Origin of the sequence: Nonomuraea recticatena, assembly GCF_039533245.1 — a bacterium.
Lineage (GTDB): Bacteria > Actinomycetota > Actinomycetes > Streptosporangiales > Streptosporangiaceae > Nonomuraea > Nonomuraea roseola.
Genome location: NZ_BAAATE010000030.1, coordinates 1 through 53,635, shown reverse-complemented (window position 1 = coordinate 53,635; position 53,635 = coordinate 1). Strand labels below are relative to the sequence as shown.

60 protein-coding genes and 1 pseudogene (1 of these 61 cut by a window edge) are annotated in these 53,635 nt (G+C 71.5%); 31 read left to right on the top strand and 30 right to left on the bottom strand.

The annotated features are described in order from the left end of the window. Both ABFX50_RS38835 and ABFX50_RS38830 read right to left on the bottom strand, forming a co-directional pair. Positions 1-99, bottom strand: the beginning of a protein-coding gene (locus ABFX50_RS38835; RefSeq protein ID WP_312895383.1) for a PP2C family protein-serine/threonine phosphatase. Its footprint begins 1,149 nt before the window's first position; 99 of the gene's 1,248 nt are visible here — the first part of the coding sequence; its start codon is at positions 97-99; its stop codon lies off the left edge, out of view. 48 nt (positions 100-147) lie between these two features. Then, positions 148-936 carry a helix-turn-helix transcriptional regulator gene (locus tag ABFX50_RS38830; protein ID WP_346153766.1) on the bottom strand — a complete coding sequence of 263 codons (789 nt, stop codon included), beginning with the start codon at positions 934-936 and terminating at the stop codon, positions 148-150. Between the two features lie 54 nt (positions 937-990). On the opposite strand from ABFX50_RS38830, the gene ABFX50_RS38825 reads away from it, so the two are divergent. Beyond that, a complete protein-coding gene (locus ABFX50_RS38825) occupies positions 991-2,208 on the top strand; it encodes an MFS transporter (RefSeq protein WP_346153764.1) in 1,218 nt (405 codons plus the stop codon). A 121-nt stretch (positions 2,209-2,329) separates the two neighbouring features. On the opposite strand, the gene ABFX50_RS38820 is transcribed toward ABFX50_RS38825, so the two are convergent. Then, positions 2,330-2,833 carry a MarR family winged helix-turn-helix transcriptional regulator gene (locus ABFX50_RS38820; RefSeq protein ID WP_346153762.1) on the bottom strand — a complete coding sequence of 168 codons (504 nt, stop codon included), beginning with the start codon at positions 2,831-2,833 and terminating at the stop codon, positions 2,330-2,332. A gap of 108 nt (positions 2,834-2,941) precedes the next feature. Between ABFX50_RS38820 and ABFX50_RS38815 the strand changes: the two genes are divergently transcribed. Next, positions 2,942-3,739 (top strand): alpha/beta fold hydrolase, encoded by a 798-nt coding sequence (locus ABFX50_RS38815; RefSeq protein WP_346153761.1) that lies wholly within the window; start codon positions 2,942-2,944, stop codon positions 3,737-3,739. A 21-nt stretch (positions 3,740-3,760) separates the two neighbouring features. Further along, positions 3,761-4,270 (top strand): cupin domain-containing protein, encoded by a 510-nt coding sequence (locus ABFX50_RS38810; protein ID WP_346153759.1) that lies wholly within the window; start codon positions 3,761-3,763, stop codon positions 4,268-4,270. A gap of 73 nt (positions 4,271-4,343) precedes the next feature. Here ABFX50_RS38810 and ABFX50_RS38805 read toward each other — a convergent pair whose 3' ends face one another. After that, a complete protein-coding gene (locus tag ABFX50_RS38805; RefSeq protein WP_346153757.1) occupies positions 4,344-5,966 on the bottom strand; it encodes an amidohydrolase in 1,623 nt (540 codons plus the stop codon). A gap of 31 nt (positions 5,967-5,997) precedes the next feature. Then, positions 5,998-6,630: a TetR/AcrR family transcriptional regulator gene (locus ABFX50_RS38800; RefSeq protein ID WP_346153755.1), complete on the bottom strand. Its 633-nt coding sequence runs from the start codon at positions 6,628-6,630 to the stop codon at positions 5,998-6,000. Between the two features lie 68 nt (positions 6,631-6,698). On the opposite strand from ABFX50_RS38800, the gene ABFX50_RS38795 reads away from it, so the two are divergent. The 3 genes from ABFX50_RS38795 (at position 6,699) to ABFX50_RS38785 (ending at position 10,073) form a co-directional block, all read left to right on the top strand. Further along, a complete protein-coding gene (locus tag ABFX50_RS38795; protein WP_346153753.1) occupies positions 6,699-8,153 on the top strand; it encodes a purine-cytosine permease family protein in 1,455 nt (484 codons plus the stop codon). Positions 8,154-8,359: 206 nt separating this feature from the next. Continuing rightward, the gene (locus ABFX50_RS38790; protein WP_346153751.1) at positions 8,360-8,857 is read left to right on the top strand and encodes a MarR family winged helix-turn-helix transcriptional regulator; all 498 of its coding nucleotides are present in this window, start codon (positions 8,360-8,362) and stop codon (positions 8,855-8,857) included. A gap of 145 nt (positions 8,858-9,002) precedes the next feature. Further along, positions 9,003-10,073 (top strand): glycerophosphodiester phosphodiesterase, encoded by a 1,071-nt coding sequence (locus ABFX50_RS38785; RefSeq protein ID WP_346153749.1) that lies wholly within the window; start codon positions 9,003-9,005, stop codon positions 10,071-10,073. Between the two features lie 165 nt (positions 10,074-10,238). Here the strand turns inward: ABFX50_RS38785 and ABFX50_RS38780 are convergent, their stop codons facing one another. Continuing rightward, complete coding sequence (locus ABFX50_RS38780; RefSeq protein ID WP_346153747.1) at positions 10,239-11,129, bottom strand: diacylglycerol/lipid kinase family protein; 891 nt, start codon at positions 11,127-11,129, stop codon at positions 10,239-10,241. Between the two features lie 98 nt (positions 11,130-11,227). Between ABFX50_RS38780 and ABFX50_RS38775 the strand changes: the two genes are divergently transcribed. Then, complete coding sequence (locus tag ABFX50_RS38775; RefSeq protein WP_346153745.1) at positions 11,228-11,974, top strand: phosphatase PAP2 family protein; 747 nt, start codon at positions 11,228-11,230, stop codon at positions 11,972-11,974. Further along, positions 11,961-12,638, top strand: coding sequence for a phosphatase PAP2 family protein (locus ABFX50_RS38770; RefSeq protein WP_346153743.1), 678 nt, complete (start codon positions 11,961-11,963; stop codon positions 12,636-12,638). The genes ABFX50_RS38775 and ABFX50_RS38770 overlap by 14 nt, the downstream gene beginning before the upstream one ends. A gap of 46 nt (positions 12,639-12,684) precedes the next feature. On the opposite strand, the gene ABFX50_RS38765 is transcribed toward ABFX50_RS38770, so the two are convergent. The 5 genes from ABFX50_RS38765 to ABFX50_RS38745 all read right to left on the bottom strand — a co-directional run bounded on the left by ABFX50_RS38765 (position 12,685) and on the right by ABFX50_RS38745 (position 17,946). Further along, positions 12,685-13,476 (bottom strand): DUF1206 domain-containing protein, encoded by a 792-nt coding sequence (locus tag ABFX50_RS38765; protein WP_346153741.1) that lies wholly within the window; start codon positions 13,474-13,476, stop codon positions 12,685-12,687. 63 nt (positions 13,477-13,539) lie between these two features. Beyond that, the gene (locus ABFX50_RS38760; RefSeq protein ID WP_183644739.1) at positions 13,540-14,439 is read right to left on the bottom strand and encodes a DNA-3-methyladenine glycosylase family protein; all 900 of its coding nucleotides are present in this window, start codon (positions 14,437-14,439) and stop codon (positions 13,540-13,542) included. A 39-nt stretch (positions 14,440-14,478) separates the two neighbouring features. Then, positions 14,479-15,618 (bottom strand): serine hydrolase domain-containing protein, encoded by a 1,140-nt coding sequence (locus tag ABFX50_RS38755; RefSeq protein ID WP_346153739.1) that lies wholly within the window; start codon positions 15,616-15,618, stop codon positions 14,479-14,481. Positions 15,619-15,772: 154 nt separating this feature from the next. Further along, positions 15,773-16,432 carry a TetR/AcrR family transcriptional regulator gene (locus ABFX50_RS38750; protein ID WP_346153737.1) on the bottom strand — a complete coding sequence of 220 codons (660 nt, stop codon included), beginning with the start codon at positions 16,430-16,432 and terminating at the stop codon, positions 15,773-15,775. After that, positions 16,429-17,946: an N-acyl homoserine lactonase family protein gene (locus tag ABFX50_RS38745; protein ID WP_346153735.1), complete on the bottom strand. Its 1,518-nt coding sequence runs from the start codon at positions 17,944-17,946 to the stop codon at positions 16,429-16,431. Before ABFX50_RS38745 ends, ABFX50_RS38750 begins: the two co-directional genes overlap by 4 nt. 132 nt (positions 17,947-18,078) lie before the next feature. Between ABFX50_RS38745 and ABFX50_RS38740 the strand changes: the two genes are divergently transcribed. Further along, positions 18,079-19,323 (top strand): acyltransferase family protein, encoded by a 1,245-nt coding sequence (locus ABFX50_RS38740; protein WP_346153733.1) that lies wholly within the window; start codon positions 18,079-18,081, stop codon positions 19,321-19,323. Between the two features lie 139 nt (positions 19,324-19,462). Here ABFX50_RS38740 and ABFX50_RS38735 read toward each other — a convergent pair whose 3' ends face one another. Further along, positions 19,463-20,317, bottom strand: a complete 855-nt coding sequence (locus ABFX50_RS38735; RefSeq protein WP_346153731.1) for a TIGR03619 family F420-dependent LLM class oxidoreductase — start codon at positions 20,315-20,317, stop codon at positions 19,463-19,465. A gap of 218 nt (positions 20,318-20,535) precedes the next feature. Between ABFX50_RS38735 and ABFX50_RS38730 the strand changes: the two genes are divergently transcribed. Beyond that, positions 20,536-21,894: a YibE/F family protein gene (locus ABFX50_RS38730; RefSeq protein WP_346153729.1), complete on the top strand. Its 1,359-nt coding sequence runs from the start codon at positions 20,536-20,538 to the stop codon at positions 21,892-21,894. A gap of 349 nt (positions 21,895-22,243) precedes the next feature. Next, a complete protein-coding gene (locus ABFX50_RS38725; RefSeq protein WP_346153727.1) occupies positions 22,244-23,083 on the top strand; it encodes an alpha/beta fold hydrolase in 840 nt (279 codons plus the stop codon). Positions 23,084-23,120: 37 nt separating this feature from the next. Here the strand turns inward: ABFX50_RS38725 and ABFX50_RS38720 are convergent, their stop codons facing one another. Together ABFX50_RS38720 and ABFX50_RS38715 are read right to left on the bottom strand one after the other, a co-directional pair. Continuing rightward, a complete protein-coding gene (locus ABFX50_RS38720) occupies positions 23,121-23,330 on the bottom strand; it encodes a heavy-metal-associated domain-containing protein (protein ID WP_346153725.1) in 210 nt (69 codons plus the stop codon). Then, positions 23,327-23,755 carry a nuclear transport factor 2 family protein gene (locus tag ABFX50_RS38715; RefSeq protein ID WP_346153724.1) on the bottom strand — a complete coding sequence of 143 codons (429 nt, stop codon included), beginning with the start codon at positions 23,753-23,755 and terminating at the stop codon, positions 23,327-23,329. The genes ABFX50_RS38720 and ABFX50_RS38715 overlap by 4 nt, the downstream gene beginning before the upstream one ends. An 82-nt stretch (positions 23,756-23,837) precedes the next feature. Between ABFX50_RS38715 and ABFX50_RS38710 the strand changes: the two genes are divergently transcribed. Together ABFX50_RS38710 and ABFX50_RS38705 are read left to right on the top strand one after the other, a co-directional pair. Then, entirely contained in the window at positions 23,838-24,431 is a 594-nt protein-coding gene (locus ABFX50_RS38710; protein WP_346153722.1) for a TetR/AcrR family transcriptional regulator, read from the top strand. 78 nt (positions 24,432-24,509) lie between these two features. Then, complete coding sequence (locus ABFX50_RS38705) at positions 24,510-24,851, top strand: ArsR/SmtB family transcription factor (RefSeq protein WP_346153720.1); 342 nt, start codon at positions 24,510-24,512, stop codon at positions 24,849-24,851. A 122-nt stretch (positions 24,852-24,973) separates the two neighbouring features. Here the strand turns inward: ABFX50_RS38705 and ABFX50_RS38700 are convergent, their stop codons facing one another. Next, complete coding sequence (locus ABFX50_RS38700) at positions 24,974-25,606, bottom strand: TetR/AcrR family transcriptional regulator (RefSeq protein WP_346153719.1); 633 nt, start codon at positions 25,604-25,606, stop codon at positions 24,974-24,976. Positions 25,607-25,680: 74 nt separating this feature from the next. Between ABFX50_RS38700 and ABFX50_RS38695 the strand changes: the two genes are divergently transcribed. Next, positions 25,681-26,088: a RidA family protein gene (locus ABFX50_RS38695; RefSeq protein ID WP_346153717.1), complete on the top strand. Its 408-nt coding sequence runs from the start codon at positions 25,681-25,683 to the stop codon at positions 26,086-26,088. Here the strand turns inward: ABFX50_RS38695 and ABFX50_RS38690 are convergent, their stop codons facing one another. Beyond that, entirely contained in the window at positions 26,089-26,811 is a 723-nt protein-coding gene (locus ABFX50_RS38690; RefSeq protein WP_346153715.1) for an NIPSNAP family protein, read from the bottom strand. Between the two features lie 123 nt (positions 26,812-26,934). Between ABFX50_RS38690 and ABFX50_RS38685 the strand changes: the two genes are divergently transcribed. Then, the gene (locus ABFX50_RS38685) at positions 26,935-27,882 is read left to right on the top strand and encodes a helix-turn-helix domain-containing protein (protein WP_428834721.1); all 948 of its coding nucleotides are present in this window, start codon (positions 26,935-26,937) and stop codon (positions 27,880-27,882) included. 82 nt (positions 27,883-27,964) lie between these two features. On the opposite strand, the gene ABFX50_RS38680 is transcribed toward ABFX50_RS38685, so the two are convergent. Both ABFX50_RS38680 and ABFX50_RS38675 read right to left on the bottom strand, forming a co-directional pair. Beyond that, on the bottom strand, positions 27,965-28,510 hold the full coding sequence (locus tag ABFX50_RS38680) for a LysE family translocator (RefSeq protein WP_346153876.1): 546 nt from the start codon (positions 28,508-28,510) through the stop codon (positions 27,965-27,967). 134 nt (positions 28,511-28,644) lie between these two features. Continuing rightward, on the bottom strand, positions 28,645-28,845 hold the full coding sequence (locus ABFX50_RS38675; protein ID WP_183644775.1) for a hypothetical protein: 201 nt from the start codon (positions 28,843-28,845) through the stop codon (positions 28,645-28,647). 61 nt (positions 28,846-28,906) lie between these two features. On the opposite strand from ABFX50_RS38675, the gene ABFX50_RS38670 reads away from it, so the two are divergent. The 4 genes from ABFX50_RS38670 to ABFX50_RS38655 all read left to right on the top strand — a co-directional run bounded on the left by ABFX50_RS38670 (position 28,907) and on the right by ABFX50_RS38655 (position 33,104). Beyond that, a complete protein-coding gene (locus ABFX50_RS38670; RefSeq protein ID WP_346153712.1) occupies positions 28,907-29,965 on the top strand; it encodes a LacI family DNA-binding transcriptional regulator in 1,059 nt (352 codons plus the stop codon). A gap of 191 nt (positions 29,966-30,156) precedes the next feature. After that, entirely contained in the window at positions 30,157-30,873 is a 717-nt protein-coding gene (locus ABFX50_RS38665) for a hypothetical protein (RefSeq protein WP_346153710.1), read from the top strand. A gap of 166 nt (positions 30,874-31,039) precedes the next feature. Further along, positions 31,040-31,630, top strand: a complete 591-nt coding sequence (locus ABFX50_RS38660) for a TetR/AcrR family transcriptional regulator (RefSeq protein WP_346153708.1) — start codon at positions 31,040-31,042, stop codon at positions 31,628-31,630. Between the two features lie 193 nt (positions 31,631-31,823). Beyond that, positions 31,824-33,104 carry an MFS transporter gene (locus ABFX50_RS38655; RefSeq protein WP_346153706.1) on the top strand — a complete coding sequence of 427 codons (1,281 nt, stop codon included), beginning with the start codon at positions 31,824-31,826 and terminating at the stop codon, positions 33,102-33,104. 115 nt (positions 33,105-33,219) lie between these two features. Here the strand turns inward: ABFX50_RS38655 and ABFX50_RS38650 are convergent, their stop codons facing one another. Then, positions 33,220-34,185 carry a helix-turn-helix transcriptional regulator gene (locus tag ABFX50_RS38650; RefSeq protein WP_346153704.1) on the bottom strand — a complete coding sequence of 322 codons (966 nt, stop codon included), beginning with the start codon at positions 34,183-34,185 and terminating at the stop codon, positions 33,220-33,222. A gap of 78 nt (positions 34,186-34,263) precedes the next feature. Between ABFX50_RS38650 and ABFX50_RS38645 the strand changes: the two genes are divergently transcribed. Beyond that, a complete protein-coding gene (locus tag ABFX50_RS38645) occupies positions 34,264-35,637 on the top strand; it encodes an FAD-binding oxidoreductase (protein WP_346153702.1) in 1,374 nt (457 codons plus the stop codon). Between the two features lie 26 nt (positions 35,638-35,663). On the opposite strand, the gene ABFX50_RS38640 is transcribed toward ABFX50_RS38645, so the two are convergent. From ABFX50_RS38640 to ABFX50_RS38630, 3 genes are all read right to left on the bottom strand, one after another. Next, positions 35,664-36,992 (bottom strand): MFS transporter, encoded by a 1,329-nt coding sequence (locus ABFX50_RS38640; RefSeq protein WP_346153700.1) that lies wholly within the window; start codon positions 36,990-36,992, stop codon positions 35,664-35,666. A 20-nt stretch (positions 36,993-37,012) separates the two neighbouring features. Next, on the bottom strand, positions 37,013-37,552 hold the full coding sequence (locus tag ABFX50_RS38635) for an ArsR/SmtB family transcription factor (protein WP_346153698.1): 540 nt from the start codon (positions 37,550-37,552) through the stop codon (positions 37,013-37,015). Between the two features lie 118 nt (positions 37,553-37,670). Next, positions 37,671-38,060, bottom strand: a complete 390-nt coding sequence (locus ABFX50_RS38630) for a DUF2795 domain-containing protein (RefSeq protein ID WP_346153696.1) — start codon at positions 38,058-38,060, stop codon at positions 37,671-37,673. Between the two features lie 369 nt (positions 38,061-38,429). Here ABFX50_RS38630 and ABFX50_RS38625 point away from each other — a divergent pair, with 369 nt between their 5' ends. Together ABFX50_RS38625 and ABFX50_RS38620 are read left to right on the top strand one after the other, a co-directional pair. After that, positions 38,430-39,464, top strand: coding sequence for a TerC family protein (locus ABFX50_RS38625; protein ID WP_346153694.1), 1,035 nt, complete (start codon positions 38,430-38,432; stop codon positions 39,462-39,464). A 189-nt stretch (positions 39,465-39,653) separates the two neighbouring features. Continuing rightward, entirely contained in the window at positions 39,654-40,892 is a 1,239-nt protein-coding gene (locus ABFX50_RS38620) for an NAD(P)/FAD-dependent oxidoreductase (protein ID WP_346153692.1), read from the top strand. Positions 40,893-41,025: 133 nt separating this feature from the next. On the opposite strand, the gene ABFX50_RS38615 is transcribed toward ABFX50_RS38620, so the two are convergent. Beyond that, positions 41,026-41,205 carry a hypothetical protein gene (locus ABFX50_RS38615; protein WP_346153691.1) on the bottom strand — a complete coding sequence of 60 codons (180 nt, stop codon included), beginning with the start codon at positions 41,203-41,205 and terminating at the stop codon, positions 41,026-41,028. An 83-nt stretch (positions 41,206-41,288) separates the two neighbouring features. Between ABFX50_RS38615 and ABFX50_RS38610 the strand changes: the two genes are divergently transcribed. Then, positions 41,289-41,837 carry a DUF4142 domain-containing protein gene (locus ABFX50_RS38610; RefSeq protein WP_346153689.1) on the top strand — a complete coding sequence of 183 codons (549 nt, stop codon included), beginning with the start codon at positions 41,289-41,291 and terminating at the stop codon, positions 41,835-41,837. A gap of 24 nt (positions 41,838-41,861) precedes the next feature. Here ABFX50_RS38610 and ABFX50_RS38605 read toward each other — a convergent pair whose 3' ends face one another. After that, positions 41,862-42,494, bottom strand: a complete 633-nt coding sequence (locus tag ABFX50_RS38605) for a response regulator (RefSeq protein ID WP_183659911.1) — start codon at positions 42,492-42,494, stop codon at positions 41,862-41,864. Beyond that, positions 42,491-43,594, bottom strand: a complete 1,104-nt coding sequence (locus ABFX50_RS38600) for a sensor histidine kinase (RefSeq protein ID WP_346153687.1) — start codon at positions 43,592-43,594, stop codon at positions 42,491-42,493. The genes ABFX50_RS38605 and ABFX50_RS38600 overlap by 4 nt, the downstream gene beginning before the upstream one ends. An 86-nt stretch (positions 43,595-43,680) precedes the next feature. Here ABFX50_RS38600 and ABFX50_RS38595 point away from each other — a divergent pair. Next, positions 43,681-44,325: pseudogene (locus tag ABFX50_RS38595) on the top strand (ABC transporter ATP-binding protein); the annotation flags it as partial. A gap of 56 nt (positions 44,326-44,381) precedes the next feature. Beyond that, positions 44,382-45,128, top strand: coding sequence for an ABC transporter permease (locus tag ABFX50_RS38590; RefSeq protein WP_346153683.1), 747 nt, complete (start codon positions 44,382-44,384; stop codon positions 45,126-45,128). Here ABFX50_RS38590 and ABFX50_RS38585 read toward each other — a convergent pair. Continuing rightward, positions 45,115-45,753: a TetR/AcrR family transcriptional regulator gene (locus ABFX50_RS38585; protein WP_183644815.1), complete on the bottom strand. Its 639-nt coding sequence runs from the start codon at positions 45,751-45,753 to the stop codon at positions 45,115-45,117. The two genes, ABFX50_RS38590 and ABFX50_RS38585, sit on opposite strands and share 14 nt — an antisense overlap. A 74-nt stretch (positions 45,754-45,827) precedes the next feature. Between ABFX50_RS38585 and ABFX50_RS38580 the strand changes: the two genes are divergently transcribed. Both ABFX50_RS38580 and ABFX50_RS38575 read left to right on the top strand, forming a co-directional pair. Next, complete coding sequence (locus ABFX50_RS38580; protein ID WP_346153681.1) at positions 45,828-46,676, top strand: alpha/beta fold hydrolase; 849 nt, start codon at positions 45,828-45,830, stop codon at positions 46,674-46,676. Between the two features lie 123 nt (positions 46,677-46,799). Then, a complete protein-coding gene (locus ABFX50_RS38575) occupies positions 46,800-47,384 on the top strand; it encodes a hypothetical protein (RefSeq protein ID WP_346153679.1) in 585 nt (194 codons plus the stop codon). Positions 47,385-47,425: 41 nt separating this feature from the next. On the opposite strand, the gene ABFX50_RS38570 is transcribed toward ABFX50_RS38575, so the two are convergent. Together ABFX50_RS38570 and ABFX50_RS38565 are read right to left on the bottom strand one after the other, a co-directional pair. Beyond that, positions 47,426-48,472: a hypothetical protein gene (locus ABFX50_RS38570; protein WP_346153677.1), complete on the bottom strand. Its 1,047-nt coding sequence runs from the start codon at positions 48,470-48,472 to the stop codon at positions 47,426-47,428. A 33-nt stretch (positions 48,473-48,505) separates the two neighbouring features. Further along, positions 48,506-48,970, bottom strand: a complete 465-nt coding sequence (locus ABFX50_RS38565) for a MarR family winged helix-turn-helix transcriptional regulator (RefSeq protein ID WP_346153675.1) — start codon at positions 48,968-48,970, stop codon at positions 48,506-48,508. A gap of 87 nt (positions 48,971-49,057) precedes the next feature. On the opposite strand from ABFX50_RS38565, the gene ABFX50_RS38560 reads away from it, so the two are divergent. From ABFX50_RS38560 to ABFX50_RS38550, 3 genes are all read left to right on the top strand, one after another. Continuing rightward, positions 49,058-49,624 carry an NADPH-dependent FMN reductase gene (locus tag ABFX50_RS38560; protein WP_346153673.1) on the top strand — a complete coding sequence of 189 codons (567 nt, stop codon included), beginning with the start codon at positions 49,058-49,060 and terminating at the stop codon, positions 49,622-49,624. A 69-nt stretch (positions 49,625-49,693) separates the two neighbouring features. Then, entirely contained in the window at positions 49,694-50,284 is a 591-nt protein-coding gene (locus ABFX50_RS38555; protein ID WP_346153671.1) for a redoxin domain-containing protein, read from the top strand. Between the two features lie 9 nt (positions 50,285-50,293). After that, entirely contained in the window at positions 50,294-51,148 is an 855-nt protein-coding gene (locus ABFX50_RS38550) for a cytochrome c biogenesis CcdA family protein (protein ID WP_346153669.1), read from the top strand. Positions 51,149-51,178: 30 nt separating this feature from the next. On the opposite strand, the gene ABFX50_RS38545 is transcribed toward ABFX50_RS38550, so the two are convergent. Beyond that, the gene (locus ABFX50_RS38545; RefSeq protein WP_183644839.1) at positions 51,179-52,045 is read right to left on the bottom strand and encodes an exodeoxyribonuclease III; all 867 of its coding nucleotides are present in this window, start codon (positions 52,043-52,045) and stop codon (positions 51,179-51,181) included. Positions 52,046-52,221: 176 nt separating this feature from the next. Between ABFX50_RS38545 and ABFX50_RS38540 the strand changes: the two genes are divergently transcribed. After that, positions 52,222-52,788, top strand: coding sequence for a hypothetical protein (locus tag ABFX50_RS38540; RefSeq protein ID WP_346153666.1), 567 nt, complete (start codon positions 52,222-52,224; stop codon positions 52,786-52,788). A 73-nt stretch (positions 52,789-52,861) separates the two neighbouring features. On the opposite strand, the gene ABFX50_RS38535 is transcribed toward ABFX50_RS38540, so the two are convergent. Further along, on the bottom strand, positions 52,862-53,464 hold the full coding sequence (locus ABFX50_RS38535) for a CGNR zinc finger domain-containing protein (protein WP_346153664.1): 603 nt from the start codon (positions 53,462-53,464) through the stop codon (positions 52,862-52,864). Positions 53,465-53,635 lie beyond the last annotated feature (171 nt).

The following is a 53,635-nucleotide window of genomic DNA, read 5'->3' as shown; positions in this document are numbered from 1 at the left end:
CTTGGCGTGCTCGGCTACCAGGGCCGGGAGGTCCTCCATCGCGGCCAGGTGGTGGGCCTGCAACAGGCCGCCCAGCATCCGCTCACCGTCGTTTCCCACATGCCTGCCCTTCTGGCCGGCGGTCCCCTCCGCCTGCAGTGGCTGTCCCTACAGTGGCTCTCCTACCCTTCTGGCGGCCATCGGCTCATCCTGCCTCGGGCGGTTGTGGACGCCAGGGGTGTAGCCGAAGGCGCGGCGGAAGACGTCGATGAAGGCGCTGGTGGACGACCAGCCGCAGCGATGGGCGACCGTGGTCACCGGCAGGTCGTCGGCCAGCATGCGCAGGGCGTGATAGAGGCGTAGCTGGGTGCGCCACTGGGGGAAGGTCATGCCCAGTTCTCGGCGGAAGAGACGACTGAGGGTGCGCTCGCCGGCTCCTGCGGTGACCGCCAGGGCGGCCAGGCGGCGCGGGTCCGCGGGGTCACGACGCAGGAGGTCGCAGACGGCCGCGAGCCGGGGGTCGGTAGGGGCGGGCAGTTGGACGGCCTGCTGGGGCGAGGCGCGCAGCTGGTCGAGCAGGACCGCGCGCAGGCGCAGCCGTTCGGGGGTGTCGTCGTGCGGGCCGCGGGTGCAGGCGAGGATCAGTTCGCGCAGCAGGGGGCTGACGGCCAGGACGGTGGGAGCGTCGATGCCGAGGGGGTTGGTGTCGGCGGGCAGGCCGAGCAGGTGCAGGTCGAGGTGGCCGTGGGCGCGGTGGGCGTGGACGCATCCTGCCGGGACCCAGATGGCCCTGGTGCCCGGGGCGAACCAGGTGCCCGCGTCGGTGGTGACGGCCAGCACGCCGGAGCCCGCGTAGACGATCTGGTGGTCGTCGTGACGGTGCGCGGCGATGCTCTCTCCCGGAGCCAGCGCCTGGGTGCGGGTGGGCGCCTCGGGAGTGTGGCGGATTTCCGGCATACATTGGCACTTTATCGGAAGAGCGCGAGCCTGTTCCGCGGCCACGATGGGCAGGTGTCGACGAACCAGACCTCGCGGATCCGTCCCATCACGCTGCTCTCGTCGGGGCACGCCTGCGTGGACGTCTACCAGGGCGCGGTGGCCGCCCTCGTGCCGTTCTTCGTCTCCGAGCGGGCCTACACCTATGCGGCGGCCTCCGGGATCGTGCTGGCCGCCTCCCTGCTGTCCTCGGTGGTGCAGCCGCTGTTCGGGGCGCTGACCGACAGGTGGGCGCTGCCGTGGCTGCTGCCGGTGAGCACGCTGGTGGGCGGCGCGGGCGTCGCGCTCGCCGGTTTCGGCGACTCCTACGCCCTCACCCTGCTCGCGGTCGCCGTCTCGGGGCTCGGCGTCGCCGCCTACCATCCTGAAGCCGCCCGCGTCGCACGCGAGGTCAGCCGCGGCAGTCATACCGCGATGGGCTGGTTCTCCCTCGGCGGCAATCTCGGCTTCGCCGCCGCCCCTTTGCTGGTCTCCGCCGTCATCCTCACCGGCGGCCTGGGCGCCTCACCGCTGCTGGCCGTCCCCGCCCTCGCCGGGGCGGCGCTGTGCGCGGCGGCGCTGCGGGCGGTCAGGAGGCCCACGCCGGCGACGGCCGCCGCCCGCGCGAGCCTGGCCACCGGCAGGGACGACTGGCCCTCCTTCCTCAGGCTGTCAGGGGCCGTCGGCTGCCGCTCGATCGTCTTCGTCGGTCTCAGCGCGTTCATCTCGCTGTACGCGCGCCAGCGCACCGGCGGAGGAGAGCTCTCGGGTACGGCAGCGCTGTTCGTGCTCTACCTCGGCGGCGCGGTGGGCACCGTGGCCGGCGGGAGACTCGCCACCCGCTTCGGCCGCCTCCCCGTGGTGCGGTGGTCCTACGCCCTGACCGTGCTCGCCGTCGCCGGCGTCGTCTACGCCCCCGGCCCTTCGCTCCACCTGTTCGTGGCGCTCGCCTCGGCGGGGCTGTACGTGCCCTTCTCCCTGCACATCACCCTCGGCCAGGACTACCTGCCCCGGCGCGTGGGCACCGCGAGCGGCGTCACCCTGGGCCTGGCCGTCAGCGTGGGGGGGCTGGCCGGCCCGCTGGTCGGCGCCGTCGCGGACGCCACCTCCCTGCAGACCGCCCTCGCCCCGCTGATCGCCCTGCCCGCCCTCGGCTGGCTCCTGCTGCGTACCCTGCGCGAACCCGGCCTGCCGCACGCAGCCACCGGCAGGCCGGGCTCCGGCGCGGGCGCCGCCAGGGCGGGTCACGAGTAGAGCCGTCCCTCCTCTCCAGAGTCGGCGTCGCACTGCCCGTGCTCGGTCCATGGGCCCCGTCGCCGTGGCGCGGCACGGCGTCGCCACACCCTCTCGACTCCGGGGAGGCGCGCCGCCTTGATCACCTCGGAGGCGGGGTGTCGCCGTACGACTCCAGCAGGGCGGCCAGCGTGGCGGCCAGGTGCTCGCGCTCCTCCTGTCCGAGGGCCTCGAGGAGACGGCCCTCGTTGGCCACGTGCAGAGGCAGGACCCTGTCGATCACCTCGAGCCCGAGATCGGTGAGACGGATCTTGACCGAGCGTCGGTCGGCGGTGTCGCGCACCCGTGTGACCAGGCCCTTGTCCTCCATCCGGTCCACGCGCAGGGTGATCGCGCCCGTGGTGACGAGCGAGGTCTTGAGGAACGTGCCGGCGGTCAGCTCGTACGGCTCGCCCGAGCGCCGCAGCGTGGACAGTACGTCGAACTCGCCGGGCTCGAGGCCGTGTCCGGCCAGGAAGTCCTTGATCTCCTTGTCCCACATGCGGGAGATCCGCATGATCCGGCCGACGACCCCGATCGGCCGGATGTCGATGTCGGGACGCTCGCGGCGCCACTGCTCCAGCACCGCCGCCACCGCGTCGGCCATGAAACCTCCCACAAAATTAGGCGAGCACTCATCTAATTGACACTCACGCAACCACTGATTATCTTAGCGCTCATCTTATCAGGAACGACTTACGAGTGGGGACCGACCATGCCTTTCCTCCCAGTCCGCGACACCGACGTCCACTACGAGGCCGAAGGCCAGGGTCCCGGCCTGGTGCTGGTCCACGGCACCGGCGGCGACGCCGACAAGGTCTTCGGCAACGTGGTGCACCACTTCAGCGCCACCAGGACCGTCGTGCGGCCCAACTTCAGCGGCAGCGGGCAGACCACGGACGACGGCACGGAGCTGACCGTCGACCTGATCACGGACCAGGTGGCCGCGGTCACGCGGCAGGCGGTGCGCGGCCCCGTGGACCTGCTCGGCTTCTCCCTCGGCGCGGTCGCCGCCGCGGCCGTCGCCGCCACCCATCCCGAACTGGTGCGCAGGCTCATCCTGGTCGGCGGCTGGGCGCACTCGACCGCCCCCCGCGACCGGTTCTACTTCGAGACCTGGCGCAAGCTCCTCGACACCGACCGTGAACTGTTCAAGCGGTTCTCCACCCTGACCGGCTTCGGCCCGGCCACCCTGAACGCCTTCGGCCACCAGGGTCTCGCCCGCTCCCTGGCCGACGAGTGGCCCCCGCCCGGCATCGGCCGCCAGATCGACCTGGGCGCCAAGGTCGACATCCGCGACCTGCTGCCCAAGATCACCGCACCGACCCTGGTCATCGGCCTCGCCGGAGACAACATGATCCCGGTGGACGGCTCGCGGCAGCTGCACGCCGCGATCCCCGGCAGCCGCCTGATCGAGATCGAGGACGAAGGTCACATGGACTGGTTCGCCGACCCCACCCGGCTGATCGACCTCACCCGCGCATTCATCGACGCGCCCGACGCGACCGTCTAGACCTCACCTCAGGAGTCAGAGATGTCCTATCCGGATCCCCGCTACCTCGGCGAAGACGGCGAAGTCAACGCGCTGTTCCGTCCCGCCACCACCGCCCCCGACTTCGTCTCGGCGCCCGTGACGTCCTCAGGACCCCGCGTCAGCGGCGGAACCGCCTACCACTACCTGTCCACCACCGCTTCAACCGGCGGGGAGTACGGCCTGTACCGCGTGGACATGGGCCCGGAGTTCGGTGGCCCGAGCACCCACTTCCACCGGTCGATGTCGGAGTCGTTCTTCATCCTGTCGGGCACGATGCGGCTGTTCGACGGCGAGCGCTGGGTCGACGCCACCGCGGGCGACTACCTGTACGTCCCGGTCGGAGGGCTGCACGCCTTCCGCAACGAGTCGGGCGAGCCGGCCTCCATGCTGATGCTCTTCGCCCCCGGCGCTCCCCGCGAAGAGTACTTCGAAGGGATCACCCGGCTCGCCGGACTCGACCCTGAAGAGCGGGCCGAGTTCTTCCTCCGCCACGACAGCTTCTTCGTGTGACCACCGACCCGCCGACCATCCTGCCGACAGCGGACCTGCCGCGCCTGTGCCCCACCGCGGCCCCGCGCAGGCGTCACAGGCTCGCGTCGCGGTGGGTGGGGCGGCCGTCGAGGACCGTGAGCAGCACGGGCAGGTCGGGCAGGTCGGTGGCGGCGGTGGTGAGCGGGTCGTCGGCCAGGACCGTGAGGTCGGCGCGGTGGCCGACGGCGAGCCTGCCGGCCTCGTGCTCCTCACCCGCCGCATAGGCGGCGTTGACGGTCATGCCCTGGAGGGCCTCAAGGGCGGTGAGCGCCTGCTCGGGACCGTGCGGCGGCAGGCTCAGATCGCGGCTCGGCCGCCGGTGCCGGGCCCCGGCCATGACGCCCAGCGGAGGGAAGGGGGCGATGGGCCAGTCGGAGCCCAGGACGACCCTGGCGCCGGAGTCCCACAGGTCTCGACAGCGCCAGGCGCGCGAGGCCCGCTCCTCGCCGAGGCGGCGCGACCAGTTGTCGGTGTGGTCGGCCCTGGTGTAGTCGCAGCAGTGGGTGGGCTGCATGGAGGCGATGACGCCGAGCCGGGCGAAACGGCGCATGGTGTCGTCGGGCACGGTCTCGATGTGCTCGACGCGGTGCCGCACCCGGCGCTCCCCCGTGGCCATGGCCCTCTCGACGGAGTCGAGGACGTGCCGTACGGCCGCGTCACCGATGGCGTGGGTGGCCGTGGGCACCCCCGCCCTGTGCAGTTCGCCGACGATGTGGGTGTAGGCCTCGGGGTCGGGCCAGAAGGAGTGCGTGGACTCGCCGTGACAGTCGGGGCGCTCCAGCCAGGCGGTGCCGTTGTCGACGGTGCCGTCCATGAAGAGCTTGACGCCCTCCGTCCGCCACAGCGCCCCGCCCGTGCCCTGCTGCTCGATGAGGGCGCGCAGCGCGGCGGCGTCGGCGCCCGGCTGGCACCAGGGCGAGACGCGCAGCCGCACCGGCAGCTCTCCGGCGGCGTCGAGCTCGGCGTAGAGCGCGAGGCTGTCGCCGTTGGCGTCCATGGCGTGGCCGCCGGTGAGTCCCGCTGCGGCCATGTCACGCAGGGCGGCGGCGAGCCTGGCGCGGCGCTCGGCGTGCGTGGGCCGCGGGGCGGCGCGCTCGACGAGTTCGCAGGCGGCGTCCTCCAGGAGCAGCCCGGTGGGCCGGCCCGCGTCGTCGCAGACGACCTCGGCCGCCTGGGTGAAGGTCCGTGGCCCGTCGACGCCCGCGAGCTCGAGCGCGCGCGGGCTGGCCAGCATGGAGTGGGCGTCGAAGAGCAGGAGGAGGGCCGGGACGCCGTCGAGCACAGGGGCGAGGGCGGCGGCCTCGACGGGCCGCTGTCCGAACACGTTCGGGTCCAGGCCCCAGGCGTGCAGCCAGGCGCCGGGCGCGAGGGTGCGGACCTCGCCTGCCAGCGCCTCGCGCACCGCGTCGAGGTCGGCGCAGCCCGAAAGGTCCAGCCCGTGGGTCAGCTCGGCGCCCGAGACGGGGTGAAGGTGCCCGTCGACCAGGCCGGGGGTCACCACGGCGCCGCTGAGGTCGATCACCGTCGTCGAAGGGTCCGCGAGGGCGCGTATCCGGCGGTCGTCGCCCAGGGCGGAGATCCGCCCTCCGGACACGGCCAGAGCGGTCTGCGGAAGAAACTCGCCGGTGAGGGGGTCGAGCAGGCGGGCGGAGAGCAGGACGAGACTGGTGCGCACAGCGGTTCCTCGAAGCACGGGTAGGAGAGGGTCAGAGGGAGGCGGCGAGCGCGCCGCTCACCAGGCCGAGCTCACGCTCGGCGGTGGTGACGGCCATGCGCGTCACCGCCTCGGGGCGATTGCCGGTGTCGGTGTTGGCGTGGGCGCCGAGGCCGTCGAGCACGACCAGGATCTGAATGGTCGTCACATAGGGGTCGTCCGTATGGAACTCTCCCCCCTCGACGCCCTGCCTGATGAGATCGCCCAGCCGCCCACGCCAGGCGGCCTCCTGCTCGGCGACCCTGTCGCGCAGGACGGACCGGTAGCGGCTGAGGTGCCGCGCGTTGATCCAGAGCCTGCTGATGTCGTCGTAGGCCTCCCCCTCCGCTCGCGCGAAGAAGCGCGCCAGGTGCTGCGTGGCTGTCGCTCCGGACCGCTCGGCCGGCAGGAGCGCGTCGAGCTCGGCGCTCGCCGCGCTGCCGAACGCCTCGGCCACGAGATCCTCCGCCGAGGGAAAGTAGTGGCTGATCAGCCCAGGCCGTACGCCGAGGGCCTCACCGATCCGCCGCAGGGTGACGCACTCGAGCCCCTCGGTCAGGGCGACGGTGGCGGCCGCGTCGACGATCTCCGCCCGCCTGGCGGCAGGAGATTTCCGAATTCGCTTGCCCTGGACGCTTGACGACATACCCAGGATGCTATTGAGTGTGCGACCAATAAGCAAGCACGTGGGTACGACCAGCACCGGAGGGCTCCATGGCGGCCACGATCCCCGACCCGCGTCCAGGTACGCACACCGCGAACGAGAGCCCGCCGCCCTCCAACCGGCCCGGCCGCGTCGAGGTCCACGGCATCGACCACATCGCCGAACACGAGCGGCACGGCCGCGCCCGCGAGCTGTTCACCGTCTGGGCTGCGGCGAACGTCAACTACCTGAGCCTGGTGGTCGGCGGCGCCCTCATCCTCATGGGCCTGAACCTGTGGCAGGCCCTCGTGGTGATCGTCGTGGGCAACCTGTTCTGGCTGGCGGTCGGCCTGCTCGCCGTCTCCGGCCCCGCCTCGGGCACGCCGAGCGAGGTGGTCATGCGGGCGATGTTCGGCATCCGAGGCAACCGCGTGAACATCGCGATCACCGGCTGGGCGATCTGCATCTGTTACATCGCGCTCAACATGGCCGCGGCCGCGCTGGCCGCCTTCTCCCTCGTCGAGAAGGCCGGCATCGCGCCGACCACCGGCGTCAAGATCGCCGTTGTGGCGGTCATCGCCACTCTCACCCTGGCCATCAGCGTCTACGGGCACGCCACGATCGTGAAGCTCTACCTCCCGATCACCGTGGTGCTCACCGCCGCGTTCGCCGTCGTGGCCTTCAGCGTGCTCGGAAACACCGACTTCGGCTACCAGCCCGCCGAGCCGCTGACGGGCGGCGCCCTGTGGGCGACGCTCGTCGCGGGCGTCACCCTCATCGCCTCGGGCCCGCTCTCCTACACCAACAGCGCCGACTTCTCCCGCTACCTGCCCCGCACGACCTCCCCGAGGGCGATCGCGGGCTGGACCGCGCTCGGCGGCTTCCTGCCCAGCGTCGTCGTCACCTCCCTGGGCGCGTTCGCCGCGACCGCGGTCGACATGACCGACCCGCAGACCGCGCTGGAGACGATCCTGCCCCGCTGGTTCACCCCCTTCTTCCTGCTGGCCCTGGTGCTCGGCACCATCTCCATCAACGCCATGACGGCCTACAGCTCCGGCCTGGCCCTGCAGGCCGTAGGCGTCCGCATCCGCCGCTCCCTCAGCGTGATCGTCGACGGCGTCCTCGCCGTCGCCCTCACCCTGTACGCGCTGCTCGTGTCCAACTTCCTCGACACCGTCAGCAACGTCCTGCAACTGACCGTCGTCCTGCTCGGACCCAGCATGGCCATCTACGCCACCGACATCCTGCTGCGCCGCAACCAATACGACGGCCTCGCGCTCACGGACGAGAGCCCCGCCAGTCCCTTCTGGTTCACCGCGGGAGTCAACCGGGCCGGCGCCCTGGCGCTCACGCTGGGCACCACCGCTGCCGCGCTCTGCGTCAACACCCTGTACACCGGCCCTCTCGCCCACGCCATGGGCGGGATGGACCTCGCCCTGCCCGTCGGCGTCGTCGTCGCCTCGGCCCTCTACGCGACTTTGACGCGACGCTCCCGCGCCGGCCTCGGCACGGCGGTGCGCGCGTGAGCGGCTCGGCGCGCCAGGCACCCGATGGGCCACGCCGGCCACGGTGGCGCGCGAGCCGGAGGAACGGTGCCTCATGGTGCACGGGCGGTCCTTGCTCGGCCCGGCCCTCGACGTGGACGACCGCGACCGCACCACCGCGCGCGCCGAGCTGCTTGCATGCGAGCATACATATACGTTCAGGCCAGCACGTGGCCTACGATGAGGGCATGACGAACGAGCCGACCTCAGCCGACGAGCTGCTGGACGCCGTGGGCCCGGCGTTCTCCAAGCTGCGCCGTACGTCATTGCTGGAGGTCGAGAACCCGATCTCGGCCAAGGACCTGAGCAGGACCCTCGTCCTCAACTTCGTCGAGGAACTGACCAAGGACCCCGACAGGGAGATCACCGTGGGTTCGGTGGCCGAGTTCCTCGCCGTGGACCCCTCGGTCGCCAGCCGTATGGTCAGCGACAACATCAAGGCCGGTTACCTCATCAGGGCCGCCTCCCAGCAGGACGGCCGCCGCACCGTCCTGCGGCTCAGCCCGCAGGGCGCCGAGCTCATGGCGCGCTTCAGGCGGCACCAGCGCTCGGCGTTCGAGTACATCACCGCCGACTGGCCCGAACACGACCGCCTGGAGTTCGCCCGGCTGATGCTCAGATACGTCGACTCACTGGCCGCCCTCAGCAACCGAGGCCCGTCCGCCGAGCCGCCCCGCAGCCCGTAGCGCCACCTCGGGTCGAGGAGCCGGAGCAGCCCGGCCCGGAGATCTCACGCACCTTTCGCCTCATGCTCAACTTCCGTACGCTCGTCGGCCTCGCCCCCGATGGATCTTCGAGGGAACGCACGGCCCTTCAACGGACGGATCACACATGAGCAGATGGCGCGCGCTGCCCGCGTTCGCAGTTCTCGGCGCCACGCTGGCGGCCACCGCAGGTACGGCAGGCGCCGCCGAGACCGGCGGCCGCCACGGCTTCGACCTGCAGGCGCACCGAGGCGGAATGGGCCTGGTCGTCGAGAGCACGCTCCCCGGCTTCGCCAACGCGCTGGAGCTGGGGGTCAGCACGCTGGAGCTCGACATCCAGATCACCGAGGACGGCCAGGCGGTCGTCACCCACGACCGGCGGATCAGCGGCAGGGTGTGCCGCGACACCGCGCCGGCCGTACCGGGTGATCCGGAGTTCCCCTACGTCGGCAGGTACATCAACACGCTGACCCTCGCCCAGGTGAGAACGATGGACTGCGGCTCGGCGACCAAGGCGGAGTTCCCCGGGCAGCGGCCGGTGCCCGGGGCCAGGATGGCGCTGCTTCGCGAGGTGTTCGACCTGGTCAACCGCTATCGCGCGCACCGGGTCGCGCTGAACGTCGAGACCAAGGTCGAGGCGGGCGCGCCGCACGAGACGGCGCCGAGGGAGCAGTTCGTGCAGGTAGCCGCGGAGGAGATCCGGCGCGCAGGGCTGCTGCGGCAGGTCACCGTCCAGAGCTTCGACTGGGGCGCCCTCATGCGGATGCGGGAGGTCGAGCCCCGCCTACCGATCGTCGCCCTGACCAACCGCGACTTCCTGCAGACCGGACGGCCAGGCGCCTCACCCTGGCTCGGCGGCATCGACATCGACGACTTCGGCGGCGACCCGCTCAAGGCCGTCAAGTCCTTCGGCGCCGACGCGTTCTCGCCGGTGCACGGGTTCCCCCAGAACGGGAAGGTCACCGACCCCGGCTACCAGCCGTACGTGACCAGGGAGATGGTCGAGCAGGCGCACGGTCTCGGGATCAAGGTCATCCCGTGGACGATCGACGACGAGCCGACGATGAACAAGCTGATCGACGACGGGGTGGACGGCATCATCACCGACTACCCCGACCGGCTGCGGCAGGTGATGGCCGAGCGAGGGTTCAAGCTGCCCAAGCAGTACCGGCCCAGGGGGCACCACCTGGAGCCGTGACCGGCGGGTCCGCGACGCCGCCTCGTCCGGGCCGTGCGCCAAGACGAGGCGGGCGTCGCGGATCCACCTTCGCGGATCCACCTTCGCGGACCCACCTTCGCGGACCCACCTTCGCGGACCGGCCTTCGCGGCCTGGCGGGCGGGGCCTGGCGGGCGGGGCCTGGCTCAGGGCTGCTCGACCGGTGGGAGGCAGACGGTGAGGGCGCCGGGGACGACCTTGGCCTCGAGCTCGGTGGTGGCCTCGCGGTCTCCGCCGTCCAGCTCGTACGTCAGCGGGGCGCCGAACGTGGCTGACACCTTCCTGGCGCGGGTGATCCGGACGAACGGGGAGTCGTCGGAGCGTCCCGTGGCCATTCTGCCGATCACCCTGGCCCACTGGATCGGCCCCTTGGCGGTGGAGACGCCGACCTCCAGCCAGCCGTCGTCGGGCCTGGCGTCGTCGAACGCCTCGATGCCGGCGGCGATCGTGCTCACGTTGCCCAGGAGCAGACAGCTGGCCTCCCCGTCGAACCACGTCGTCCCATCGATCTTGATCTTCATCGGCACCAGCGGGCCGCCGACGTGCCGTACGGCCGCCTTGACATAGCTCAGCTTGCCGAGCCGCTCCTTGGCCTGCCCGTCGGCGTCGGCGATCATCTCGGCCTCGAACCCGGCGCCCGCCATCACCGCGAAGTGCTCGCCGTTGAGCACGCCCAGGTCGAGCTTCTCCCGCCGTCCGTGGAAGCCGATCCGCACCGCCTCCTCCAGGTCAATGGGGATGCCGAGGTTGTTGGCGAACAGGTTCGCGGTCCCGGCGGGGAGGATGGCCATCGGCACGCCCGAGGTGGCCAGCTCGTCGGCGCACCGTTGCACCATGCCGTCGCCACCCCAGACGAAGACCAGGTCGGCGCCCTTCTTGAGCGCCTTGCGAACCTTCTTCGGCGCCTTCTTGCTCTTGGGCACCTCGAACCAGAGAAGGTCTCCGACGTCCTGTTCGGTGATGAGCGTGCGCAGCCTGTCCAGGCCTGCGCCGAGAGTCTTCTTGCGATGCGCGACAACCGCCACGGTGGGGGACATGTCCTTCTGGCTACCCTCAGCGCCGCCTTTCAGGCAGGAATCAACTCTCCCTGCCGGGGTAGCCGAGCGCGAATGCGCATCGAGGAAAGGCCGAAACTGTGAGGCGGCAATGGCTCAGGGCTCGCGTCGACCGGGACCGCAGTCTGGGGCTGCGGCTGACGATCGCGAGCTTCGCGGCGGCGCTCGTCATGATCCCCTTCAGTCTGCTGCTCGTCGTGGCCAAGATGCCCGTCAACGGGCTGGACGCCCAGGTCGCCAGGGAGCTGCACGCGTACGCGCTCGCCCATCCCGACGTGACCAGGCTGCTCATCGTATGGTCGGAGCTGTTCGGGCCGTGGCCGTGGCGTGTCGCGGTCATCGCCTACGCCGCCTGGCTGCTGTACAGGGGCGCGCCGAGACTGGCCATCTGGGCGGTCACCACCATGGTCGTGGGCGGGTTGATCGGCCTCGCCCTCAAGATCGTCGTTGCCCGCGCCAGGCCGCACCTGCCGGATCCCGTCGCGCTCGCGCCGGGCGACTCCTTCCCCTCGGGCCACACGGTCCACGTGACGCTCGGCGCGGGAGTGATCGTCCTACTCCTCCTGCCCGTGCTGTCGCGGGCGGGACGGATCGTGGCCTGGGCCGTCGCGGGGTTCCTGGTGCTGTCGGTCGGATACACCAGGATCGCGCTCGGCGTGCACTGGGTGAGCGACGTGGCCGGAGGGATCGTGCTGGGCGCGGCCGTCATCGCCGCCACCGCGGCGGCATTCGAGACCTGGCGAAGGGAGCAGGGCCGCAGGCCCGCCTCGCCATTGGCTGAAGGAGTGGAACCCGAGTCGGTGAAGGTGATGCATGACCATAACTGAGCACGTGAAGTACTACGCTCTGACGATTTTACTCCCCATGATCCTGATGGCCGCGGCGACGTTCGGCGTGGGCAAGCTGATCCTCGCCCTGCCCACCGGTGAGGCGGCCGTCAGCCGGGGCCTGGCCGCCGACCGCACCTCGTTGTGGAACGCGCTCACCGACGTCGGCAGCAGCCTGTCGGACACCCCGTACATCGTGGCGGCCACCGCGATATTCGCGATCATCTTCAGGCTCGTGTACAAACGCTGGCGCGAATCCGTCTTTCTCATCGCGGCCGTCTGGAGCCAGTCACTCGTCTTCCTGGCCACCACCATGATCGTCGGACGGCACCGGCCGCCGGTGCGCCACCTCGACGAGGCCCCGCCCACCAGCAGCTTCCCCTCCGGGCACGTCAGCGCCGCCGTCGCCTTCTACTGCGGGGTCGCGCTCATCCTGAGCTCGCATGTCCGCAACAGGGGGCTCCAGGTGGTGATCTGGGTGCTCGGGATCGCCGCCCCGCTCGCGGTCGGCTTCTCCCGCGTCTACCGTGGCATGCACTTCGTCACCGACGTCCTGTGGGGCCTGCTGCTCGGCGTCGGCTGCGTCGTGATGGCCGCTCGCGCGATCCTGTACCGGCGTGAGAGGCAACGCCGTCGGGCCTCGGAGCTGGTCCGCCCCGCCTAGCCTGCGGCGACTGGTTCCTCGAAGGCGAGGAACCAGTCGCCGATTTTCAGGTCCTGCGCCAGCGCGCCTCTCCCAGGCAGTACCCGGCGAACAGCAGCACCCCGAGCGCCACCACGACCAGCAGCCACGGCCCCGCAGGGGTGTCGGCGAACGCCCTCAGCGTCGCGTCGACGCCGCCGGCCTTGTCCGAGTCGAAGGTGATGGCCGCCTGGATCACGAAGACCCCGGCCAGCCCGGCGATCACCCCTCGCGCGACGTACCCGGCGAGCCCGAGCCGATCCATCACCGAGCCGGCCCGCGGCGGCATCGGCCTGAGCTGTTTGCGGAACTCCTTCTTGATTCCGTAGCGCACCCAGTAGACGCCGAGCGCGAGGATGCCGAGCCCGATCGCCCCCACGATGACCTGTCCCGCGGGCAGTGCGAGCAGCTTGCCCGTCAGGTCCTGGGAGGCCTTGTCGTCCGACGTGCTCTCGCCGGACAGCAGCATGGTCAGCAACGCGACGCAGATGAACGCGTAGACCACGACCCGGCTGACCGACTCGATCCTGTCCTTGGCCCTGCGGGACCCGAAGATCGCCTCACAGGCCTGCCACACGGTCAGCGCGGCGAACCCCACGACCATGATCCACAGGATCACCGCCCCGAACGGCAGCTCGGCGACCGTACTGATCGCGCCGTTCTTGTCGGCCTCCCGGCCGCCCTCGCCGAACGCGATCTGGAGCGCCAGCACCCCGATCAGCCCGTAGAGCACGCCCCGGCACACCAGCCCGACCCGCGCTAACTTGTCCATCGCCGGGCTGTCCGCCGCCCGGCGGGCCATGGCCTCAGCTTCACTCATGAATTCTCCCGAGAGTCGTCAAAGACCCTCGAACTGCCCTCGATCGCGCGTTCTAGGCCCTGTTCAGCTCCGCGCACCCTCCCGATCGTCCATGACGCCGAAGGTGGAGGCCCGGAACAGGAAGGACGCCCACGAGCGGTAGGGCCGCCAGGTATCGGCCAGCCTGCGGTAGGCGGCCGGTGGCGCGTCGTGCGGCAGGCCGTACACCTCGCGCAGGGTCGCGAACAGGCGCGGCTCGTCGCCGGGGAACGCGTCCGGCGCGCCAGCGCCGCGGATGAGGATCAGGCCCGCGGAGAACGGGCCCACCCCGGGCAGGGCGCGCAGTTCGGCCAGCGCCTCCTCCGGCTCGAGCGCGCGCAGGTGCTCGGCGGTGAGCACGCCGTCGAGCGCCGCGCGGGCCAGCCCGTGCACCCACTCCTCCTTCTGCGCGGGCAGGCCGAGGCCGCCGGCCTCCAGCAGCGTGACGGGCGGGGGGAAGGCGGCGTACACCTGCCCGTCCACGGTGACCTTCGCGCCGAACCGCTCCGCGATGCGCTGCTTGATCCTGGAGGCGATGAGCATGGAGGAGCGCTGCACGATCACCGCCCAGCACGCCGCCTCCCAGGGGCTCCAGAAGCACACGGGCCGCAGGCCTGGACGGCGCTGCTGCAGGTCGCCGAGCACGGGGTCGGCCTCCCCCAGCTCGGCGAATCCCGTGCCGTCCACGTCGAGGGACAGGATGCGCGCCACCTCGCCCCTGATCCCTGGACCCGCCGCCCTCGTCGTGGCGACGGCGACCCCGCCGGGGGCGGCGGTCACCGTCACGCCGATCGGCAGCCAGTCCGACTCCGCGCAGTAGGCGAAGCGCAGCGACCGCCCGTCGGAGGGCAGCGCGCTGGTGGCCGGCCAGTCCTCGACGAAGCGCAGCGAGGCGCCGAAGTCGAAAGGGCCCTCGGCGGTGAGCGTGAATCCGTGCGTGGTCATGCGCGTATGGTAGGAGGCCCTCCGACCGGCCGGGACGTGCTAGGCGCGGTTGGCCGCCCGCATGACGGAGGCCACCAGACGGCGGTTCTCCGGGGCTCCGCCTCCCCCGCCGAAGGAGAAGCGGCGGCGGGTGTAGGCGTAGGCGATGCCGCTGCGGGGGTCGGCGAAGGACTGCGCGCCCACTGCGCCGCTGTGGCCGAAGGCGTCCGCGCCCAGCTCGGGATAGCGGACGGCCTGCGCCTCGAAGCCCAGCAGGAAGTGGTCGCGCTCCCCCGTGACCAGGTCGGGGCCCGTGGAGTGCGGCCTGGTGAACTCCGCGAGGGTGCCGGGCTCGAGGAGCGGCGGTCTGCCGTCGATCTCGCTGATGGCGGCGGCGTACATTCCGGCCAGTCCCCTGGCGTTGCCGACGCTGCCCGACGAGGCCGGGCCCAGCGCCCGTACCGTGCGGGTGTTGGCGAAGGCGGCCAGATCGGTGGGCGGTGTGGCGTTGAGGTTGAAGGCGATCCCCATGAGGCTGTCGGGTGCCGGCGCGTGCGCCTCCGCCATGGCGCGCTGGTCCGGCAGCAGCGGCTGGACCTCCACGTAGCGGGGTTCGAGCGCCTCGGGCAGGCCGAGGTAGAACTCCAGCCCGTACGGCGCGCGGACGCGCTCGTCGTACACCTGCTGGAGCGACTGTCCCGTGGCGCGGCGGACGACCTCACCGATCAGCGCTCCGATCACGAACGCGTGATAGCCGTAGCCGGAGCCCGGCCGCCAGTACGGCCGCTGTCCGGCGAGCCGGGCGGCGAGCAGGCGGTCGTCGGCCAGCTCCGCCGCGGTGAAGCCGCCCTCCACGCCGATCAGCCCGGCGCGGTGCGCCAGCAGGTCTCGCAGGGTGAGGTCGCCCTTGCCTTCGGCGGCGAACTCGGGCCAGTAGGAGGCGACGGCCGCCTCCAGCTTCAGCGTGCCGTCCTGCACCAGCAGGGCCGCGACCAGGTGCGCCGCGCCCTTGGCGGAGGAGTACAGAGCGTGCAGCGAGTCACCGGAGACGCCGTCGCCGGTCCAGAGGTCGACGACCCGCCTGCCGTTCAGGCAGACCGCCAGCTGGGCTCCGAGCCCGGCCTCGCCGTCGGCCACGGCGGCGAACTCCGCACTGACCTCCTCGAACCCTTCCGACACCGTTCCGTGGATCTTCGGCATGCGCTTCTCCTTCCAGACACCGACGACGACGGGGTGAGGTCTTCGCCGTCCTCGCGGTGCGCACCGGGCCCCGTGACCGCGCGTACGATCATCACACGCTTCGTTCGTCCCGCCCGCCCCAGGGTGGCCCTGAGGCAGGGAGATCGGGTGCGGCTCAGCTCTGCTCCTCTTCGCCGGGCGGGGCGGCCGTGCGGTGTTCGGTGCGCCGGAGCAGCCGCTCGGCCTGGCCGACGACGTCGGCCAGGCCGCGGCCTGTCGCGTCGGGGTCGCCGGATGAGTCCGGGTCGATGAGCATGCGGTACATCGCCGCGCCCACGACCATGTCGATCACGGCGTCGATGTCGGCCTCCTCGGCCAGCCGCCCTTCCCGCCTGGCGCGCTCGAGCGCGGCGTGGATCACTCGGCGCCGGGGCAGGATGTAGTGCTCGCGGTAGGCGGCGAGCAGTGACGGGTAGCCGATGCTGGAGCCGATGAGCTGGGCGAGCACGGCGCGGAAGCGCGTGTCGCCGAACGTCCGTTCCCACGAGTCCATGAGCCGCTCGTCGAGCGGTGGACCCTGCGCGTCCGCGGCCGCCCAGATCTCCTCCTCGGGCACGAGGGTGCGGGCCTGCTCGATCGCCTGGATCAGCAGCTCCTCCTTCGAGGACCAGCGCCGGTAGATCGTCACCTTGGCCACGCCCGCGCGCTTGGCGATCTGCTCGACGTTCGCCCCTTCCACGCCGCGCTCCACGAACAGTTCCAGCGCCGCTCTCATGATCTGCTCGTCGGCCTCGGGGTCGCGCGGCCGTCCTCTGGTGCGCCGGGTGGAGGTCATCGGAAGGCCACCTCCCCGACGCCCGCGCCGGAGGGCACGAAGTGGGGCGCCTGGCCCGGGCGCAGGCGCCAGTCGGGCGTGAGAACGGTGTCCATGTGCCGGCGAAGGGCCAGCAACCCCGCCGCGTCGGGCCGCCCCTGGGAGAACGCGGATGCGACCGCGTGCCGGTAGCGGGTGTTGTCGTGGGCGAACAGCGGCACGGTGTCGGTGGCCGAGGCCAGCAGCCGTTGGACGCGGCGGGCGGCCTCGACCTGACGAGCGGTGTCCGCGCCGCCGATCGTCATCTGGCGTACCTCGTCGACGGCCAGATGGGGCAGCGTGTAGAGGGTGTCGCCCATGAACAGCGCGCTTGCGCCGTCCATGCGCACCAGCACGCACATGTGGCCGGGTGAGTGCCCCGGCGTGGGCAGGAGCACCACGCTGCCGTCGCCGAAGTGGTCCTGGCTGTGGGGGAAGGCGAGAAGGGGGCCCGAGTCGAAGGCGGGGAAGGACAGCCGCTCCTTCACCAGGTCGAAGGAGTAGGGATAGAGGACGCCTTCGTCCCAGTCGCGCCGGTCCATCACCACCGTCGCCCGGGGCAGGGAGCGGAGGCCTCCCGCGTGATCGTCATGGACGTGGGTGAGGAACACGGTCGAGATCTCCTTGACGTCGTAGCCGAGCCTGGCCACCTGGACCCGCAGGTCCTGGTCGGCGGTCAGCCTGTACTCGTGGCGCTCGGTCAGCAGGCGCGAGGCCATGCCGCCGTGGCCGTAGTACCCATCATGATCGTTCGCCTGCTCCCAGCTGACGCCGGTGTCGACCATCATCAGCCCGTGCAGGGGGTGGTCGATGAGATAGGCGTATACCGGCACCGCGATCTGTGCCTTGTCCAGCAGGGTACGCGTGTAGCCGGTCAGCCCCTCCCAGCCGTCGAGGCCGCCGTAGAACTGGCCGTACGTGACGACGGTGTCGCCGGTGTGCAGGGGGAAGACCCGTACCGAGCCGACGGCGCCGCGCCGTCTCGCGCCCGGGGCTCGCACCGCCTCCTTCAGCTCCTGCGCGCCCTGTGCCAGCACATCGCGGCGATGGCGGTCGACCCGGCTGACGGACAGCCCGCTCAACGCGCCGAGCGCCAGACCGGCGCCGCCCAGCAGCAGGGCCCTTCTGGTGCGCCCTGCGGTCGCGCCGGCGGTGCCCCGCCTGCCCCGCAGGCCGACGACCAGCGCCCCCGCCAGGGCCGCCGCGGAGGCGAGGCCGAGCAGGACGGGCACGTCGGTGACGTAGAAGACGACCGCGAAGTAGAGGGCCAGTGTGGACAGGGCGGCGGGAGCGCCGAGGAGCGCGAGCACGCGGGTGCGCGTGGAGCGCCGCCCCAGCGCGTGAGGCCACAGCAGCCCGATCGCGAGGCCGAGCAGCAGGAGGCCGTAGGCCACGAGAAGCGGCGCCGCCACGTCCTTGAGTCGCAGGACGACCAGCCAGGCGGCGCTCACCGCAAGGGCCGGCGCGAGTAACGCGATCTTGCAGAGGATCTTCATCGATCGACTCACCCTTCATTATGTAAACGCAAACGGATGCGTTTACATAATAGCGGCCGCCCGCCACGGTCCCCCGCTGCTCAATTCACAGCAAACTCAGAGATTGCGGACATTGATCGCTAGCATGTCCGGATGCTGAGCACCGAGGCGCCCGAGCAGACCCGGCAGCGCCTGGCATGGCTCGACGCCCTGCGCGGCATCGCCGCTCTCCTGGTGGTCTTCGAGCACGCGCTCAAACCGCTGCTGCCCGAGGCCAGGGAGCCTGTCAAGGCGCTCTTCGAACCGGGCTGGTACGGCGTGATCGTGTTCTTCCTGGTCAGTGGCTACATCGTGCCCGCCTCGCTGGAGCGGCGAGGCAGCGTGCGGGCCTTCTGGATCTCTCGCCTGTTCCGGCTGTATCCACTGCTCGGTGTGTGCGTGGCCGGCATGGCGCTACTGGTGGCCGCCGGCTGGGACGGCCTGCACATCTGGTGGAGCGACCGACCGGCCTCCATGGTGCTGGGTCATCTGACGATGCTGCAGAACCTGCTGTACGTGCCGAACCTGGTCAACGTGCTCTGGACGCTGTCGTACGAGATGGCCTTCTACCTGTTGTTGACCGCGATGTTCACGCTCGGGGTGCACCGCAGGAGCGTCACCGGCGCGCTGGGCTTCGCCGTGGTGGCCGTGCTGGGCGCGGCCGCGTTACCCGTCAAGCTGTTGTCGGCCGGCGGTGCCGGCCGGATGCTGACGGTCGTGCTGGTGGTGACCGCGCTGGTGGCGGGCGGCCTGGCCGCCGTGCTGAAGGGCTCGGCCCCGGTACGGCGTGCGGGTGCGATCGTCCTCGGGGTGACCGTGCTCGGCCTTCTGGCGGTCAATCAGAGCTACCCGGACCCGTGGCAGGGGCTGCTGATCCTGGCCACCATGTTCGCGGGCACGGTGCTGTATCGGGCCGAGCAGGGCGAGCTCTCCTGGACGGCGGCCGGATGGGTGGCGCTGGTGCCGCTGGCCTGGACAGGGCTGGCGTGGGGAGAGCTCGGCCTGCAGACGGCCATGGTCGCCGCCTGGCTCACCTTCGCCGTGGGGATGAGGCTGCGGCACAGGCAGGTGCCGCAGCCTCTGGCGTGGCTGGGGCTGGTCAGCTACTCGATCTACCTGCTCCATCCCCTGCTGCTGGAAAGCGTCGAGCGGTTCTGGCCCGAACCGCTGGCCGTGCCGCTGGGCCTGCGGCTGGTCGCGCTGGTGTGCGTGGTGGGCGTGCTGCTGGCACTCAGCGCGCTGACCTGGCGCTGGGTGGAAGCCCCGGCCCAACGGCTGGGCAGACGTCTAGCCTCCGCCTCTCCGCGACCCGGGAGCCCGCTGACGGGCAGCCAGGACGAAGGCCCGCGCCGGTCTTGACCGGAACTCTCAGCTGACGCAGCCGATGCCCTCAGGCGTCCTGACCCCTTCGGGGCGAAGACGACGGCCACGCCCCGCGACGAACTCCCTTTTCGTCGGGCACCGTACCCCTGCTGGGGTGCCGCCGGGCGGGAGAAGGTCAGCTGAGGGAGAACCGCTCGGCGAACGCGGACATCTCCTCGCGCTGCCGGTCCGCCTCCGCGAAGGTGGCGCTCACGACGATGCGTGTCACGCCCTGGGCGGCGAGCGCCTCGACCTGTTCGACGGTCATGTCGATCGAGCCCGGTCGCGTGTACTCCAGCGCCTGCGCGCTGCGACCCGCTTCGGCGGCGGCCGCCCTGGCCAGGTCCAGCTGGAGGGCGCGCTCGTCCGGGTGGAGCGCGCCGCCGGGGTAGTAGCCGTCACCGCGTCGCCCTGCGCGACGGGCGGCCGCCCTGCTCGACCCGCCGACGTGGACCGGCAGGCTCGTGCCCCCGTGGGGCTTGGGGTACTGGCACAGGTTCTCGAAGGCGAAGAACTCCCCTTCGAAGCTGACGCCCTCCTCGCCACCGGCCCAGAGCAGCCGCATCACGTCGATCGCCTCGTCGGCGCGACGGCCGCGGGTGGCGAAGTCCACGCCCATCGCGCGAGCCTCCCCCGGCAGGGCGCCGAGCCCCACGGTCAGCAGCCGCATCCGCCCCTTGGACAGCACGTCGATGGTCGCCAGTCGCTTGGCCAGCACCACCGGGTGGTGGTACGGCAGCAGCAACACGCCCGTACCGAGCAGGATCCGCCGCGTGGCCGCGGCCACGAAGCTCAGGCAGTCGAGCGGATCGACGTACGGCAGCGAAGGCGGCAGCTCGTACGGCCCGACCGTCGCACCGGGATGCAGCGCGATGTGCTCGGGCAGGTACAGCGACTCGAAGCCGCAGTCCTCGGCGTGGCGGGCATAGGCCACGATCCTGTCGGGGTCTACACCGTAGTAGGGCGTGCTGTAGCTGATCCCGAACTTCATCTCGTTCCTCCGGTCGGCGACGCGCGACCGTATCCGCCGCAGCGGTCCCCGGCATCGGAGCCGGACGGCGCGCGCGCTCACGGTAGAGCCCTGTCACCGGTGTCAAGGCAAGTGGCGCGAGCGGCCCGTCCGTGTCCTGGCCGTCGAGACGGGGTGGTCCGGGCGCGGCGGTAATGTACTGTCCTCCATCGTTGAGGGCTTGAGGAGATCTTTTCGTCATGGGCGCGAACCACGCGCACGGCCCCGCCATCCCCGCCTCACGCCGCACCGTGTGGTTGACCCTGGCCGTGATCATCCCCCTGGCCCTGGGCACCGTCATCGGGCTGATCGCGCTCTGGCCTTCGGACAAGCCCGGAGCCGGAGCCGCCCCCGGGCTGGAACGACTCACCGGCACGATCACCTCGATCACCCTCAAGCCGTGCCCCGAGCTTCCCCCCGAAGAGGGCGTCGCCGCGGGCGCCGAGCAGCCGCCTCCGGATCCGGCCTCCTGCGGCGACGCCGAGATCAGGCTGACCAGCGGCGCCAACGCGGGACAGCGCATCACCACCGACCTTCCCAGCGGCCCCGGAGCGCAGCGGTTCGCCGAGGGCGACGACGTCGTGCTCGTGCACACCCCTGACAGCACGCTCGACGCGTCGCCGTACCTGCTCTCGGATCACGACCGGTCGACGTCACTGTGGATCATGGGCGCGGCCTTCGCGCTCGCGGTGGTCGCGTTCGGCCGCTGGCGCGGCGTGACGGCGCTCGTGGGCCTCGGCGTGACCTTCACCCTGTTGCTGCTGTTCGTGATCCCCGCCATCCTCGCGGGCGAGCCGCCACTGGCGATCGCCATCGTCGGCTCCGCGGCGATCATGCTCGCGGTGCTCTATCTCACCCACGGGTTCACGCTGACCACCTCGATGGCGGTCCTGGGCACCCTCAGCAGCCTGACCCTCACCGGGCTGCTGTCCTACGGCGCGATCGGACTCGCCCAGCTCAACGGCATCACCGACGAGAGCTCGCTCTACCTGGACATGAGCTACCGCATCGACGCCCAGGGACTCCTGCTCGCCAGCATCCTCATCGGCTCTCTCGGCGTGCTCGACGACGTCACCGTCACCCAGGCCGTCACCGTCACCGAGCTCGCCCACGCCAACCCGTCCTACGGCTTCCTGCAGCTGTACAGGGCCGCCGCGAGGGTCGGCCGCGCGCACATCGCGTCGGTGATCAACACGATCATCCTCGCCTACTCCGGCGCCTCCCTGCCGCTGTTGCTGCTCATCAGCGTCGCGAAGCAGCCGCTCGGCGAAGTGCTGACCAACCCGCTCATCGCCCAGGAGATCGTCCGCAGCGTCGTCGGGACGCTCGGCCTCATCGCCGCCGTCCCGCTCACCACCGCCCTGACCGCGCTCGTCAGCTCCCGGCGGCCAGGCCTCGACCACCACGGCGACGCCTCGCCGTCGTCCCGGCACCGGCGACGCGCGAACGACCCGCAGGAGACGTCCGCGCCGTCTCCAGGCGTGCTCGAGCCCGCTCATGACAGGCCCCGGCCTGTACGGCACGACCACGGCTTCTGGGACGATCCCCGCGATCGGTGAGCGCCCGGCACCACCTGGCGGGCCGCTCGCTCGCGAGTACGGCGTCACCGGCCTGGTCAACTCACAGCCAGGCTGCCGGCGATAGGTGGTCGAGGCCCAGTATCCGGGCAAGCCCGCGGAGGCCGACCGGCTACCGCTGGGGGCGGGCTCGGCCGCCGGGCTGAGGCAGGGCGTCCTGACCGCAGACGTCGCCGTGGAACAGGCGCGGCCGTACCGCCCACGTGACCGAGCAGGCGGCCAGTGGCACGCCGCGATCCCCGGGACCGCGGCGACAGTGTTCCCGCATGGCCGGAGAGCGGTCACGAGAGCCGGTTGCCGTGGTCCGGGCGCCGCTGACAGGATCCTCGCCATGCCTGTCTTCTCCGCACACGACGGAACCCGTCTCGCCTACCACGTGTTCGGAGCGGGCGCCCCGGTGATCTGCCTGCCCGGCGGCCCGATGCAGGACAGCGACTACCTCGGTGAACTGGGCGGCCTGTCGGCGCACCGGCAGTTGATCATGGTGGACCCTCGGGGCACCGGCAGGTCGGCGATCCCCGAGGACGCGGCCTCCTACCGCTGCGACCGGCTCGTCGACGATGTCGACGCCCTGCGCGAGCACCTCGGCCTTGACCGGGTGGAGCTGCTCGCCCACTCCGCCGGGGCGAACCTCGCGGCGCTGTACGTCGCCCGGCACCCGGAACGCGTCGGCAGGCTCGCTCTGATCACTCCGAGCACCATGGCCGTCGGCATCGCGGCCACCGGCCAATCCCGGCTCGAGACGGCCGGGCTCCGCGAGAACGAGCCCTGGTTCGCCGCGGCCTTCACCGCTCTGGAGTCCATCGTGGCGGGCAACGCCACCGACGACGACTGGAAGGCCATCGACCCCTTCTTCTACGGCCGATGGGACGCGCGGGCCCGAGCCCACCAGGCGGCTCAGGAGAGCCACAGGAACAGGGAAGCGGCAGCCGCTTTCGGCGCCGAGGGCGTGTTCGACCCGGACGCCACGCGCGCGGCGCTCGCCGCCTTCCACGCGCCGGTGCTGCTGCTTGCCGGAGAGGTCGACCTGAACACGCCTCCGAGCGTCGCGGCCGAGTTCGCCGAGCTGTTCCCGCACGCGGAGTTCGTCGTCCAGCCACAAGCGGGCCATTTCCCGTGGCTCGACGACGCCCGCAGGTTCGTGGCGACGACGGCGGCCTTCCTCGGGTGAAGCGCGCTCGCCTCCACCGCGACGCCGACGGGGCCCCTCATGCCCGGACGAGCTCGTAGCCGGCCTCCTCGACGGCGGCGCGGACGTCCTCGACGTCGAGGTCCCGATCGCTGGTGACGGTGACCGCGCCGCTCTCGACGTCCACCGCCACGGCGGTGACGCCGGCGACGCGCTCGATCTCCTCGGTGACGAAGCCCGCGCAGTGTCCGCAGACCATGCCGCTGACGGTGTAGGTGCTCTGGCTCACGCCTCCTCCTCCCTGCCGGGTGCCGGCTGCCCGCCCTGGCCGGTGGGCAGCGCGCGGGTGAGCTGGTGAGTTCTGCTCATCCGTCCGTCAGCGGCCAGCTCCCCGAAGAAGTGCACCTCGGTGGCCACCGCCTTCTTCCGCATCTGCCCGTGGAGGGTGAACCTGGCGGCGATGCGATTGCCGCTGGCCAGGGCCTCGTGCACCTCCAGGCGGTAGTGGGTGAGGTTCTTGCGCACCGGGCGGATGTGCGCGATGAGCTTGTCGCGGTCGATCCGGACGCCGTCGGCGATCTGGATCATGTCGGGCGTGTAATAGCGGTCCACGATCGGCCCCGGATCCTCCTCGCCTCGAACGATCTCGTCGGTGAAGGAGGTCATGAAGTCGGCGATGAACTGCTCCGGGCTGACGCCGTCGAATGGGCTCATGGTGCTCCTGTCGCACTCTCCCGTACTATCTCTTACAGGCTGTAAGATATTGTCCGCGCACAACTTTGACAAGGTGTATGAGTTGACTTCTCCTCCGGCCCCCCAGCGTCGCCGTGCCGACGCGCGGCGCAGCAGGGCGGCGATCCTGGACGCGGCGGTCCAGCTGCTGAACGAGCGACCCGACGTCAGCGTCGAAGTCATCGCCTCGGCCGCGGGAGTGACCCGCCAGACCGTCTACGCGCACTTCCCCTCACGCGAGGAGCTGCTGGAGGCCGCCGTCGACCGGGTCACCGAGGAGACCGTCGCGGCGATGGACGCCGCCGGGCTCGACGAAGAATCCGCGGCGGAGGCGCTGTGCCGGCTGATCGAGGTCAGCCGCCGGATGAGCGAGCGGTACCCCCTGCTGCTCCAGCAGATCAGCGCGATGCCCGTGAGCCCGCAGGCGGACCAGGAGCGACACGCGCCGGTCGCCGATCGCCTGAGGCGGATCATCCTGCGCGGCCAGGAAAGCGGCGAGTTCGACCGCAGGCTCTCGACCGACTGGCTGGTGGCGGCCACCATCGCCCTCGGACACGCCGCGGGCGACGAGGCCGGCGCCGGGCGCATGTCCGGCGAGCAGGCGGACGCGGCGCTCCGCCTCAGCCTGCTCCGGCTCTACGGCGCGGCGGTCGAGTGAATGGCCGCAGCATCTACGCGCGATACATAGATATATGTCAATATAGAACGTCGACGAACATCTACTCTGGAGGGGTCGATGGAGCTGCTGGAGATCCTGGAGTGCAGCCCGCCGCTCACCCGCGAGCCACTGGACGCCCAGCAGGCGGCCGGGGTGGCGCAGGTGTTCAAGGCGCTGGGTGATCCGGTACGGCTGCGCATCCTGTCGATCGTGGCCAGCCACGCGGGCGGCGAGGTCTGCGTGTGCGACATCACCGGCGCCTTCGAGCTGTCGCAGCCGACCATCAGCCACCACCTCAAGGTGCTGAAGGAGGTCGGCCTGCTCACCTCCGAGCGCCGCGCCCCATGGGTCTACTACCGCCTGGTCCCCGAGACCCTGGCGGAGCTGTCCGCCCTGCTGAACACCCCGTCCACCGTCTGACGCCAGAGGCTCCTTCTCCTCCAGGTCCCACCGACGCGCAGCCCTTCGCCTCCGCTGATCGTCCCTGGCCTGCCGCCGCCGTCGGGCCAGCCGCCGCGTGAGCCCGGCGAGCGGGCCAGGGGTCACGGGAGCTCGTCCGCGGCAGGGAGCACCGCCTTCCACGCCTGCTCGATCGAGCGGCGGCATCGGTCTGGATCGTCTCCCGCGCTCACGAACAGCGCGGTCAGCAGCGGGACGCCGTGCGCGAGCGCCTGGCGCGACAGGGGGCCGGTGGCGACGAGCGAGGCGAGCCCGTGGCCGATCGCCCAGCTCTGCGTCGCCAGTTCCACCGGGTCGACGTCATCACGGAAGCGACCGGTCTCCCTGGCCCGTTCGGCGGCGCGGACGAGGCAGTACAACGTTTCGTCCGCGGCCGCCGCGTCCTCGAGCTCGAAGCCCGCGTCGAACATGACGCGGTAGAGGTCGGGGCTCTCCAGGGCGTTGGACAGGTAGGCGGCGCCGAGGGTGGCGAGGTCTCGCACCGGATCAGCGGACATCGCGACCGCCGCGAGCTTGGCCGCCAGGCGGCTGAAGCCCTCCTGCCGCAGCGCCTTCCACAGACCGTCCATGCCGCCGAAGTAGGTGTAGACGGCCATCGTCGAGACGCCGGTGCCGGCCACGAGCGAGCGGAGCGTGACCGGCTCACGGGTGCGAAGCATCTGCGCGGCCCGATCGATCAGCAGGGAGCGGACGACAGGATCCTTCGTTCTGGCCATGGCGCCACAATACATAGCATTGCTATGTTTTGGTGGAGCGCCGCATCCGCGGACCCGGACGAGAAGGAGAAGTCATGGCCGTGACCCTGGTCAATCCCAAGGGACTGCCCCAGCCCGAGGTCTACCGGCAGCTGTCGATCGCCACCGGGTCGAAGCTGGTGTTCCTCGCCGGTCAGGTCGCCCGCGACGCCGACGGCCGCAAGGTCGGCGAAGGAGACCTCGCCGCCCAGGTCGAGCAGGCCTATCTCAACATCGGCACCGCGCTGGCCGAGGTCGGTGGATCCTTCGACGACGTGGCGAAGCTGACCGTCTACGTCGTCGACTGGAGCCCCGAGAAACTGCCCCTGCTGGGCGAGGGCGTGGCCAGGGCGGCCGCGAAACTGGGGGTCGACCCCGTCAAGCCGATCACTCTGTTGGGCGTCGCCGCGCTGGGCGAGCCCGACCTGCTGGTCGAGGTCGAAGCCACCGCGGTCCTCGACTGATCAGCGCAGCTGCGACCTGGCCGTCGGGGCCAGCCTCAGGTGCAGGGGTGGAGCGCTCAACCGTGCCGTCAGCTCGGGCAGCACCTTCTCGTGCCACTCCTGCGAGCGCTCCAGCCGTTCGACATGCGCACGACGCCGATCGGAGTCGGCGAACGAGGCAAACCAGATGAAGAGGTTCTCCCCCTCTCTGACGGGCAGGCGGGGGAAGGTGTTTTCGGCGTGCTCGGTACGCAGGCGGGCCAGTGGCGGCGCCCCCGTCTCAGCCATCAACGGCGCCACACGGTCGTCGAAGAACCGGCTGAAGTCATCATCGGCCTGCTCGTCCACGGCGTAGATCGTCGCCATCACCCGGGAGCCCGGCACGGTCGCGGCGTCCACGGGAGGCCGAGGCGTCTCCGGTTCGGGGAATCCTGAGTCCGGGCCCGCCGGACGCAGCAGGAGCGCGTTCGAGGAGTCCACCATCGTGGCGTTGGCGGCCGGCCCGTGCCTCCTCCACGCCTCTCCCTCGACGTAGAAAGCGGTCAGCGCCTCGCGCCGGGCCCGCATGGTGGGGAAGCCGCGCAGCCACACGAACCGGTCGGGGTCGTCCTCGTCGCGGAACTGCCCGACGACACGCATCCCCAAGGCCTCCTGGCTCTCCACGAACTCCCTGTCGAACAGGTCGATGAGAAGGTCACGCTGCCCTGGACGCAGGGTGTACTGCCTGAGTTCGATGATGTTCACCCCCAGAACGATGCCAACGCGCGGAAGGGGCCGCGAGTGGCAGGAGTGCCACTGTTCGCAAAATTCCTGCCGTACGCTGGGGACGTGAGCGCCGGTTCCGTCGCCCTGGCTCTGGTCGACGACATGCCCCTGTTCGAGGTCGCGATCGCCTGCGAGGTTTTCGGCCCAGAACGGACCGACCTGGCCGACCCGTGGTACGACTTCCGGCTCTGCGCGGAGAAACCGGCGGGCACCAGGAGCGAGTTCGGCTTCCTCCAGCACACGCGCCAGGGCCTCGACGCGCTGGCCGAGGCGCGGACGGTGATCGTGCCCGCGCTGCCGTACGCGTGCGTGCAGTCGGGCCTGCCCGTTCCCCCGGCGCTGGTCGAAGCCCTCACGGCGGCGGCGTCAGCCGGCGCGCGTGTCATCTCCCTGTGCACCGGCGCCTTCGCCCTGGCCGCCGCCGGGCTGCTCGACGGCAGGCGGGCGGCCACGCACTGGCTGTACGCGGGCACGCTGTCCATGCTGCATCCGCAGGTGCGGGTGGACGCGTCGGTGCTGTACGTCGACGACGGCGACGTGATGACCAGCGCGGGCAGAGGCGCGGCGCTGGATCTGTGCCTGCACGTGGTGCGGAAAGACCTCGGCGCCGAGGTCTCCAACCAGGTCGCCCGCCGTATGGTGATGCCCGCGCACCGCACCGGCGGCCAGGCGCAGTACGTCGACCTGTCCATACCTGACACCGACGACGACAGTCTCGGGCCGCTGCTGCAATGGGCGGGCACCCGTCTCGACCAGCCGCTGACCGTCGACGCGCTGGCTCGCAGGGCAGGGATGAGCCCGCGGACGTTCGCGCGCCGTTTCCATTCCGCGGTCGGCACCACGCCGCTGCAGTGGCTGCTCAACCAGCGCCTCATCCGCGCGCGACGCCTGCTCGAGTCGACCGATCTGCCGATCGACCAGGTCGCGGAGCACAGCGGGCTGGGCTCGGCGGCCAACCTGCGCCGGCACTTCAGCCTCCACCTCGGCGTGACGCCCACCGGCTACCGGCACACCTTCCGCCGGGACACGCGGGGGGCGACGCCGGCCTGACCACACGACCAAGGCGGGATCAGGCCGGCGGTCACGGCCCTGACCGTGGGCCAGGACACGCAGGTCGGTCCGGGCCGCCGGTCTACCTGCTGTCGGTGGCCAGGCGGACGGCGAGCGCGGCGAAGATGGTGCCCGACACGCGGTGCATCCATCGCTGGACGGATGGCCGGCCGCGGACGAAGTCGGCCAGCCGTCCTGCCAGGAGGCCCGCGCTCGCGTCGACGCACAGGCCGACGACGATGAACAGCGCTCCGAACAGGAAGAACTGCGCTGTCACGCTTCCCCTGGCCGGGTCGATGAACTGCGGGAAGAAGGCCAGATAGAAGGCGATCACCTTGGGGTTGGCGAGGTTGGTCAGCAGCGCCCTGCCGAAGACGCGGCGAGCCGAGCTCCTGCGCTCGGCCGCCGCGTGAGCCGGATCGAGGCCGTCCGCCCGCGCCGCGGCCCTGAAGGAGCTGACGGCCAGGTAGACGAGATAGCAGGCGCCGACCACCCGCAGCACGTGGAAGGCCGTGGGGAAGGCCTGGAAGAGGGTGCCGAGCCCGAGGGCGGCGGCGACGGTGTGCACGGCGAGCCCCGCGGACATGCCGACGGCCGCGAGGACCCCTGCCCGCGGCCCTGAGGCCAGACCGGTGGCGGTGATGAAGAGCAGGCCCCGGGACCAAAGAGATGATCAATGCTGCGAGACAGAAGGCGGCGACGACGCCCGGGTCGATGAGCATGCCGGAATGCTACGCCGGACAGGTGCTCACGTGTCCGGCGCTAGCAGTGCTGTCCAGCCGGGCGGCGGTTTCCCGCAGGGTCGAGGCGATCGGCTGCCTGCCGGAGCGCGCGAGCCAGCCGCACCCTGGACTGCGTCGTCTTCGGACGGTCCGGCCGTCTCGGCGCGCCGGGCAGCGCCGAGTGGAGGCCGTCCTCGTAGCCCATCGCCGTCTGGTGGGCGAGTACCTGCATGGCGTCCATGGTTCCTCCTTAATCAATTAAGAGCTTAATGGATTAAGAAGGCGAACGCTAGGGTTGGGGTATGGCCGAGCGAGTGACCCTGCAGACGATCGCGGACCGGGTCGGGGTGTCCCGCGCGACCGTCTCCTATGCCTTCTCCCGCCCCGACCAGCTCAGCGAGGAGCTACGCGCACGGATCCTGCGGGTGGCCGGCGAGCTCGGCTACGCGGGCCCCAACCCGACCGCGCGCTCGTTGCGCCTGGGCAGGGCGGGGGCGCTCGGGCTGATCTTCACCGAGACGCTGCCTTACGCCTTCGCCGATCCCTACTCGATCGGGTTCCTGCAGGGCCTGGCCGTGGCCGCGGAGGAGGCCTCGGTCGGTCTGCTGATCCTCCAGCAGCCGCCGGGGGTGCAGCGCCCCGAGATCGTGCGCAACGCCGTGGTGGACGCCTTCTGCGTCTTCTCCCTGCCCGACGGGCACGCCACGCTGGACGCGGTGCTGGCGCGCAGGCTCCCCACCGTGTTCGTCGACGAGCCGTACATCCCAGGGCTGCCCTTCATCGGCATCGACGAGCTGGCCGCCGCGGGCGAGGCCGTACGGCATGTGGTGGATCTGGGGCATCGCAGGCTCGGGCTCGCGCTGGTGGGCCTGCACCAGGACGGCCGGCACGGCTGGGCCGACCTGCGCCGCCAGCGGAGCGCGGAGTACGAGGCGATGCGGACCAGGGTCGAGGGCTACCGGTTGGCGGGCGAGCAGGCGGGGGTGGACTGGGCGAGCGTGCCGGTCTACGAGGTGGCAGGCAACGTCCGGGAGTCCGGTCGTGAGGCGGGACGGGCCCTGCTGGCACGCGACCCCCGGCCGACCGCCATCCTGTGCAACACCGACGTGATGGCGCTCGGCGTGCTCGACGCGGCGGCGGAGGCGGGGTTGAAGGTCCCCGAGGACCTGTCGGTGGTCGGCTTCTCCGACAGCGGCGCCGAGGAGGCCGATCTCACGACGATCAGGCAGCCCAAGCAGCTCATCGGGCAGACGGCGGGCCGCATGCTGCTGTCCGGCCTGCCGCCCGAGCCCGAACGGCTGATCCTGCCGCACGAGCTGATCGTACGCGGGAGCACCGCCCGCGCCCCCCTCCCCTCCTGAACCATCGCCCGCCGAGGTGCTCGGACGGGTGACGCCGACGTCGTCTGGCGGTTTTGAGGCGGTTGTTGGCAGGGATCCCGCTCGCCATCGCACCGGGTGACCTGCCAAGCTGTCTAGTCGCCGTGGCGCGGTGAACGCCGCGCGGTGCGGCGGTGGCGGATCAGCTCATGGGGGCGGGAATGGCGAAGAGGGTGCGCGTAGCGCTGGGTGCGATGGTCGTGGCGGGGATGGCCGCAGGATGCGGCGCCCTCCCCCTGGCTCAGCCCGCGCCCGCCGGCTCCCCGCCGCAGGCCTCGGCGTCGCCCGCGAAGGCCGCGCCGAGCCAGAAGGCCGTGCCGTCCGAGAAGGCCGTCGAGGCCGCCGCCTTCGGGGTGCCCGCCGATCCCTGCCGGGTGCTGACCGCACGGACCCGGTCGAGGCTCGGGATGGCGAAGTCGGTCAAGGACAAGTACGACGTGGCGTGCAAGTGGGCCAACGATCCCGGCGACGCGCCGCCGTTCAGGTTCAGGGATCTGAAGGTCACCTACGACGCCGGTTTCAAGGGCATGACCTCCACCGAGCAGGACGCCAGGAGAAGCTTCGCGAGCAAGAGGCGCAACGACTACCGCCAGCCGAGCGTGTTCGGCGGCGCGCCCTCGGTGAAGGGAACGATCGGGCAGGTGGGGTCGGCGAAGGCGGGCGAGCACTTCGACGAGGGCTACTACGTGTACTACGTCTACCAGGTTGGCGGGGCCAAGCGGGGCGAGGGCAGGGCCGTCCTGCGCAAGGGCAACGTGGTCGTCACGATCAACGCCAGCGGCGCCGACGTGCCGGGGCGCAGGGTCCGCGACGGCAGGCCGCTCGGCAACGATGCCGTCCAGGCGATGATCGACGCGGTGGCGGGCCAGGTCATCGCGGCCGTACGGTGACGCAGGCAGGGCACGGCGAACTCCGGCGTCGGTGATGAGGGGCCGCGCGTCCGGCTGCTCCGCCTTCGCCGCGCGCAGCGCGCGGGGGCTCGGCCGCCCCCGCCGCGGTAGCAACACATCGCACCGCACTATGCTCAGTCAGGTGACTGACTCGACAGGATCCCGGGTGAGGACCGCGACCGCCAAGCGGCAGCGGCTGATGGAAGCCGCCGCCAGGGTCGTCCACCAGCAGGGCGCCGAGCGCACCACCATCGCCGACATCGCCCGTGCGGCCGACGTCCCCGTGGGCAATGTCTACTACTACTACAAGACCAAGGACGAGCTCGTGGCGGCCGCCCTGGGCGAGCACGCCCGGCAGCTGGGGATGCTCACGGGCGGCCTGGACCTCCTCGCCGACCCGAGGGAGCGGCTCAAGGGCCTGGTGAAGGCGTGGGTCAGCCAGCGTGACGTCGCGGCCCGCTACGGCTGCCCGACGGGAACGCTGGCCGTCGAGCTGGACAAGCGCGCCGAGGGCGGTCTCGACGCCGAGGCCGGCAGGGTCATCCGGCTGCTGCTGGACTGGACCGAGCGCCAGTTCCGCGAGCTCGGGCTGCCCGACCCCGACGGGCTCGCCCTGACGCTGGTGGGCGCGTACCAGGGCATGTCGCTGCTGGCCAACGCGCTGCGCGACCCCGCCGTCATGACGCGGCAGGGCGACCGGCTGATCGGCTGGCTGGACTCCCTGCCCGAGGGCGATCGGACACCGGCCGCCGGCTGACCCGGTCGAACCGGCACGGCGCGCCGTCGGCCCCAGTGCGAGGTCCGATTGCCGCCGTCATCGTGGCGCCGGCGGCGGAAGGATGGGCCGACGTGTTCACCCATCCCCACGGTCATCGCCAAGAGCGTCAAGAGCGCCGAAGGCACGCGGCATCGCCCGCGGGCTCCGGCGCGATCAGGCGGGAGTCCGCCTCATGACGACCAGCATCGGCACGCCGCCGTCCGGCGGTCCTCCCCCAGACCCGAACCCGCCGTCGGTGCGCCGCGACTTCGGCCTGCTCTGGGCCGGCCAGTCGCTCTCGCTCTTCGGTGACCAGTTCATGACCCTCGCGCTGCCCCTCGTGGCCGTGACCCTGCTCGGCTCCTCCCCCGCGCAGGCGGCGCTGCTGCCGTTCGCGCTGTTCGTGCCGTTCCTGCCGCTGGGCCTGCCGGCCGGCGCCATCGTCGACAGGCTGCCCCGCAGGACCGTCATGCTGGTGTGCGACAGCGTGCAGGCGGTCGCGTTCGCCGCGATCTGCGTGCTGGCGGCCACCGGCGCGCTGACCTTCCCCCTGCTGTTCGGGCTGATCCTGATCAGCGGGTGCGCGGTGGTGTTCTTCCAGGTCGCCTACACCTCCTACCTGCCCAGCCTGTACGGCGACGCCCACGAGCTGCACCGCGGCAACACCCGTCTCGCGCTGTCGGAGTCGACCTCCAAGGCGCTGGGCCCCATGGCGGCCGGGCCGCTCATCGGCGCGCTCGGCCTGGTCGGCGCGCTCGCGGCCAACGCGCTCAGCTTCGCCGCCTCCTTCGTCTCGCTGGCCCTGATCCGGCACAGGGAGCCGAGGAGGGCCGCCGCCGTCAGGCAGCCAGGCTGGCTGCGCCGCGACATCGCCGTCGGCCTGCGCTTCGCCCTCCGCCACCCCATCCTGCAGCCCATCCTGGCGTGCGGCACCGTCTACGTGCTGTTCCTGTCCATGGTGGAGACGAGCCTGGTGCTCTACTGCCGCGACGTCCTCGGCCTGTCGCCCGGCTGGATCGGCGTCGTGATCGGCGCGGCGGCGGCCGGCTACCCGGTCGGCAACCTGCTGTCGGCCCGCCTGATCCGCCGCCTCGGCGCGCCCAGGACGCTCACGGCCGCCGCCACGGTCTCCGTGCTCGGCATCGTGAGCATGCCCGCGCTCGGCGCGCTCGGTGGCATCGCGGGCACGATCGGCCTGGTGGCCGGCAGCGTCGTGCACTGCGTCGGCGAGGGCGCCTTCAGCCCGACCTCGATCACCCTGCGCCAGACGGAGACCCCCGCGGAGCTGCTGGGCAGGGTCGGCTCGGTGCAGAGGTTCCTGCTCTGGGGCGCGATCGCGCTGGGCAGCCTCGCGGCGGCCGGCATGACGGCTCTGGCGGGCCTGTCCGCCTCGGTGTGGGTCGGCGCCCTCGGCACCGTCCTGTGCCTGCCCGCCCTGCTCAGACGGGGCATCCGAGCAGCGGTGCTCGCCTGAAGGCCCCGGCTGCTCGACCGGCTCGGTCGTCGCTCAGGCCCCCGGCACAATCTCGGCCGGATTCTTCACCGTGTGGCCGAGGCCTACGACGCCGCGCTGGGAGGCCGCGTGCGGCTCAGGCGGCGCCGTACATCTCGGCGATCTCGGAGGAGGCGCGCAGCAGCTCCGCGCGGGCCTCGGGAGGGCCGGTCACCTCCACGGAGGCGCCGAACTGCAGCAGGTGACGAACGGCTTCGAGGACGGGATAGGTGAGGTGGACGCTCATCCACTCGGGCTCGTCCTCCAGTGGCTCGGGCGGCCCTGCGAAGTAGGCGCCGGCGATCCGCGTCACCATGTCGAGCCGCTCCCTGCGCACGCGCACGGCGATCCTGACGCCCTCGCTCCGGTCCTCCACCTCGCGGCGCAGCTCCTTCCACACCTGCTCCAGCTCCACGCCCTGGCGGCGGCGCGCCTCGGCCGGCGTGACGCTGACGCCTGACAGCCGGTCGGTGCGGAACAGGCGCGGCCTGCCCCTGTGGTCGGCCACCAGGTACCAGGTGCCGGCCTTGGCGACCAGCCCGTACGGGTCGACGGTGTAGGTGCGCAGCGTGGTCTGGTCGCTGTGGCGGTAGCGGATGCGCAGCCGCCTGTCGGTGAAGACGGCGGCGCGAAGGGTCTCCAGGTCGGCCTCGGGGCGAGGTCCCGCCAGCCAGCGGTCGGGATCGACCAGGATGCGGCGGCTGGTCAGCTCCGCCGCGGGCCGGTGCGGGGCGGGCAGAGCGGCCATCACCTTGCGCAGCGCCGTTCCGTGCGCGTGGTCCAGCCCGAGCGCCGAGTGCGCGCCCTGCGACGCCAGGACGAACAGCGCGCGCGCCTCGTCGGTGGTGAGTCCGGTGACGTCGGTGCGGAAACCGGCCAGAAGCCCGATGCCGCCGTGCTTGCCGCGTTCGGCGTAGACGGGGACGCCCGCCGCCGACAGCGCCTCGACGTCGCGGTAGATGGTGCGCGGCGACACCTCCAGGCGCTCGGCCAGCTCCCTGGCCTGGATCAGGTCACGGTGCTGGAGCAGCAGCATGATCGAGAGCAGCCGGTCGAATTTCACCGCCTCAGAATATGACGGCGGATGTCAGGTTATGCCGACAAGCTCGCTCCGTTCGAGTCGGATGAACGGGAGAGAGACGTGGAGCGCAACGCCGTGAAGGATCTGGCAGCCCGAGTCGAAGGGCCGGTCCTGCTACCCGGCCAGGAGGGGTTCGACGAGGAACGGACCGGCTTCAACCTGGCCGTACGGCACCGGCCCGACGTGATCGTCGGAGCCGCGCGGGCGGAGGACGTGGCGGCGGCGGTGCGGTTCGCGGCGGCCCGCGCGCTGCCTGTGGCCGTGCAGAACACCGGGCACGGCTTCTCGGCGACCACCGAGGGCGGGTTGCTGATCTCCACGCGGCGCATGAAGGAGGTCAGCGTGGATCCGCTGGCCCGCACGGCTCGGGTCCAGGCCGGGGCCCGCTTCGAGCAGGTGATCGAGCGGGCCGCGCCGCATGGCCTGGCCCCGCTGAACGGCTCGGCGCCTCATGTGGGCGTCGTCTCCTTCACCCTGGGCGGCGGGCTGCCCCTGCTGGGGCGCAGCCACGGGTGGGCCGCCGACCGGGTGCGCGCCATGGACGTGGTCAGCGCCGACGGAGTCCTGCGCCACGTCACCCCGGACGGCGAGCCCGATCTGTACTGGGCGTTGCTCGGCGGGCGGGACAACTTCGGCATCGTGACCGGCATGGAGTTCGGCCTGGTCGCTGTGTCCGGGCTGTACGGCGGCGGCCTCTTCTTCGACGCCGAGCAAACCCCAGGACTCCTGGAGGCCTACCGGCGGTGGACCGCCACCGTCCCGGTCGAGATGAACTCCTCGGTGGCGCTGATCCCGTTCCCCGACGACCCGCAGGTGCCCGCGCCGATGCGCGGCCGCCACGTCTACCACGTGCGGATCGCCTTCACCGGCGACCCGGAGGAGGGCGAGCGGCTGGTCGGGCCGCTGCGCGCGATCGGTCAGCCGCTGATGGAGGCGCTGCGCGAGATGCCCTACCACGAGAGCGCCTCCATCCACGACGACCCGCCCTTCCCCATCCCGTGGGCCGCCGACAACGCCCTGCTGACCACGTTGGACGGCAAGGCGGTCGAGGTCGTCCTGCGCCACGTCGGGCCGGCGGCGCCCCTGCCTGCCATCATGGAACTACGCCACCTGGGCGGCGCGCTGGCCGAACCTCCCGTCCACGCCAACGCCGTCGGGCACAGGAACGCGCAGTTCATGCTCGCGGTGCTCAACCCGTTGACGGGCGCCGGCGCCCAGGAGGCCCACGCGTTCCTCGACCGCCTGTTCCAGGATCTCGCCCCCTGGACGGCAGGACGGTTCCTGAACTTCATGGGCCACGGCGACCACGCCGCCCCTGAGCGGGTCCGCACCGCCTACCGCGCCCCGGACCACGAACGGCTGACCGCGCTCAAGGCCGTCCACGACCCGCACAACACCTTCCGCGCCAACTACAACCTCCCGCCCGCGCGCTGAGTGGGGGCTTGAGCGGCAACCGGCCTTCACCGTTCCGATGCGGCTGGAGGTGTGGTGACCTGCAAGCGATGACCGTCAGCGGATGTGGTTCGCACAGCGATCTGTTTGGCGGGGTCCTGGTCGGCCGGGTCGGCTTGCGGGCGCGCGCTGCGCAGGGCGGTCTCGACGCGGCGATTGCTGGTCATGGTCGCGGTGACGGCGGTCATGGCGAGGAGGAGGCCGGCGGCGGCGTAGAGCGGGGTGCGCAGGTCGTAGGTGGTGGCCAGCCAGCCGCCGAGGAAGGCGCCGAGCGGGGCGGCGCACATGGCGAGCATGCGGGAGGTGGAGGCGACGCGGCCCATCAGGTGGGCAGGGACGACGGCCTGCCGGAGGGAGGGGCCGAGCACCATCGTGGCGCCCATGCCCGCCCCGCAGACGGCCAGCGCGAGCCCGGCCACGTACGGGTTCGGGGCGGAGGCGAGCCCCAGGATGGCGAGGCCCTCGATTGTGGCGGTGCAGGTCAGCGCGGTGCCGGTGCCCAGGCGCCGGCCGAGGAAGGAGGCGATGCCCGCGCCGAGCAGGCCGCCGGCGGCCTCGGCGGTGAGGAGCAGGCCGAAGCCGAAGGCGCCGATGCCGAGGCGTTCGTGTGCGAAGAGGGCGAGTACGGTCTCCACGGCGAGGAAGGCGACGTTCCCGACCGCCGGACGGAGCGCGAGCCCGAGCAGCAGCCGGTCCCGGAAGACGTAGGAGGCCCCGGACCGCGCCTGCCGGAGCAGCGACTCGCTGGCGCTCGCGGCCGGGCGCGGCACGGCGGGCAGCGATCGGACGAGCAGTGCGGACAGCGCGAACGACACCGCGTCGGCGAGCAGCGGAACCGAACGTCCGAGCGCGAGCAGCGCACTGCCCGCGGGTGGCCCGGCGAAGCCGGACGCTGCGGTCTGGGCGCCGCGCAGGCGAGCGTTGGCGCGTTGCAGCTGGGCGGGGTCGCGGCCGAGCAGATCCGGCAGGTACGCCGTGGCGGCGGTGTCGAAGAACAGCCCGCCGAGGGCGAGCAGGAACGCGACGGCCGCCAGCAGCGGGACGCTCAGCACGTCGAGCGCCGCCGCCGCAGCGGGTATGGCGAGCAGCGCCGCACGCGCCGTGTCCGTGACCCACATCGTGCGGCGGCGGTCCCAGCGGTCCACCAGCGCACCGCCGAGCACTCCGAACAGCAGCCAGGGCAGTGTCCCTGCGGCCGTGACGACGGCCAGCGCCATCGGATCCCGCGTCAACGTCAATGCCAGCAGCGGCAGCGCGGCGTGCGTCACCCCGTCACCGAGCGAGGACACCGTCTGCGCGGTCCACAGCCGCCCGAACCCGGTGGGCAGCTTCGCCACCTCATTTGTCAGATTCGGGGTCACTGGGCGTCCCCCTCGACCTGCTGGCGCGGAGCCGGCCGGAACAGCGCGAAGACCAGCGACACGTCCGGAAGCGATGGATCAGACAGCGTCCGGTACTCATCCGCCAGTGCCTGCAGCCGCGCCCCCAGCTCCGTGAACTGCTCCTCGGTGAGTCGCAGATGTGCCATCCGTACGTGCCGCTCACCATCCACCGGCGACGCCTCCAGGTCCGCCACCGCATTCCGCAGCAGCACGTCCGGCTGCCCCGGCCCTGGATCCGGCAGCTCGATCGACCGCGCGGCCATCGCGTAGTACCGCTCGGTGACCCCTCTCACCTTCCGCGTCCGCACCACCTTCACCAGGCCGGCCCGCTCCAGTAGCCGCACGTGATAGCTGGAACTCCCCTTCGCAAGGCCCACCCGCTGGGCGATCTGCGTGATCGTCGCCGGCTCGAAGCGGAGCATGGCCATGATGCGGTGACGCGTGAGATTGGAGACGGCGCGTAACTGCTCGTCAGTGGTGACGTGAAACGTCTCGGGGAGATCATCGGTAGGCATGCGGACAATGGTCAACGATCCTTGACCATTGTGCAACGGGATTTAGGCCTAGCACTATGGCGCCGTCCTCACCCGCATCGGAACGGCCAGTGGCGTTAGTGCGAGCCCCGACGGCTCCTTAACGCCACTGGCCGTTCGGTTGCCGCTCAAGCCCCGAGTGCTGACCGGTCTTTGGAGCCCCACTTCCCCCGCACGTCCTCCATATGGCCAGGGGCTGGAGCAGGGCCTGGCCGCTCCTAGTCGTGCTGCTCCCGCCGGAGAGTCCGAGCTGTTCGGCGACGGCCTCCATGTTGTCGTAGACGCGATCGGGCAGTGACCGGATCGCCGCGAGCACTCCGTCGGGCGCCGACTGGGAGCGCGCGCGTTCCAGCAGGGTGTCGCGGTCGGCGGGGAAGGCGTGCGTTCCGCTGATCCACCGGGACAGCTCGCTGCGACCGTCCACCTGCCGCGAGCTCATCCCCTCGGGCGAACCGGGCTCGTGCTGAGGGTCGGCGTGGTTCGGCTCCATGTCGTCCTTTCCATTCCTTCGTCCGAGCCCTCGGCCATACCCCCCTCGGAGTGCGCAAACACGCCAAGGTGGGTCCGCTGTCCGTCCTTGGGGCCGTTGTCAGCCCGCTTGACGACGGCACGTTGCTCGCCCGATCCGTCCGGGGTGACGGCGAGCGGCGCCCGGCCCTTGCTTGGGAGTCAGGACGGGCGGGGGGATAGGGGCCACCGCATTCGCTATGTATGATCGCAGGCGAAGTGGAGGGGAGTACTCCTTCGCGGCCGCGTCGTCATCACGGACCCGCCTCGGGGCCCGGTGCGGTCGGTCCGCGACGCCGCGGGCGGAGAAGACCTCCGACGGACGTGTCAACGCCAAGTCGGAGGAGCACTCATGCCCCCACCTATGTCCGTGCCCGCCTGGCTGTGGGCGGCCACCCTCGCCGCCCTGCTCGGACTCATCCTCCTCGATCTGATCATCGTCAACAGAAGACCCCACAAGGTCACGATCGCCGAGTCGGCGCGGTGGATCGCCCTGTACATCGGCTGTGCCCTCGCTTTCGGCGCAGGCGTGTGGATCTTCGCAGGCGATGAACAGGCGGCCTCCTACCTCACCGGATACATCACCGAGTACACGCTGAGCGTCGACAACCTGTTCATCTTCATGCTCATCATGGCGAACTTCGCCGTGCCCGCGATCCACCAGCACCGCGTGCTGCTCATCGGGATCGTGATGGCGCTGGTCATGCGCGGGATCTTCATCGGCGTGGGCGCGCAGGCCGTCCAGCGCTTCAGCTGGGTGTTCTGGCTCTTCGGCGGCATCCTCATCTACACCGCGTGGAAGTTCGCCTTCAACAGCAAGGAAGACGAGGAGTACGACCCCAACGGCGGCGTCGTACGGCTGGTGCGCAGGCTGTTCCCGGTCACCGACGACTACCACGGCTCACGGCTGACCATCAAACAGGACGGCCGCCGCCTGCTGACCCCGATGTTCATCGTCATCATCGCCATCGGCGGCGCGGATCTGGTCTTCGCGGTCGACTCGATCCCCGCGATCTTCGGCATCACCCAGGACGCCTACCTGGTCTTCGCGGCCAACGCGTTCGCGCTGATGGGCCTGAGGCAGCTGTACTTCCTGCTCGGCGGGCTGGTGGAGAAACTCGTCTACCTCACCTACGGCCTGGCGGTCATCCTCGGCTTCATCGGCGTGAAGCTCGTCCTGCACGCCCTGCACGAGAACGAGCTGCCGTTCATCAACGGCGGCGAGCACGTCACCTGGGCCCCTGAGATCAACAACTGGATCTCGCTGGCCGTCATCGTCACCGTGCTGGCCGTCACGACGGTGGCCAGCCTGCTCAGGTCCAGGCGCGACACCCGCCAGGCCGTCGAGCCGTCCGTGTCCGAGCCTGCCGACCAGGCGCGCAACTGACCAGGAGGCAGGCTCGCCGACCGGCGGCGAGCCTGCCTCGGACATACGACAGGCACGTCGTGGTCGTCTGGCTTGGCTACCCCGGACTTCTCGACAACCGCTTCGAGCCCCGTACGGGAGATGCGGGTTTAGACGGCTCCCTGTGTGCCATATGCACCTGAAGCAGCACTCGCAGCGGAGGGACACCCTGTGACCGTCACGCACTCGCGCTCCACCGGCCCGCACGTCGTCGTGGTCGGGGCCGGCTTCGCCGGTCTCGCCGCCACCCGGCAACTCGCTCGCGCGGGGGCCAGGGTCACCCTGATCGACCGTAACCCCTACACCACCTTCCAGCCCCTGCTCTACCAGGTGGCGACGGCGGGGCTTGGTCCCGGTGACGTGTCGTTCCCCATGCGCGCCTTCGCCGCCAGATACCGGACGGTACGCACCCGGCGAGCCGTGGTGACCGGGATACGGGCCGGCGAGCGGCGGGTGGAGCTGGACGACGGCACCGGCGTCGACTACGACTACCTGGTGCTGACCAGCGGCGTCACGACGAACTGGCTGAACATCGAGGGGGCGGAGCAGAACGCGCTGCCCATCTACTCGGTCCACGACGCGGTGACGCTGCGCAAGCTGCTGCAGCGCCGTCTTGAGGAGGCGGCGACCGGCGAGCGCGACAGCGTCCACGTCGTGGTGGTCGGCGGCGGAGCCACCGGCGTGGAGATGGCGGGCACGCTGGCCGAGCTGCGCCGCCGTACGATCCCGCTCACCTTTCCTGAGCTGTCGCCCAAGCAGACGAGCGTCACCCTGGTCGAGCGGTTCGACCACGTGCTCTCGCCGTACAAGCCGAGGCTGCGCGACCAGGCCGCGCGCGCTCTGCGCAAGCGCGGGGTGCACCTGCGGCTCGGCGCCACGGTGGCCGAAGTGCGGCCCGACGCGGTCGTGCTGGCCGACGGCACCCGCCTGCCCAGCGACGTCACCGTCTGGGCGCTGGGAGTCACCGCTCCAAGCTCGGTCGCCCAATGGGGCCTGCCGCAGGGCCGAGGGGGCAGGATCTCGGTCACGCAGGCGCTCAACCTCGAGGACCATCCCGAGATCTTCGTCGCCGGTGACCTCGCGGGCCCGCCGGACGCGCCACCGCAGCTCGCTCAGCCCGCCCTCCAGATGGGCGCGCACGTGGGCCGTCAGATCGTCGCGGCGGCGCTGGGCCGCCGGGTCGAGCCCTTCAAGTACCGCGACCCCGGCATCATGGCGACGGTCGGCCGCGGCGAGGCCGTGCTGCAGTTGCAGAACGGCTGGACCTTCCACGGCCTGGGGGCCTGGCTGGCCTGGATCGGCCTGCACGTGGCCTATCTCCTGGGCGGGCGCAACCGGCTCGCGGTGCTGACCAGCTTCCTGTGGCGATACATCGGTCCCCGCCGCAGCGCCGCGTCCGTCATCGAGTGAGCCCACACGCCAGGACGACGACCTCGAGTCTGCGGTCGGTCCCCGTGCCCCGCCGTCCCGGCCCCTGGACGAGCACGGGCAGGCCACGGCCGTGTGAGCGGTGGGTCTCAGCGGTGCGAGGCCCGGCCTCTCGTCACAGGGGCCTGACGTCGTGGCACCACGGCAGCCCGGGGATGGGCTCGTAGTCGCCCGTCGAGGAGGAGACCCGGTTGGCGGGGAACTCGCCCCAGCCGCGCTGGGTGCCCTCGTAGGCGCGGTCGGCCTGCGGGTAGAGCCAGATGGTCACGATCGTGGTGGCGGCCAGGACGAACACGCCACGTCCTCGTTAACGAGCCTGGGTGCCGGGTAGTGGTCGACCCCTGGAGCCGATTTCGGCCATGACCAATCGGGGGAATCATGACGAATCCGCTATCACGGCTGGTGGTCGGGTGGCTGGCGGCGCTGGCCGCCGTCCTGGTACTGCTGCCGGCGGCGAGCGCGGCCGCTGTTCGAGGGCCGCAGGACGAGGAGTATCTCCGGATGGCGCACCAGGGCAACCTGGCTGAGATCGCGTCCGGCCGTGCCGCGCAGGAGAAGGCGTCCAGCGAGGACGTCCGGATGATGGCTGAACAGCTCGTCACCGACCACACCAAGCTGGACAAGGACCTGAAGAAGGTGGCCGAACAGCTGGACGTCAGCCTGCCCGACGAGCCCGATCCTCAGATGGCCGCCGAGCTGCGCAAGGTGTCGGAGCTGTCTGGCCAGGCTTTCGACGCGGCCTGGGTCGACATGCAGATCAAGGGCCACGAGAAGACGCTTCGACTCGGGCAGGACGAGCAGAGCGCCGGCACCGAGGCGGCGGTCAAGCAACTGGCCGTTGACGCCGCCCCGGTGATCGAGAAGCATCTGCGGATGATGCAGGAGCTCCACCGCACCATGTCCCCCGGCAACGCACCCACCGGCTGAGCCGGCTCGCTGTTCGCCGCCTCGCTAGCGGACGATCCCCGCCTCGTAGGCGGCGATGACCAGGTGGACGCGGGTGCGGGCGTCGAGCTTGGTCAGCAGATGGCTGACGTGCGTCTTCACCGTGCCGAGGCTGACGTACAGCCGCTCGGCGATCTCCGCGTTGGACAGGCCCCTGGCCACCAGGACGAGCACCTCGCGCTCGCGCTCCGTGATGGGCGGGGCGGTGGCCGGGGGCGCCGGGCTCACGTACCGCTCGATCAGCCGCCGCGTGACGGTGGGCGCCAGGAGCGACTCGCCTGAGGCGACCACCTCGACGGCTCTGAGCAGGTCGGCCGGCGGGGTGTCCTTGAGCAGGAAGCCCGCGGCGCCCGCCTGCAGCGCTCCGTAGACGTACTCGTCGAGGTCGAACGTGGTCACGATGAGCACGCGCGTGCCCGGGCGGCCCGCGCAGATGTGGCGCGTGGCCTCGATGCCGTTCATCACCGGCATGCGCACGTCCATGAGGACCAGGTCGGGACGGTCGCGAGCGGCCAGTCGCACCGCCTCCTCGCCCGTGGCGGCCTCTCCGACCGTGACGAACCCCGGCGCGCTGTCGACCAGCAGGCGGAAGCTCTCCCTGATGAGCGGCTGGTCGTCGGCCACCAGCACCCTGGTCACAGCGGCAGCCTTGCCTTGACGCGGAAGCCGCGTAGAGGGCGCGCGCCCGCCTCGAACTGGCCGCCGAAGGCGCGCACCCGCTCGCGCAGCCCCGTCAGGCCGTGCCCGTACGGCCGCTCCTGTCCGCGGGTGCCGTCATCGGTCACCTCCACGACCAGCCCGTCCCGCCGCCGCTCGACCCGCACGCGGACGTGGCGGGCTCCCGCGTGCTTGAGCACGTTGGTCAGCGCCTCCTGCACGATCCTGTAGACGGTCAGCTCCAGCTCCTCCCCCACCTCGGCGTCGATCGCCAGTTCCACCTCCAGGCCCGCCGCCCTGGTCCGCTCGACCAGCGCGGCGAGATCGGCCAGCCCCGGAGCCGGGGCGAACTCGGCCTCGCCGTCATCTCGCAGCACGCCGAGCAGCCGCCTGGTCTCGCGCAGCGCCGACCTGCTGGTCTCCTCGATCGAGGCGAGCGTGCGGCTCATCTGCTCCGCCCTGCCAACGTGGCCCGCCACGCCCGCCTGCACGGCGATCGTGCTGAGGCTGTGGCCGATGACGTCGTGAAGCTCCCTGGCGATGCGCAGCCGCTCCTCCGCGGCCTCCGCCCGGGCCCGTTCCTCCGCGTGGACGGCGAGCCGCTCGGTGTAGAGCCCGCGCTGCCGCACCGCCGTACCGACCGCCCATGCGGCGACCAGGATCGCCAGCACCAGCCCGAGCCGCTCGCGCACGATCCCCGTGAAGGGCGACTCCACCACGCCCTGCGCCCCCACCGCGGCCGCCGCGAGCAGCGCGACGACGGCGCTCCTGCGGGTGGCCAGCGTGTACAGCGCGAGGGGCAGGCAGAGCAAGTCGGCGTGCGGGAGGAGGAACTCCCGCATGCCGAGCCCGCCGATCAGGACGATCACGAACACGGCGCGCGGCCAGAACCGTCTGACCGCGATGGGAAGACTCGTGGCCAGAGCCGCCGCGTAGTCGAGCAGATCGGGCGGCACGTCGTTCCTCGTGGTGGCGAGCCCGACGAAAGCCGCCGCCAAGAAGGCGGCGATCCCGACGTCGACCGTCACCCAGGCCCAGGTCGGCACCCGGCTCAGCAGCGGGGGACGGATGTGTTCGCGCACGCCTCGAACCTAACCGCGCGCCCTGTCGCCCGCATCTGTCCCAGGACTGATGCGGGAGGGGCGGTGTCCCGCCGATCGTGGAACGCATGATCGAAGTAACCGGGCTCACCAAACGTTTCGGGCCGGCCACCGCCGTGGACGACCTCTCCTTCCAGGTGCCGCCTGGCAGGATCACCGGCTTCCTCGGACCGAACGGCGCGGGCAAGACCACGACCATGCGGCTGATCCTCGGCCTCGACCGGCCCACCGCGGGACACGCCCTCGTCGGCGGCGTGCCGTACCGGAGCATGAGACGGCCGCTCACCCACGTCGGCGCGCTGCTGGACGCGACCGCGGTGCAGGGCGGCCGCCGCGCCGAGCAGCATCTGCGGTGGCTGGCGCGCTCCAACGGGATCTCGCCGCGCTCCATCGGCTCGCTACTCGAACTCGTCGGGCTCGGCGACGTCGGCCGCAAGCGGATCGGCGGCTTCTCGCTCGGCATGAAGCAACGGCTGGGAATGGCCGCGGCGCTGCTCGGCGATCCCGAGGTGCTCCTGCTCGACGAGCCGACCAACGGGCTCGATCCCGAGGGCATCCGCTGGACGCGCGGGCTGCTGAAGTCGCTGGCCGCCGAGGGGCGGACGGTCCTGGTGTCGAGCCATCTGATGAGCGAGATGGCGCTCACGGCCGACCACCTGATCATCCTCGCGCGAGGCAGGCTGCTGGCCGACGCGGGCGTCGCCGACCTGGTGAGGCCAGGCGTCTCGCTGGAGGACGTCTTCATGCGGGTCATCGCGGGCGGTGAGCGGTGAACGCGATCGCGGCCGAGTGGATCAAACTCCGCACGCTGCGGTCGACCTGGTGGGCGCTGGGCGCCGGAGTGGTCGTCTCGCTGACGCTCACCGTGTTCGGCGCCGCCACGGTCATCTCACGCTGGGATCCGGGCCGCACGCCCGACCAGGCCGCCATGGGGATCGTCGTCGCCGTCTATGTGGGGGTGATCCTGGCCCAGCTCCCCCTCGGGATGCTGGGCACGATGACGATCACCGGCGAGCACGCGTCGGGCATGCTCGACACGACGTTCGTGGCCACCCCGTCAAGGACGCGGGTCCTGCTGGCCAAGGCGGTGGTGCTGAGCGGGGCCGCGCTCGTCTGCTCGCTGCTCATCGCGGTACCCGGCTATCTCTACGGGCGTCTGGTGGCCGCGCAGCTCCACCCGTCGGCGCTGCCCGCGGAGGCCTGGCAGGTGATCGCCGGAGGGACGCTCATGATCGTGACCACCACGCTTCTCGGGCTGGCGCTCGGCGCGATCCTGCGCAACGGGGCCGTGGCGACCGCCGCGCTGGTCGCGATCGTGCTCCTGCTGCCGTTCGTCGCCCGGGTGCTGCCATGGGGCGAGGCGATCAACCTGTTCCTGCCGACCTATCCCGCGCTCCAGTTGATCGAGCAGGCGCCCGACATCATGCCGGCCTGGACGGCGTTCGCGGTGCTCGCGGGCTGGGCGGTGCTCCCGCTGGCGGCCGGAGTGGCCTGCGCAGGGGTCAGGTCGTCGTAGGAGCGTCACGCTCTGCCAGGTCAGAGGCCGCGAGTGCGCCTGGTCCCTGGCCCGGCCTTTCGCCGTCGAGCAGGCGGGCGAGGAAGTCCTCGACCGCCCTCTCCGCCTGCTCCGTCTGCCCTGTCCTCGCCACCAGCAGCGCGATCTCGTTGATCGCCGCCAGCAGCATGTGGGCGTGGATCTCCAGGTACTCCTCCCGCACGGCTCGCGTGGCCCTGAGCGTGCGCTTGAGCATGCCGAAGGCGTGCCGCGCCTCCAGCTCGCGCCACTTCTCCCAGCCGAGCACCGAGGGGGCGTCGATCAGCACGATCCGCTGGATGACCTTGTCGCCCGCCAGCCTGATCCAGGCCAGGCTGCCCTCACGCAGCGCCTGTTCGGCGCTGGCCCCGCTCGTCACGGTCGCGGCGATCTCGCGGCCGATCCTCGTCTCCACGGCCTCGAAGACCGCCTCGAACAGCGCGTCCTTGCCCGCGAAGTGGTGGTAGAGCGCGCCTCTGCTCAGGGCCGACTCGTGCAGGACCATCTCGATCGAGGTGCCGTCGTAGCCGTGCTCGGAGAACAGGCGGGTGGCGATGCCGAGGACCCTGTCGCGGGTGGCGGCGCCCCGCTCTGCCTTGAGGTTCATGCGACCACTCTAGACATACCGACTATCAGTCGGTAACCTTCTAGACCGACAGTCGGTTTGTAATGGAGGCAACCATGAGAACGCGCCACGGCATCTCCTACCTCGACGAGGGAAACGGGCCCGTCGCCCTGTTCGTGCACGGCGCGGGCACCGGCTCGGGCCTGTGGGCCAATGTCATCGCCGCGCTTCGGGAGGAGCGCAGGTGCGTCGCCCTCGACCTGCCGGTCCACGGGCAGAGCGAGGTCAGGGAGGACCTCTCGCTCCCCGCGCTCGCCGAGGTGATCGAGGAGTTCTGCGCCGACCTCGGCCTCGACCGCGTGGACCTGGTCGCCAACGACAGCGGCGGCGCCATCGCGCAGGTCTTCGCGGTCAGGCACCCCGAGCGGCTGCGCACGCTCACCCTGACCAACTGCGACGTGCACGACAACCTGCCGCCGGAGCCGTTCAGGCCCACGGTCGAGCTCGCGGCGCAGGGCGGGCTCGCGCCGCTCACCGCGACGCTGCTCGATAGGCCCTCGCTGCTGGTGCAGGGCGCGTTCGCGGCGAGCTACGAGCGCATCGACGACCCCGAAGGGCTGGTCGAGCGGTTCGTCAGGCCGATCTTCGGCGACCCCGAACGCGGACGCGCCTTCGAGCGCTTCCTGGTCGGACTGCGGGCCGAGCACCTCGTCGCGATCGAGCGGGAACTGGCCGAGCTGGCCGTGCCCACGCTGGTGGTATGGGGCACCGGCGACCCGTTCTTCGAGCTTCACTGGGCCGGGTGGCTGCGCGACACCATTCCGGGCGTGCGCAAGGTCGTCGAGATCGAGGGCGGCAGGCTGTTCTTCGTGGACGAGCGCGCGGGCGAGCTCGTGCCGCACCTGCGCGAGCACTTCGCCTCCGGCCTGGCGGCGTCCGCGACCGGCGGCGGTGGCCGACCTTGAGCCGAGGTCAGGCGAGGGCAGTCGGCCGCGGCTGAGCACCCGCGACAGGGGTTGTGGGCGGCAGGTCGTCTTCGCCACCCGGTCGGGGACCGGCCCGGTGGGCTCCTCGGATAGGGTCCACGGGTGAACGACGCCCCTGTCATCCTGCTCGGCGGCGCTTCGGGGACCGGCAAGAGCCAGGTGTCCTATCCCCTGGCGCGCCGCCTGGCATCACCGATCGTCGAGATCGACGACATCGTCGAGGCGCTGCAGGCCATGACCACGCCCGAGCAGCTGCCCGCGCTGCACTACTGGCGGGCCAATCCTGAGGCCGTCCACCTGCCGCCCGAGCGGATCGTGGAGATGCAGATCTCCGTGGCGCGCGCGCTCGTCCCGGCGGTGCGGGCGGTGGTCGCCAACCATCTCGAGACCATGACGCCCGTGGTCGTCGAGGGCGACTACCTTCTGCCGTCCACGGCCGCGGAACTGGACGGCGTGCGCGCGGTCTTCCTGCACGAGTGCGACGAGGAGCAGATCGCCGAGAACTACCTGCTTCGCGAACCCGCGGCGGGGGCGCAGCACGGGCGGGCCATGGTGAGCCGCCTGTACGGCGACTGGCTGGCCGCACAGGCCGAAGCGGCCGGGGTACCTGTCGTTCCCGCCCGCCCCTGGGACGACGTGCTCGAACGGGTGGCACGGGCGCTCGACCTCACGCCGCCCTCCGCCTGATCCTGCCGCCGGTCGGGCCGACACGCGGCGAGCCGATCCGTTCACCTGTACGTCCAGCGGAAGAGGGTGTCGCCCTCGGCGGTGAGCCAGGTGCCGTCCCCGAGCGGGTACGCGGATTCGTGCGCGGGCGTCGGGTAACGCACCTCGCCGCGCACCTGTCCGCTGACAGCGTCGATCAGGATGTGCCTGGCGTCCTGCGGCGTTTCGGCGTAGAGCGTCGCGGTGGCGATCACGGTGTCCGCGTCAACGTAGTCGGCGCCGTCCCAGTAGGCCTCGCCCGTGGCCGGACGCCATGCGTCAGCGGCCTCGAGCCTGCGCATGATGAGCCCGCCGGGGAAGGAGTGCCAGGCGATCTCGTCCGGCGGGGCGTAGCTGAGATAGGACAGCCCGCTGGGATGGACGTCGAGCAGGATGCGGTAGTCGTCCTCGTGCTTCCACACGCGCAGGCCGTCCTCCTCCAGCCGGCCCCAGTACACGTGCAGGCCGTCCTGGCCCTCCCCGACGCCCAGGCCCATGTGCCGCCCGTCGGCGTGGGGCAGGTGCTCGCCGCCGACGGCGGCGCAGTCCAGAGTCTCCCGCGCCACGACCCGTCCGGTGTCGGCCGCCAGCACGAGCCACTCGTCGCCCTGGTAGGGGGTGCCGTCGAACGTGCCGTCGTCTCGCCACACCCCCGAGCTCGGCGGGCCCGGCAGCATCGCCCAGACGTGCCGGCCGTCGTCGCTGACCCGGCACGAGGAGCGGTTCTCCTTGCGGGAGTGGCGCCGGTGACCGCGGTGCTCCCACAGCACCGCGCCGGTGGGGGTGACGGCTCGGACGGCCTCGTCGTTGCAGAACACGCCGACGTCGCCGTCGGGGCTGACCGCCGCCTCCCATGACTCCTCGTCCGGCCACGGCACCGCGAAGGCGCTGATCAACGAGGGTTCCGCGCCGAAGAACGCGTCCAGGTCGTGCAACTCGAGGCTCGTGCCCTCTCCGAGCAGCATCCTCGGCGGCCCTGCCCGCCCGACCTCGACCGCCCACGGCGGGCCCACGACACGGGCCGCGTTCCTGAGGTGTGCCCGGCCGGCGGGCACCGCCTTGATCTCCATGGCCCGAGTGTGCCAGCGCGCCCGCTCCCCCGCTCAGGCGTCGTCGCTCGCGAGGTTGCTCAGCACGATGTCGGAGATGTCGCCCAGGGCGTCGAGCTGCTCGTCGGTCAGCAGGTCGATCAGGTGCCGGCGCACGGATTCGACATGTGGAGGGGCGGCCTCCTGGATGGCGCGCCAGCCGCCCTCGCTCAGGACGATGACCGCGCCCCTGCCGTCGGTCGCGCACTCCTCCCTGGAGACCAGGCCGCGCTCCTCCATCCGGCTGATGTGCCTGGACAGGCGGCTCTTGGACCACAGCATGCGATCGGCCAGCTCCTGCAGCCTCCAGCGCCTGTCCTGCCTGGCGGTCAGGGCGGACAGGACGTCGTAGTCGGCGTCCGACAGCCCGGAGTCGCGGTGGAGGTCGCGGGAGATCCGGGCGTCGAGCAGCAGGCGCATCCTCCGGTAGCCGAGCCAGGCCCGGGACTGTCGATCGTCGAGCCAGCGTGGTTCGGCCATGGCGTCCACCCTAGCGCTCGTTGACATGTAAACCAAGTTCGTGCCAGTGTGGTTTACACGTAAACCAAGCATGGAGGAGCGCAGATCATGCCGACCTTGAAGATCATCGTCGCCAGCACCAGGCCGACCCGCATCGGACGCTCCATCGGTGACTGGGTCGACGCCCACGCCGTCCGTCACGGCGGCTTCGACGTCGAGCTCCTCGATCTGGCGGAGGTCGGGCTGCCGTTCCTCGACGAGCCCGAGGACGCCACCACCGGGCGGTACGTGCACCGGCACACCAAGCTGTGGAGCGCGGCGATCGACGCCGCCGACGCGTTCGTGTTCGTGATGCCCGAGTACAACTACTGCTTCAACGCGCCGCTGAAGAACGCCCTGGACTTCCTCTACAGCGAGTGGGCGCACAAGCCCGTGGGCTTCGTCAGCTACGGAGGCATGTCGGGCGGCATGCGCGCGGTCGAGATGATCAAGCCGGTGGTGGTCAAGCTGCGCATGGTCCCCGCGGGCAACGCCGTGACCATCTTCCGTCGCACGATGCTGGACGCCGAGGGCCGTGTGACCGCCCACGACGAGCTGGCCGCCGCGGCCGACGGCATGCTGGACGAGCTCGGACGGCTCACCGAGGCGCTCTCGACGATGCGCGTCCCCGCATGACCGGCCGGCCTGGCACGCCGTCACGAGCTCGTAAGAATTGGCCGGGCGGAACCCTTCTACGCTGAACACATGATCACAGTGCGAGCGGCAGCCGTTCTGATCGCGGGCACCCTGCTGGTGACCGCCTGCGGCACCATGGCTCCAGGCGAGGCGGCAGCCCCCATGCACGATGACGCGCCGTCGGCGGCCGCCCCGGCCTCCACCCCTCCCTCCACGCCGGCCGCTTCCGACGCTCCTGCGGCGACGGCGGCCGTCCCCTCAGCCCTCGACTTCTCGGCAACGACGCTGAAGGGACAGCGCTTCGACGGCGCGAGCCTGGCGGGCAAGCCCGTGGTCTTCTGGTTCTGGGCGCCGTGGTGCCCCAAGTGCCGTTCGGAGGCGCCCGCCGTCAAGGCCGCCGCCGCCACGTACGACCAGGTCGCGTTCGTCGGCGTGGCCGGGCTGGACACCGAGGCGGCCATGCGGGAGTTCGTCCAGGGCACCGGCACAGGCGAGGTCACCCACCTGGCGGACGCCAAGGGCGCGGTGTGGACGAAGCTCGGCGTCAGCGAGCAGTCCACCTTCGTGTTCATGAAGCCTGACGGCTCCACGACGAAGGCCACGGGCCCCCTCAGCCAGGGCGACCTGGACGGCCACGTGCAGCGACTCCTCGGACGTTAGGCGCGCGACATGCCGGTATCCGAGCTTCCGCTGGCCCTGGCGTTCGCCGCCGGCACGGTGGCCGCCTTCAACCCGTGCGGTTTCGCGATGCTGCCGGCCTATCTCGCCCTGCTGGTCGCCGACGGCGGAACGGCGCGCGGCGGGCCCTTCACCAGGGCGCTGAGCCTGTCGGCCGCCATGACCGCAGGGTTCGTCACGGTCTTCGGCCTGTTCGGGCTGCTGATCACCGCGCTGGCGGTGTCGGTCGGCCGCTACCTGCCCTGGGTGACGCTCGCCGTCGGAGCGCTCCTGATCGGGCTGGGCCTCTGGTTGCTGACAGGGCGCGAGCTGCTGCTGCGCATACCCGGCCTGGGCACGGGCCGCCCCACCACCTCACCCCTGTCCCTGTATGTCTATGGCGTGTCGTACGCGGTCGCCTCCCTGTCGTGCACGGTCGGGCCGTTCCTCGCGGTCACCTCGGCCTCCCTGTCAGGGGCCGGGGTGCCGGGCGGCGTGGCGGCCTTCGTCGCCTACGCGCTGGGCATGGGCGTGGTGGTCGGCGTGCTGTCCATGGCGGTGGCGCTGGCCAGGGCCGCCGCGGTGGCCAGGCTTCGGCGGCTGCTGCCGTACGTGTCGAGGGCGAGCGGCGCCCTGCTCGTGGCGGCCGGGCTGTACGTCATGTACTACGGCTGGTACGAGCGGCGCGTCTTCGCCGGGGGAACGGCAGACGACCCGGTCGTCGGCGCCGCGACAGCCGTCCAGGGGGTGCTCGCGGGGTGGGTGGCGGCTCTCGGCGCCGGCTGGGTGGCGGTCGGCCTCGTCCTGCTCGCCGTCGGCGCGCTCGCGCTGCGCGGGGTACGGCGGCGCGCCCGTACCACCCGCTGAGCCCCGGCTTCGAGGGCGCTCAGGCGCGGGTCACGGCGACTGCGGCAGCTTCCTGCCGGAGCCTCTCCTGCCTGCGGGCGCGGACGGCGGCGGCACGACGGGCCCGATGTCCCCGTCGGGCGCCACGTCGAGATCGACGATGACGGGGGCGTGGTCGCTGGGCCCCGTGCCCTTGCGCGCGTGCCGATCGACCCATGCCGCCCGCACCCTGTCGGCCACCGGGCCCGAGGCCAGCACCAGGTCGATCCGCATGCCGAGGTCCTTGTGGAACATGCCGGCCCGGTAGTCCCAGTAGGTGAACACCCGCTCGGCCGGCCAGCGCTCCCTCACGACGTCGCGCAGGCCCAGCGCCTCCAGCTCGGCCAGGGCCGCCCGCTCCCTCGGGGTCACGTGGGTCTGGCCGATGTAGGCGTCAGGATCGAAGACGTCCGCGTCGGCGGGGGCGATGTTCACGTCCCCGCACACGAGCGCGCTCTCGGGACCCGCGCTCACCACGTCACGCAGCGCGGCCAGCCAGGCGAGCTTGTAGTGGTAGTGGTCGGAGTCGGGCGTGCGCCCGTTCGGCACGTACACCGAGTGGACCCTGACCCCGCCGCACGTCGCGGCCACCGCCCGCGCCTCGGGATGGGGGAACCCCGGCGCGTCCGCGAGCCCCTTCACCACGTCGTCGAGCCCGACCCTGGAAAGGAGAGCCACCCCGTTCCACTGCACCTCGCCGTGGAGGGCGACCTCGTAGCCCCTGCGCCCGAGCTCCTGTCCGAGCAGCTCGGTGAACGCCTGGTCGGCCAGCTTGGTCTCCTGCAGGCACAGGACGTCGGGCTGCCGCTCGTCGAGCCACGGCAGCAGCCGCGGCATCCGCTGCTTGACCGAGTTCACGTTCCAGGTCGCTACCCGCACCAGCCCCACAATAGCCGCAGGCCGATCGGAGCGGTGGAGCCGGCCGAGACCTCCCCCCGGGAAGGCCCGGTCGCTCGACCGAGTGGCGGGGTGGGGGAACGGCGGGACCGCCGTCCCCTCGCGGGCCTACGATCACTGACGCACCCACCACGGCTCTCCAGACGGGATGCGGTCACATGAGGCGCGTCAGAGCAAGGCCCGCGGCGATCGTCGCGGGAGTCGTGGCGATCGCCGCGTTCGTGGGCTGGCAGCAGTCGTGGCGGTTCTGGCCACGGCCGCCCCACATCGACGGCGCGCTCGCCGCGACGGCCGTCCCGATCATCGACAGGCACCTGGAGACCTCGCCCGAGCTCACCTGGAAGACCATCCCCGGCGAACTGGGGCCACGCTGGTTCTGCACCGAGAGCGTGATCGAGACCACGCGGGCCGGTTCCTCCACGCGGATCGGCCTCGTGGCCGCCTGCGGGGAGTACGCCAGACGCGGCGGCGACCTGCTGATGGGCGGCGGCCGATCGGGCCCCCTCGTCGTGACGCTCGACGGCGGAAAGGTGACCGGCGTCGAGCAGCCCGCCGACGGCGCGGCTTTCGCGCCCTCGGTGGGCCGGATGCTCTCCGAGAGGGGCGCCGCCGAGTACTGGCGCCGTTCTCGCCTGCGAAGCGACGACCTGGCCTCCCCTGACGAGGAGGCCAGCCGTGCGTTCGGCCTGCCGCCGGGCACCCGGGCCAAGCCCTTTACAATGTAGATCAGCTACGCCCTTCCCCTTCACTCCCGCGCCAGGCGCGGGAACGGGCGGGGTCGGCCGCGCCGAGGAGGCGTCACGGATCGGCCGCCTGCCGGGCTCGGAGAGCCCGGAGCTTGTGGCGGTTGCCGCAGCGCTCCATCGCGCACCAGCGCCGGGCGCCGGGACGGGACGTGTCGACGAACACCAACGGGCAGTCGTCGCTCGCGCACTCGCGGATGCGCGCGGCGAACGGCCCGGACAGCAGCTCGATCATCTCCCGCGCCAGCGTCGACAACGCCTGCGTCGCCCGCACCGGCGACGCCCACCCCGCGGCCGTGCCGTCGGCGGCCAGTTCGGGGACCAGCGGCGCCACGGCCGCGGCCCTGTTGATGGTCGCGACAGCTTCGGCGGGGAGGGTGCGACGCGCGGCCTGGGCGTGCGCCGCGTCCCAGATCGCCTGGCGGAGGGCCTTGGCCGCGGTCAGCTCGCGGGCCGTCACGGGGGTCGTCATGACCGCCGCCAGCGGTGGCTGGGCCAGCCATTCGCCGAGGTCGGCAGGCTCGTGGAGAGTCTCGAACACCGCGTACCTGCCCTCGCCTCCCGTGTGGGCGAAGTCCAGGCAGACGGCGCCGGCGTCGAACCTGAACGACCCGCCCCTGGGATCGCGCAGCACCCGTCCGATTGCGCTCGCTCGCATGAAACCACTATAACTGGTGTCATACGAAACCGCTTTAACTGGTTTCACCGTCGAAGGAGGCGCACATGGGTGTCCGGCACATCAACCCCGAGGGGCTCCATCGCAGCCCGGCTTTCAGCCAGGCCGTCGTGGTCGAACAGCCGACGAAGACGATCTACATCGGCGGGCAGA

What these genes read in the sequence shown, in the direction of transcription:
- ABFX50_RS38830 (WP_346153766.1), bottom strand. Translation starts at nt 936, where the DNA reads ATGCCGGAAATCCGCCACACTCCCGAGGCGCCCACCCGCACCCAGGCG.
- ABFX50_RS38820 (WP_346153762.1), bottom strand. Translation starts at nt 2,833, where the DNA reads ATGGCCGACGCGGTGGCGGCGGTGCTGGAGCAGTGGCGCCGCGAGCGT.
- ABFX50_RS38815 (WP_346153761.1), top strand. Translation starts at nt 2,942, where the DNA reads ATGCCTTTCCTCCCAGTCCGCGACACCGACGTCCACTACGAGGCCGAA.
- ABFX50_RS38810 (WP_346153759.1), top strand. Translation starts at nt 3,761, where the DNA reads ATGTCCTATCCGGATCCCCGCTACCTCGGCGAAGACGGCGAAGTCAAC.
- ABFX50_RS38800 (WP_346153755.1), bottom strand. Translation starts at nt 6,630, where the DNA reads ATGTCGTCAAGCGTCCAGGGCAAGCGAATTCGGAAATCTCCTGCCGCC.
- ABFX50_RS38795 (WP_346153753.1), top strand. Translation starts at nt 6,699, where the DNA reads ATGGCGGCCACGATCCCCGACCCGCGTCCAGGTACGCACACCGCGAAC.
- ABFX50_RS38790 (WP_346153751.1), top strand. Translation starts at nt 8,360, where the DNA reads ATGACGAACGAGCCGACCTCAGCCGACGAGCTGCTGGACGCCGTGGGC.
- ABFX50_RS38785 (WP_346153749.1), top strand. Translation starts at nt 9,003, where the DNA reads ATGAGCAGATGGCGCGCGCTGCCCGCGTTCGCAGTTCTCGGCGCCACG.
- ABFX50_RS38780 (WP_346153747.1), bottom strand. Translation starts at nt 11,129, where the DNA reads ATGTCCCCCACCGTGGCGGTTGTCGCGCATCGCAAGAAGACTCTCGGC.
- ABFX50_RS38770 (WP_346153743.1), top strand. Translation starts at nt 11,961, where the DNA reads ATGACCATAACTGAGCACGTGAAGTACTACGCTCTGACGATTTTACTC.
- ABFX50_RS38765 (WP_346153741.1), bottom strand. Translation starts at nt 13,476, where the DNA reads ATGAGTGAAGCTGAGGCCATGGCCCGCCGGGCGGCGGACAGCCCGGCG.
- ABFX50_RS38760 (WP_183644739.1), bottom strand. Translation starts at nt 14,439, where the DNA reads ATGACCACGCACGGATTCACGCTCACCGCCGAGGGCCCTTTCGACTTC.
- ABFX50_RS38755 (WP_346153739.1), bottom strand. Translation starts at nt 15,618, where the DNA reads ATGCCGAAGATCCACGGAACGGTGTCGGAAGGGTTCGAGGAGGTCAGT.
- ABFX50_RS38750 (WP_346153737.1), bottom strand. Translation starts at nt 16,432, where the DNA reads ATGACCTCCACCCGGCGCACCAGAGGACGGCCGCGCGACCCCGAGGCC.
- ABFX50_RS38745 (WP_346153735.1), bottom strand. Translation starts at nt 17,946, where the DNA reads ATGAAGATCCTCTGCAAGATCGCGTTACTCGCGCCGGCCCTTGCGGTG.
- ABFX50_RS38740 (WP_346153733.1), top strand. Translation starts at nt 18,079, where the DNA reads ATGCTGAGCACCGAGGCGCCCGAGCAGACCCGGCAGCGCCTGGCATGG.
- ABFX50_RS38735 (WP_346153731.1), bottom strand. Translation starts at nt 20,317, where the DNA reads ATGAAGTTCGGGATCAGCTACAGCACGCCCTACTACGGTGTAGACCCC.
- ABFX50_RS38730 (WP_346153729.1), top strand. Translation starts at nt 20,536, where the DNA reads ATGGGCGCGAACCACGCGCACGGCCCCGCCATCCCCGCCTCACGCCGC.
- ABFX50_RS38725 (WP_346153727.1), top strand. Translation starts at nt 22,244, where the DNA reads ATGCCTGTCTTCTCCGCACACGACGGAACCCGTCTCGCCTACCACGTG.
- ABFX50_RS38715 (WP_346153724.1), bottom strand. Translation starts at nt 23,755, where the DNA reads ATGAGCCCATTCGACGGCGTCAGCCCGGAGCAGTTCATCGCCGACTTC.
- ABFX50_RS38705 (WP_346153720.1), top strand. Translation starts at nt 24,510, where the DNA reads ATGGAGCTGCTGGAGATCCTGGAGTGCAGCCCGCCGCTCACCCGCGAG.
- ABFX50_RS38700 (WP_346153719.1), bottom strand. Translation starts at nt 25,606, where the DNA reads ATGGCCAGAACGAAGGATCCTGTCGTCCGCTCCCTGCTGATCGATCGG.
- ABFX50_RS38695 (WP_346153717.1), top strand. Translation starts at nt 25,681, where the DNA reads ATGGCCGTGACCCTGGTCAATCCCAAGGGACTGCCCCAGCCCGAGGTC.
- ABFX50_RS38685 (WP_428834721.1), top strand. Translation starts at nt 26,935, where the DNA reads ATGCCCCTGTTCGAGGTCGCGATCGCCTGCGAGGTTTTCGGCCCAGAA.
- ABFX50_RS38675 (WP_183644775.1), bottom strand. Translation starts at nt 28,845, where the DNA reads ATGGACGCCATGCAGGTACTCGCCCACCAGACGGCGATGGGCTACGAG.
- ABFX50_RS38670 (WP_346153712.1), top strand. Translation starts at nt 28,907, where the DNA reads ATGGCCGAGCGAGTGACCCTGCAGACGATCGCGGACCGGGTCGGGGTG.
- ABFX50_RS38655 (WP_346153706.1), top strand. Translation starts at nt 31,824, where the DNA reads ATGACGACCAGCATCGGCACGCCGCCGTCCGGCGGTCCTCCCCCAGAC.
- ABFX50_RS38635 (WP_346153698.1), bottom strand. Translation starts at nt 37,552, where the DNA reads ATGCCTACCGATGATCTCCCCGAGACGTTTCACGTCACCACTGACGAG.
- ABFX50_RS38630 (WP_346153696.1), bottom strand. Translation starts at nt 38,060, where the DNA reads ATGGAGCCGAACCACGCCGACCCTCAGCACGAGCCCGGTTCGCCCGAG.
- ABFX50_RS38625 (WP_346153694.1), top strand. Translation starts at nt 38,430, where the DNA reads ATGCCCCCACCTATGTCCGTGCCCGCCTGGCTGTGGGCGGCCACCCTC.
- ABFX50_RS38610 (WP_346153689.1), top strand. Translation starts at nt 41,289, where the DNA reads ATGACGAATCCGCTATCACGGCTGGTGGTCGGGTGGCTGGCGGCGCTG.
- ABFX50_RS38585 (WP_183644815.1), bottom strand. Translation starts at nt 45,753, where the DNA reads ATGAACCTCAAGGCAGAGCGGGGCGCCGCCACCCGCGACAGGGTCCTC.
- ABFX50_RS38580 (WP_346153681.1), top strand. Translation starts at nt 45,828, where the DNA reads ATGAGAACGCGCCACGGCATCTCCTACCTCGACGAGGGAAACGGGCCC.
- ABFX50_RS38570 (WP_346153677.1), bottom strand. Translation starts at nt 48,472, where the DNA reads ATGGAGATCAAGGCGGTGCCCGCCGGCCGGGCACACCTCAGGAACGCG.
- ABFX50_RS38565 (WP_346153675.1), bottom strand. Translation starts at nt 48,970, where the DNA reads ATGGCCGAACCACGCTGGCTCGACGATCGACAGTCCCGGGCCTGGCTC.
- ABFX50_RS38560 (WP_346153673.1), top strand. Translation starts at nt 49,058, where the DNA reads ATGCCGACCTTGAAGATCATCGTCGCCAGCACCAGGCCGACCCGCATC.
- ABFX50_RS38555 (WP_346153671.1), top strand. Translation starts at nt 49,694, where the DNA reads ATGATCACAGTGCGAGCGGCAGCCGTTCTGATCGCGGGCACCCTGCTG.
- ABFX50_RS38550 (WP_346153669.1), top strand. Translation starts at nt 50,294, where the DNA reads ATGCCGGTATCCGAGCTTCCGCTGGCCCTGGCGTTCGCCGCCGGCACG.
- ABFX50_RS38540 (WP_346153666.1), top strand. Translation starts at nt 52,222, where the DNA reads ATGAGGCGCGTCAGAGCAAGGCCCGCGGCGATCGTCGCGGGAGTCGTG.
- ABFX50_RS38535 (WP_346153664.1), bottom strand. Translation starts at nt 53,464, where the DNA reads ATGCGAGCGAGCGCAATCGGACGGGTGCTGCGCGATCCCAGGGGCGGG.